The sequence below is a fragment of the Geodermatophilus telluris genome (assembly GCF_900102745.1).
GTDB classification, from domain to species: domain Bacteria; phylum Actinomycetota; class Actinomycetes; order Mycobacteriales; family Geodermatophilaceae; genus Geodermatophilus; species Geodermatophilus telluris.
Genome location: NZ_FMZF01000005.1, coordinates 114,035 through 169,369, shown reverse-complemented (window position 1 = coordinate 169,369; position 55,335 = coordinate 114,035). Strand labels below are relative to the sequence as shown.

Genomic DNA, 55,335 nt, shown 5'->3' with positions numbered 1-55,335 from the left:
CGGCCTTGCGCTCGGCCTCGGCGCGGGCCCGCTCGGCGGCCTGCTCGGCGAAGTCCGCGGCCAGCCAGTCGTGCCCCTCGCACAGCAGCGCCCAGGCGCGCTCGACGTGCGCCCGGGTCGTCGTGGTCGCGCCGATCGCCACGCGCAGCACGGTGCGGCCGCGCACCGTGGTGTGGGTCAGGTAGACCTCGCCGCCGTCGTTGAGCCGCTCGAGCAGCGTCATGGTGGCGACGTCGGCGTCCACGTCGGCCGGCCACCGCGGCTGCAGGCAGACCAGCGACAGCGGGTGCGGCGTGACGACGTCGAAGCGGTCGTCGGCGCCGGCCCACCCGGCCAGCTCCTGGGCGAGCGCCACCCCCGACCGGACGTGCGCGCGCAGCCCCTCGGCGCCGTACCAGCGCAGCACCGCCCACAGCTTGAGGGCGCGGAAGCGGCGGCCGAGCTCGACCTGCCAGTCGCGGTAGTCGACGACGGCCCCGGCGTCGGTGGCGGCGTTGCGCAGGTACTCGGGCAGGATCGCCAGCGCGCCGGTGAGCGCGGCCCGGTCGGCGACCCAGAAGAGCGTGGCGTCGAAGCCGGTGAGCAGCCACTTGTGCGCGTCGGTCGTGTAGCTGTCGGCCCACTCGACGCCGGCCTGCAGCGGGCGCAGCTCGGGGGCCACGGCGCTCACCCCGGCGTAGGCGGCGTCCACGTGCAGCCACACGCCGTGGTCGCGGCAGATCGGACCCAGCTCGGCGAGCGGGTCGACGGCGGTCGTCGACGTCGTCCCCACCGTCGCGCACACCAGCACCGGGCGGAACCCCCGGGCGACGTCGCGCTCCAGCCGGGCCCGCAGCGCCTGCGGGCGCATGGCCAGGTCGCCGTCGACCTCCACGATGCGCACGGCGTCGGTGCCCAGGCCGGCGATCCGCGCGGCCTTCTCCATCGAGGAGTGCGTCTCCGAGGAGACGTAGACGGTGTGCTCGTCGGGCCGGACGCCCTGCCGCACGGTGCCGCCGCCGCTGGCCCGGTGCAGCGCCGCCAGCAGGGCGACGAGGTTGGCACCGGAGCTGGAGTCCTGGACGACGCCGCCGCCGGTGCCCGTGGACCGGTAGGCGGCGGGCAGCCCGAGCAGGTCGGCGAACCAGTCGAGGACGTGCTGCTCGAGCTCGGTGGCCGCCGGGCTGGTCACCCACGACATGCCCTGCACGCCGAGACCGGCCGAGAGCAGGTCGCCGAGCACCGAGGGCCCGGAGGTGTTGGCCGGGAAGTAGGCGAGGAAGCCGGGGTGCTGCCAGTGGGTGACCCCCGGCAGGACGACGCGGTCGAGGTCGGCCAGGACGGCGGAGAACGGCTCGCCCCGCTCGGGTGCCGACGGCGGAAGCGCGGCCCGCACGTCGCCGGGGGAGACCCGCGAGCGGACCGGGAAGGACTCGATGCGCGACCAGTAGTCGGCGATCCAGTCGACCACCTCGTGACCGTGCTGCCGGAACTGCTCGGGCGTCATGTGGGGCACGGGCTCGCTCACCCCGTCACCGTATTGCCCGCTACGAACGGGCCCCGGAGGGGTCCGTGAGGGGCGAGGCGACGCAGGACGAGGACGCCGGGACGCGAGCCGCCCTGCGAGGCGGCGTGAGGAGTGGGGCCCGGAGGGTCCCGCGACCGAGCGCCGGGGTGGGCTCAGCGCAGGCCGGGAGGGCACGTGGCCGCGGTCGCCGTCCGGAGGACGGCAGTCCAACAGGGTGCCCCCGGTGCGACTCGAACGCACACTGCGCGGGTTTTGAGTCCGCTCCCTCTGCCGATTGGGGTACGGGGGCCGGCCGGCTCGCCGCGAGCGGGGTCACGGCGCCAGCAGCCTAACCGGGACGCCGCCGCCGTCCGGCGTCGCTAGGCTCTGCGCCCGTGAGCAGCGAGCCGACCCGGGTCCTCATCGCCGAGGACGAGGCCCTCATCCGCCTCGACCTCAAGGAGATGCTCGAGGAGGAGGGGTACGTCGTCGTCGCCGAGGCCGGTGACGGGCAGACCGCCGTCGACCGGGCCCGGGAGCTCTCGCCCGACCTGGTCATCCTCGACATCCAGATGCCGGTCCTCGACGGCCTGGCCGCGGCCGAGCAGATCGCCTCGTCGCGCATCGCGCCGGTGATCGTGCTGACCGCCTTCAGCCAGCGCGAGCTGGTCGAGCGGGCCCGGGACGCCGGCGCCATGGCCTACCTGGTGAAGCCGTTCTCCAAGAACGACCTCGTGCCGGCCATCGAGGTGGCCCGCGCCCGGTTCACCGAGATGGCCGCGCTCGACGGCGAGGTGCGCACCCTCGAGGAGCGCCTCGAGACGCGCAAGGTCGTGGAGCGGGCCAAGGGCGTGCTGATGACCGAGCAGGGCATGACCGAGGCCGAGGCGTTCCGGTTCATCCAGCGCACCGCGATGAACGAGCGCACGTCCATGAAGGCGCTCGCCGAGCGGATCCTGTCGCCCGACGCACCCGTCCCCGCGGACGGTTCGTCCTCCTGAGGGACGGCGTTCACACGACCGGATCCGGCGAGGTCACGACCTCGTCACGGTTCCGTCCGTCCTGCTCCACGACCGTGGGCAGCAGTTAGGTTCTGCGGACTGACGGGGCCGGTGTCCTCACGACCGGCCGCGGACCGACGTACGACAACTGGGAGTTGCTGGATGCGCACGCGTACCTACGCCCGCAGCATCGCCGTCACGTCAGCCGCGCTCGTCGCCCTCACCGCCTGCGGTGGCGGTGGCGACGACGGTGGCAGCGACTCGGGCGGCGACGCCTCGGGTGGCGGCGAGAAGCAGGTCAACGTCTACGGCACCGACGGCAACACGGGGTCCCCCCTCGGGGAGGACTTCGAGGAGCAGGGTGCCCTCGCCGGGATGAAGGGCACGCTGCCCCTCACCGAGCTGGCCGGCGACTTCACCGACCGGCTGCTGACGGTCGACCCCAACCTGGGGAACACCTTCAACTACGCCGGTGAGACCTACGACGCCGTCGTGCTCACCGCCCTCGCCGCGCAGCTGGCCGGCACCAACGACGCCAACGTCTTCAAGGCCTACGTCAACGGTGTCACCACCGGCGGCGAGAAGTGCGACTCGTTCCAGGCCTGCCTCGACATCGTCAACGCCGGGGGCAACCCCGACTACGACGGCGTCAGCGGCCCGCTGGCCTTCGTCGACGCGGGTGAGCCCGCCGCGGCGAGCTTCGGCATCCAGCAGTTCGGCGACGACAACGCGATCGACGACTCGGCCACCCGGTACGTGCTCGCCGGCGACGAGGCCAACGCCACGACCGACGAGGGCCCGGCGCCCGCGCCGGCCGGCACCACCGGTGAGCAGCTGGTCATCGGCACGCTGCTGCCGCTGACCGGTGACCTCGCCTTCCTCGGCCCCCCGGAGGTCGCCGGCGCCAAGCTGGCCGTCCAGGAGATCAACGAGGCCGGCGGCGTCCTGGGTCAGGAGGTCCGTCTCGAGGAGGGTGACTCGGGCGACGCCACCACCGACACCGCGACGCAGACCGTCGACCGCCTGCTGCAGGCCGGCGTCAACGCGATCGTGGGCGCGGCGTCCTCGACCGTGAGCCTCAACGTCATCGACCGGATCACGGCCGCCGGCGTCATGCAGATCAGCCCGGCCAACACGTCGGACCAGTTCACCGACTACGCCGACAACGGCCTGTACTTCCGCACCGCGCCGCCGGACGTGCTGCAGGCCCGTGCCCTGGCCGACCTCATCGCGGAGGACGGCAACAACACCGTCGGCATCCTGGCCCGCAACGACGCCTACGGCACCGGCCTGGCGGAGAACACCCGCCAGAACCTGCTGTCCGGCGGTCTGTCCGAGGACCAGGTCGTGAGCATCATCTACGACCCCAACGCCGCCAACTTCGACTCCGAGGTCCAGCAGATGGTGGACCTCAACCCCGACGGCATCGTCGTCATCGGGTTCGAGGAGTCCTCGCGGATCATCCAGGGTCTGAACGAGAACGGCATCGGCCCGCAGCGCTGATGTAGTCCTCCTCTCCGGCAGCGGCCCGGTACCCCCCACGGGGTGCCGGGCCGCTGTCGTGTGCGCGCCGTCGGTGCTCAGCGCTGCAGCCGCTGGCCCTCGGGCGCCCAGTCGGCCGGGCGGCCCCGGTGGTCGGAGAACTCGACCACCCACCGCCACCAGCTGCGGTCGGGAGCGTGCTCCCGGCGCAGCAGCACGCCGACCTCGCCACCGGGCAGCAGCACCGGCAGGCCCAGGTGGCCGTCGTCCGGCCAGACCTCGGTGCGCCGCAGGCCGCCGTCGGTGAGCTCGAGCAGCGTCACGGGGGAGTGCTCGCCGTCCCGGTCGGTCTCGCCGCGGGCGACCACGGTGTCGTCGTCGGCGGTCACCCGCACGGTCAGCCGGGCGGGGGCGGCGTGCGCGAGCACGCGGGAGGAGCCGCCGGCGGTCAGCGCCCGGCAGGAGTCCAGGTCGTTCATCCCGCCGTCGGGGGCACGCAGCAGGAGGACCCCGGTGCCCCCCACGCTTCGCCGGCTCGGCGCGGGACCCTGCACCGGGGCCGGGAACCGACGAGGCCGGCGCCCCCGCGGGGGACGCCGGCCTCGTCAGGGGCCTCGCGGGCGGTCAGTGCGCCTTGGCGAGGGTCCCCAGGTAGAGCTCGACCACCTTCGGGTCGGTCATCAGCGACCGGCCGGTGTCGGTGTAGGCGTTGCGGCCCTGGTCGAGCACGTAGCCGCGGTCGCAGATCTGCAGGCAGCGCCGGGCGTTCTGCTCGACCATGATGATCGAGACCCCGGTGGCGTTGATCCGCCGGCAGCGGATGAAGACCTCGTCCTGGTAGGCCGGCGACAGGCCCGCCGAGGGCTCGTCGAGCAGCAGCACCGACGGGTCCATCATCAGCGCCCGGCCCATGGCCACCATCTGCCGCTCACCGCCCGACAGCGACCCCGCCTTGCCCTTGCGACGCTCGCCGAGCAGCGGGAACAGGTCGACGACGTAGTCGAAGCGCTCCTTGAACGTCTTCGACCGCAGGTAGACGCCCATCTGCATGTTCTCCTCGATGGTCAGCGAGGGGAACACGTTGTTGTTCTGCGGCACGTAGCCGACGCCCAGGGACACCAGCCGGTGCGCGGGGGCGGAGGTGATGTCCTCGCCGCGCAGCGTCACGTTTCCGGAGCGGACGGGGATGAGCCCGAACAGCGTCTTGAGCAGCGTCGACTTGCCGGCGCCGTTGGGGCCGATGATGCCGACGAGCTCGCCCTCCTGCAGGTAGAAGTCGCAGCCGCGCAGGATGTTCACCCCGGGCACGTAGCCGGCGACCAGGTCGTCGGCACGCACCAGGGCACCCTCGGCCAGTCGCAGGTGCTCCTCGCGGGTGGCGGCCTTCTCGGCGGGGGAGAGCTCGGTGCTGCCGGCCGCGGCCTCGTCGGCGCGGGTGACGTCCTCCCCGGTCTCGTCGACGTGGAACAGCGGGTCGCTCATCGCCCGTCCTTCCCGGTGCTGGTGGTGTCCGAGCCGATGACCTCGCCGCCGCCGTGCTCCTCGGCGGCGATCTGCGCCTCGGCCTGGGCCAGGACGCGGTCCTCCTCCTCGACGGTCAGCGGCGCGTCGTGGTGGGCGCCGAGGTAGGCGTCGACGACGGCCTGGTTCTGGCTGATCGACTCCGGCGGGCCCTCGGCGATCACCCTGCCGGCGGCCATGACGACCACCCAGTCGCTGATGTCCCGGACGACGTCCATGTCGTGCTCGACGAAGATGACCGTCATGCCCTCCTCGCGGAGGTCCTTGACGTGGCCGAGCAGGCTCTGGGTGAGCGCGGGGTTCACGCCGGCCATGGGCTCGTCGAGCATGACCACCTGCGGGTCGCTCATCAGCGCCCGCGCCATCTCCAGCAGCTTGCGCTGACCCCCGGAGAGGGTGCCGGCGAACTCGTCCTTCTTGGCGTCGAGCTTGAACCGCCGCAGCAGGTCCATCGCCTTGTCGGTGTTCGCCCGCTCCTGGTTCCGCCAGGACCCGGGGACCAGGGCCCGCAGGAAGCTCTCGCCCTTCTGCCCCTGGGCACCGAGCAGCATGTTCTGCAGGACGGTGAGCCGGGACAGCGCCTTGGTGAGCTGGAAGGTGCGGACGACGCCGAGGCGCGCCACCTGGTGCGGCGCGAGCTTGCCCAGCGGGCGGCCGTCGAAGCTCCAGGTGCCGGTGTTGGGCTGGTCGAACCCGGTGAGCAGGTTGAACAGCGTCGTCTTCCCGGCACCGTTGGGCCCGATCAGGCCGGTGATGCCGCCGCGCTGGATCTCCAGCCGGTCGACCGACACCGCGGTCAGGCCGCCGAAGGTGCGGGTGACGTTCTCGACGACGACCACCGGGTCGGGCTTGGCGACGCCGACCTCCCAGGGCACGTCGCGCAGCGCCGCCTGGGCCAGCCGCTGCGGCGCGGCGCGGTGGGTGCCGCCCTTCTCCAGCGACGCGGCGTGCGCGCCGCTGGGGGTGTTCGCAGCGGGCGTGTTCCCAGCGGGCGTGTTCTCAGCGGGCATCGAGCATCACCTCTCGTCGGTCGCCGAAGATGCCCTGCGGCCGGAAGACGAGCAGCAGCATCAGGCCCAGCCCCACCAGGACGAACCGGATCTGCGCCACGTCGGTGGCCGACAGCAGCCCCTCCGGGATCACCCCGTTGCCGATCAGTGCCCGCAGACCGGTGTCGGCGAACTGGATGACGAACAGCAGGATGACCGCACCCACCACCGGGCCGAGCACGCGGGCGGAGCCGCCCAGGATGAGGACGGTGTAGGCCAGGAAGGTGTTGGCGTTCTGGAACTGGTCCGGGTTCGCCGCGCCGGTGGCCACCACGTAGACCATGCCACCGAGGGCGCCCATCACGCCGCCGAGCACGAGCGACTGCATCTTGTACAGGTAGACGTTCTTGCCCAGCGCGCGGACGGCGTCCTCGTCCTCGCGGATGGCCTTGAGCACGCGGCCCCAGGGGCTGCGCATGAGCAGCCACACCAGCAGGCACAGCAGCGCGACGAGCACCCAGCCGACCAGGGCCACCCACAGCTCGCCGCCGCTCCAGCGGGTACCGAGGATCGGGTAGCGCCGGCTGGTGTCCCACGGGGCCAGCGAGATGAAGGCGCCGTTGAAGCCGGCCAGCCCGCGGGTGCCACCCGTGACGGGGCTGGCCGACACCGACCGGAAGAGCAGCCGTAGCCCCTCGGCCGCCGCGATCGTCGCGATGGCCAGGTAGTCCGCGCGCAGCCGCAGGGTCGGCAGGCCCAGCAGCAGCGCGAGGAAGACCGCGGCGGCGAGGCCGACGACCACGCCGACCCAGAAGTTCAGCCCCCACTGGGTCACCGAGATCGCGATGCCGAAGCCGCCCAGCATGGCGAAGCCGATCTGGCCGAAGTTGAGCAGGCCGGTGTAGCCGAAGTGCACGTTGAGGCCGATGGCCAGCAGTGCGAAGAACACCGCCTGGAAGCCGAGCGCCGACTTGCCGGCGACGGCGAGTGCGTTGAGGAGGTCGCCCATGGCTCAGCCGATCCGTGCGCGGCTGCCCAGGATCCCCTGGGGCCGGATGACGAGGATGACGATGAGCAGCACCAGCCCGCCGACGTACTTGACGTCGCTCGGGATGACCAGCGTCGACATCTGCACGAAGACGCCGACGATGACGCTGCCCACCAGGGCGCCGTAGGCCGTGCCGAGGCCGCCGAGGGTGACGCCGGCGAACATCAGCAGCAGCAGCTGGAAGCCCATGTCCCAGCGGACCTGGTCGGACAGCCCCAGCAGGACGCCGCCGAGCGCGGCCAGCGCCCCGCCCATCATCCAGACGACCAGGATCACCCGGTTGACGTTGATGCCCGAGGACGCGGCGAGGTCCCGGTTGTCCGCGACCGCCCGCATGGCCTTGCCGATCTTGGTGCGCTGCAGCATGAGCGCGACCAGCAGCAGGACCACGATCGAGATGACGATCGAGATCAGCGACTGGTTGGTCAGCCGGAACAGGCCGTAGTCGACCGCCCGGGAGGTGCCGAGGCCGGTGTAGGGGTTGGAGAACCCGCCGTAGACGATCTGGATGAGGTAGCGCAGCAGCAGCGACAGGCCGATCGACACGACCAGCGCGGCGACCAGGCCGGTGCCGCGACGGCGCAGCGGCCGCCACAGGCCCAGCTCGTTGAGCGCGCCGAACGCCGCGCCGCCGATCATCGCGATGATCGCCGCCGGGATGATCGGCACGCCGAGGCCGGTGTTGACCCACCAGGCGAACAGCGCGCCGATGGTGACCAGCTCGCCGTGGGCGAAGTTGGTGAGGCCGGTGGTGCCGAAGATCAGCGACAGGCCGACCGCGCACATCGCGATGAGCAGGCCGAAGCGCAGCCCGTCGACGAGCAGCTGGACGGCCTCCACGTTGCCGCCGCCCGCGCCCTGGCTGCCGTCGTTCAGGCCGAACTGGACCGGCTGGCGGCGGCCGGCGTCGACGGTGACGGTGCGGCTGTCCTCGCCGGTGATGACCACGCCGTCGGGCAGCGAGTCGGCGTCGATGGTGACGGTGTACTGGCCGGGACCCGGGAGGTCGACCTCGAAGCGGCCGTCGTCGTCGGTCTCGGCCGTGTCGACCTCGTCGCCGTCGACGGTGGCGACGGTGACCTCGATGCCCTCGATGGGGCCGCTGCGGCTGGTCTGCAGGGTGCCGACGACCTGCTCGCCCTCGGCGCCGGCGGTGCCGGGGACGAGGACGGCCAGGCCGCACGCGGCGACGAGGACCAGCAGGAGCCGGAGCAGCACCCTGCTGGCGGCCGTCCCGGGTCCGGAGCGGATCGCGCCCCGGGCGTCCCTGGTCCGCCCGGCACGGGCTGACGGGTGCCTCACACAACCTCCCTGGTCGTGGCAGTGGAGCCCGGACGGTAACCCAGTGGCGTCGCCTTGCCGTTCTCTCGTCGCCCACCTGTGACCGAAGCGCGACACGCGCGGGTGACGGCCCGTGCACGCGTGACCGGCGCGTCGCAGCGGCGCGCGGTCGCCGGGGGTGCAGGCTCGCGGCACCGTCCAGGGGAGGACACCGTGTCAGCTACCGGTCAGCGGTCCCGCGTGGTCGCGCGCACGGCGCGACCGGGCGACCTGCCCGCCGTCCTCGCGCTGGTGCGCCAGCACCGCGTCGAGGCGCACGCCGAGGGCGTCCTCACCGGGCAGACGCCCGGCGCCGCGGCGACGGCGGGCTTCCGGCGGCTGCTGGCCGACCCCGCGTACCGCGTCGTCCTCGCGGTGCTGCCGGGGGCGAACGCTCGCGACGGCAGCGGGTCGGGCGCGGAGGTCGCGGTGGGCCTGGCGGTGCTGGGGCTCGACCCGCTCTCGGTGCTGCTCGGCGTCCCGCAGGTGACCGTCGACAACCTCGTCGTCCACCCGGAGCACCGGCGGCGCGGCGTCGGGGCCGCGCTGCTGGCCGCGGCCGCCGAGCACGCCGCGGACGTGGGCGCCGAGCACGTGGTGGCCGCCGTGGGCGGGCACGAGGCCGAGCGGCAGCGGTTCTTCGCGCGGATGGGCTTCGCGCCGCTGACCACCCGGCGGATCGTGCCCCGGGAGACGCTGGTCCGCTCGCTGGCCTCCTGGCAGCGGGGCGGGGTGCCGGTGCCCCGGCGGACGGCGCCGCGCCGCCGCCCGGTGGTGCGCGGGCCGGTCCCCTGGGGCGCGGTGGCCGAGGGCTGAGCAGGTCCGGCGGGGCTACGGGTCCGGCGGGGCTACGGGGTGAGGACCGCGCAGGTCAGCCGGGCGCTGGCCGTCGGCCGGCCCTGGTCGTCGGTGACCTCGATGAGGAACGTCGACAGCGTCCGGCCGCGGCGCACCGGCGTGCACACCGCGGTGACGGTGCCCGCGGTGGCCGCGCGCAGGTAGCTGGCGTTGAGCTCCACGCCCACGACCCGGCGGCCGGGACCGGCCCCGATCGCGGCCGCCCACGACCCCACGGACTCCACCAGCGCGCAGGTGGCGCCGCCGTGCAGCAGGCCGTAGGGCTGCTCGTTGCCCTCGACCGGCATCGTCGCCACCAGCCGGTCGGGGGAGTAGTCGACGATCTCGATGCCGAGCTTGTCGTCGAGCGGGCTGGGGGCCACCGCCGGCAGCCAGTCCGGAGGGGACGTCGTCACGCCGGGCACGGTAACCAGCGCCCGCGGTGACCCCCGGCGCGGGCCCTCCCCGTCGGCGCCCGGAACTAGGATCGCCGCGATGTCCGCTCCGGTGACCACCTCCGCGCCCACCGCCCCTGCGAGTCCGGGGACGCGGCCGCGGCTGCTGCTCCTCGACGGGCACTCGCTGGCCTACCGTGCCTTCTTCGCCCTGCCGGTGGAGAACTTCTCGACGACGACCGGCCAGCCGACCAACGCCGTCTACGGCTTCACGTCGATGCTGATCAACGTGCTGCGCGACGAGCAGCCCACGCACCTGGCGGTCGCCTTCGACGTCGGCCGCAAGACCTTCCGCAGCGAGATCTACGCGGAGTACAAGGCCAACCGCAGCGAGAGCCCGACCGACTTCCGCGGGCAGGTCAGCCTCATCCAGGAGGTGCTCGGGGCGCTGCACGTCCCGGTGGTCACCGCGGAGGGCTTCGAGGCCGACGACGTCATCGCCACGCTCACCGTGCAGGCCGTCGAGCAGGGCATGGACGTGCTCATCTGCACCGGCGACCGCGACGCCCTGCAGCTGGTCGACGAGCACGTCACCGTCCTCTACCCGCGCAAGGGCGTCTCCGACCTGACCCGGTTCACGCCGGAGGAGGTCGAGGCGAAGTACGGGCTGACGCCGCGGCAGTACCCCGACTTCGCGGCGCTGCGGGGCGACCCCAGCGACAACCTGCCGAGCATCCCGAGCGTGGGGGAGAAGACCGCGGCCAAGTGGGTCCGCGAGTACGGCTCCCTCGACGAGCTCGTCGACCGGGTCGACACGGTGAAGGGCAAGGTCGGCGAGAAGCTGCGCGAGCACCTGTCCTCGGTGCTGCAGAACCGGCGGCTCACCGAGCTCGACCGGCAGGTGCCCCTCGAGGTGGGCCCGCAGGACCTCGCCGTGCGCGCCTGGGACCGCAACGAGGTGCACACCCTCTTCGACAACCTGCAGTTCCGGGTGCTGCGCGACCGGTTGTTCGCCACGCTCACCAGCGCCGAGCCCGAGGTCGAGGGCGGCTTCGAGGTCACCGCCGACGACGTCCCCGCCGGGGGCCTGGCCGCCTGGCTCGACGCGCACGCCCGCACCGGGCGCACCGGCGTCGTCTTCCGCGGGACGTGGGGGCGGGGCACCGGCGAGCTGGCCGGCCTGGCGCTGGCCGCCGGGGACGACCACGCCCTCTTCGTCGACACCGGCCCCGACCTCGACGCCGCCGACGAGCGGGCGCTGGCCGACTGGCTGGCCGACCCGGCCGCGGAGAAGGTCGCCCACGACGTCAAGGGCCCACTGCTGGCGGTGTGGGCGCGCGGCTGGGACGTGCAGGGGCTGGTGAGCGACACCGCGCTGGCCGCCTACCTGGCGCTGCCGGGCCAGCGGTCCTTCGACCTCGGCGACCTGGCGGTGCGCTACCTGCGCCGCGAGCTCAAGGACGCCGCCGCCCCCGACAGCCAGCTGACCCTCGACGGGCTGGGCCCGAGCGAGGCCGACGTCGCCGCCGAGGCCGCGCACGCCGACGTGCTCAAGGCCGTCGCGGTCAACGACCTCTCCGACGCCCTCGAGCAGGTGCTCGGCCAGCGCGGCGGCGACCACCTGCTCGGCGAGATCGAGCTGCCGCTCACCCGCGTCCTCGCCGGCCTGGAGCGCACCGGCATCGCCGTCGACACCGACCTGCTGCACGAGCTGCAGCGCGAGTTCGCCGAGGGCGTGGCCGCCGCGGCCGCCGAGGCCTACGCCGTCATCGGGCACGAGATCAACCTGGGCTCGCCCAAGCAGCTGCAGGCGGTGCTCTTCGACGAGCTGGGCCTGCCCAAGACGAAGAAGATCAAGAGCGGCTACACCACCGACGCCGACGCGCTGACCTACCTGCTGGCGCAGACCGGGCACCCGTTCCTCGAGCACCTGCTGCGCCACCGCGACGTCACCCGGCTGCGCACGGTCATCGACGGGCTCATCCCGATGGTCGACGACGCCGGCCGCATCCACACCACCTACCAGCAGACGATCGCCGCCACCGGCCGGCTGTCCTCGACCGACCCGAACCTGCAGAACATCCCGATCCGCACCGCCGAGGGCCGGCGGATCCGCCAGGCCTTCGTCGTCGGGCAGGGCTACGAGTCGCTGATGACCGCCGACTACAGCCAGATCGAGATGCGGATCATGGCCCACCTCTCCGGCGACGAGGGCCTCATCGAGGCCTTCACCTCGGGGGAGGACCTGCACTCCTTCGTCGCCTCCCGGGCCTACGACATCCCGATCGAGGAGGTCGACCCGGAGATGCGCCGCCGGATCAAGGCGATGAGCTACGGCCTGGCCTACGGACTGAGCGCCTACGGCCTGGCCCAGCAGCTGCGCATCTCCACCGAGGAGGCGCGCGAGCAGATGCACGCCTACTTCGAGCGCTTCGGCGGGATCCGCGAGTACCTCGACGGCGTCGTCGACGACGCCCGGCAGACCGGCTACACCGAGACGACGCTCGGCCGCCGCCGCTACCTGCCCGACCTGACCAGCGACAACGGGCAGCGGCGGCAGATGGCCGAGCGGATGGCGCTCAACGCCCCCATCCAGGGGTCGGCCGCCGACGTCATCAAGGTGGCGATGCTCGGCGTCGACCGGGCGATCACCGCCGAGGGGCTGTCCTCCCGGGTGCTGCTGCAGGTGCACGACGAGCTCGTGCTCGAGGTCGCGCCGGGGGAGCACGACGCGCTCGAGGCACTGGTGCGCCGGGAGATGGCCGGCGCGGCGCAACTGTCGGTGCCGCTGGAGGTCTCGGTCGGCTCCGGCGCCAGCTGGGACGCCGCCGCGCACTGAGGGAGGACCCCGGTGCCCCCCGTGCGCCGGGCCGACCCCGGACGGTCCGGCTCTGCCCCTCAGGCTGAGGTCGAGGGTCGGTGCGCGACCAGGACGAGCGTGCCCGGCACGAGCGCCCCGCGCTCCGGGGACCACTGGCCCCACACCTGGGTGCGGCCCGGCGTCCACTCGGGCTCGACCAGGTCGTCGAGCACCAGGCCGGCGCCGACGACGGCGCGCACCCAGTCGCCGACCGTGCGGTGGTGCTCGACGTAGACCGTGCGCCCCTCGCCGTCGGTCTCCACGTAGGGCCGCCGGTCGAAGTAGGAGGACACCACGCGCAGGTCGTCGGGGTCGGGGGAGTCGGGCAGCGGCCAGCGGAAGGGGTGGTTGACCGACGCCGCGAACCGCCCGCCCGGCCGCAGCACCCGCGCCACCTCGGCGAGCGCCCCCTCGACGTCGGCGACGAAGGGCAGCCCGCCGAACGCCGAGCAGACGACGTCGACCGAGGCGGCGGCCAGCGGGAGCGCCCCCGCGTCGGCCTGCAGCAGCGGCACGTCGAGGCCGGTCGCGCGGTTGAGCTCGGCGGCGCGGGCGAGCATCCCGGCGGAGACGTCGAGCGCGACGACGTCGGCCCCGGCCCGGTGCAGCCACCGCGCGCAGGGGGCCGAGCCGCAGCCCACCTCCAGCACCCGGCGCCCGCGGACGTCGCCCAGCAGCCGCGCGTCGGCCTCGCGCAGCCCCTCGGGGCACCACAGGAAGTCCACGTCGCCGAGGTCCGCGCCGTGCTCGGCGAGGTAGGCCGGGGCGGCGGCGTCCCACCAGCCGCGGTTGGCCCGCGCCGACTCCTTGCGGCCGGCCGGGCGCCGCTCGACGCCGCCGGCGGCGGGATAGCCGTCGGGGCCCAGCGGCAGCGTGGTCGGCGGGCTCATGACACGCCGATCGTGACACGCCGCCGCCGGACTGGCGGGAGTGCACCCAGGTGGACCCGCACGCGCCCGCGTCCGTACCATGGGAAAGGCGCCAGAGGTCTGTCAGTGCTGTACCCCGGAGGGGTCCGGCGCGCGCCGGCTTCCCCGCTCCCGCGGTCACCCGGCCGCGGTGTCCTGTCCCTACGCATCCCCCCGTCCGGAGCACTCGACCACATGACCTCCACCCAGGTCCGTCCTGACAGCACCCCCCAGATCGCGGTGAACGACATCGGCACCGCCGAGGACTTCCTCGCCGCGATCGACCAGACCATCAAGTACTTCAACGACGGCGACATCGTCGAAGGCGTGATCGTCAAGGTCGACCGGGACGAGGTGCTGCTGGACATCGGCTACAAGACCGAGGGCGTCATCCCCTCGCGCGAGCTGTCCATCAAGCACGACGTCGACCCGCACGAGGTCGTCACCGTCGGCGACGAGGTGGAAGCCCTCGTCCTCCAGAAGGAGGACAAGGAAGGCCGCCTCATCCTGTCCAAGAAGCGCGCCCAGTACGAGCGCGCCTGGGGCACGATCGAGGCGAAGAAGGAAGCCGACGAGGTCGTCACCGGCACCGTCATCGAGGTCGTCAAGGGCGGTCTCATCCTCGACATCGGCCTGCGCGGGTTCCTCCCCGCCTCGCTGGTCGAGATGCGCCGCGTCCGCGACCTGCAGCCCTACGTGGGCCGCGAGCTCGAGGCCAAGATCATCGAGCTCGACAAGAACCGCAACAACGTCGTCCTCTCCCGCCGGCAGTGGCTGGAGCAGACGCAGTCCGAGGTCCGCAGCGAGTTCCTCAACAAGCTCGCCCGCGGCCAGGTGCGCACCGGCGTCGTCTCCTCGATCGTCAACTTCGGCGCGTTCGTCGACCTCGGCGGCGTGGACGGCCTGGTGCACGTCTCCGAGCTGTCCTGGAAGCACATCGATCACCCGTCCGAGGTCGTCGAGGTGGGCCAGGAGGTCACCGTCGAGGTCCTCGACGTCGACCTCGACCGCGAGCGGGTCTCCCTGTCGCTGAAGGCGACGCAGGAGGACCCGTGGCGCCAGTTCGCCCGCACCCACCAGATCGGCCAGGTCGTGCCGGGCAAGGTCACCAAGCTGGTGCCCTTCGGTGCGTTCGTCCGGGTCGACGAGGGCATCGAGGGCCTGGTGCACATCTCCGAGCTGGCCGAGCGCCACGTGGAGATCCCCGAGCAGGTCGTGCAGGTCGGCGACGAGATCCTGGTCAAGGTCATCGACATCGACCTCGACCGGCGCCGCATCTCGCTGTCGCTCAAGCAGGCCAACGAGGGCGTCATCGGCGACGAGGAGCAGTTCGACCCCGCCGCCTACGGCATGGCCGCCTCCTACGACGAGCAGGGCAACTACATCTACCCGGAGGGCTTCGACCCGGAGACCGGGGAGTGGCTCGAGGGCTACGAGGAGGCCCGCGAGACCTGGGAGCGGCAGTACGCCGAGGCCCAGGCCCGCTTCGAGGCGCACCGCAAGCAGATCGCCGCGGCCCGCGAGGCCGACGCCGAGGCCGCTGCCGGGGGCAACTACTCCTCCGGCGGTGACACGGCGACCGGTGGCGACACCACCTCCGGCGGTGGCGGGACGCTGGCCAGCGACGAGGCGCTCGCCGCGCTGCGGGCCAAGCTCGCCGGCGGGGAGTGACCTGCTGGCGCACCGCCTGACGGTCTGATCGACGACAGAGGCCCAGGACCCGAGAGGTCCTGGGCCTCTGTCGTGTCCGCGGTGGGACCGCGGGGACGCGGGCCTGCTGCCCGCCCGGCTTCCCCGACCGGGCGGGCCGGCCCGGCTAGAGGCTCAGGATGATGGCGAACGCGGTGCGGGGACGGCCGCCGGCGGCGGTGAGCGCCTGCCAGGTGTGCCGGCCGGCCGGAGCGGCGTCGAACAGCCACCGCAGGAAGGCGCTGCGCCGCGAGGTGGTCGCCTCCCGCGCCGCCAGGCGCTCGCGGACGGCGGGCAGGTCGGCCACCCGGATGCCGCCCGCGCGCTCCACGCGGTGCCGGCCCGGGGTGCGGGGGGCCGCGGGGACCGTCGCGACGGCGGTGCGGGACTGCGACATCGTCAGTGCCTGCCTCTCTCGGCTGCGTCCCCCTCCGTGGGGAACCGACGGGGCGGACGTTATGAGGAGTGACGGGTGTGACTGGTGCGACGCGCCGGGCGGGTCGCCCGGGCGTTACCCGTCCGTGACCGCGTCCGGTGTGCTGGTTACGGTCCGTGCATGCTGCGCATCGGACTGACCGGCGGGATCGGCTCGGGCAAGAGCACGGTCGCCGCGCTGCTGGCGGCCCGCGGGGCGGTGGTCGTCGACGCCGACCGGATCGCCCGGGAGGTCGTCGAGCCCGGCACGCCGGGCCTGGCCGCCGTCGTGGGCGCCTTCGGGCGCGGGGTGCTGACCCCGGAAGGCGCGCTGGACCGGGCGGCGCTGGCCTCCGTCGTCTTCGCCGACCCCGACGCCCGGGCACGGCTGGACGGCATCGTGCACCCACTGGTGCGCGCGCGGGCCCAGGAGGTGGTCGCGCAGGCCGCCCCGGACGCGGTCGTCGTCCAGGACGTCCCGCTGCTCGTCGAGACCGGCCAGGCCGGCCAGTACGACCTCGTCCTGGTGGTCGAGGCCGACCTGGAGACCCGGGTGGGGCGCCTGGCGCTGCGCGGGCTGGGGGAGGAGGACGCCCGCGCCCGCATCGCCGCGCAGGCCACCGACGAGCAGCGCCGCGCCGTGGCCGACGTCGTGCTGGACAACAGCGGCGACCCGGACGCGCTGGCCGGGCAGGTGGAGCGCTTCTGGGCCGAGCAGGTGGCGCCGCGGGTCGCCGGCGGCTGACCCCGGCCCGGAACGGGTCAGGGCCCCAGGTCGTCGACCTGGGGCCCTGCTGGTGTGGGCGATACTGGGTTCGAACCAGTGACCTCTACCGTGTCAAGGTAGCGCTCTACCACTGAGCCAATCGCCCGAGTCCGGTCTGCCGACCGGCCCGCTCCACCCTCCGGCGCGGAGGCGAGGTGGAGACGGGATTTGAACCCGTGTAGACGGCTTTGCAGGCCGTTGCCTCGCCTCTCGGCCACTCCACCGCACACACGGGCGCCGGTCTCGCGACCAGCGCCCGAGGTCCCGAGCGGACGACGGGATTCGAACCCGCGACCCTCACCTTGGCAAGGTGATGCTCTACCAACTGAGCCACGTCCGCGTTGCTGTCGTACGGGGAGAACCATACCCGACCCGGCGGGGGGCTCTCACGGGGGGTCCCCCCGGGGTCAGCCGGCCGCCGGGTCGGCGCCGCCGGACAGCAGGACCGCCAGCTCCTGGTCCACGTCGAGGGCCGCCGTCTCCTGGCCGGTGGGCACCAGGGCCTCGATCTGCAGGAGGAAGGCGGCGACCGTGGCCCGCGACAGCTCGAACAGCGCCTCACCCGAGGGTGCCCGCAGGTGCAGGTAGAGCACGTCGCCGCTGGTGCGGGCCGGCCACAGCCGGACGTCGCCGTCGCCGGCGGGACGGTCGAGCCCGGCCACCAGCAGCTCACGGCTGAGCAGCCAGGTGATCCCGTCCTCGGGCTCTCCTGCCTCTCCGAAGCCGATGCGGACCGCGAACGGGTCGCGCACCTCGTAGGAGAGGACGGCGGGCACCTCCGTCCACGACGAGGGGCCGACCAGGTGCAGCGTCGTGGGGACCGAGTACCCGGGGGAAGCGTGCTGCGGCATGACCTCTCCAACGACCGGCACGCCGGGACGGTGCGCGGCCCGGCGCCCCGGGCGTGTCATCCGACCGGGTGCTCGCTCGCTACCCGTTCTACGGCGTGGTGAACCGGGATCAGTGTGCCTGTCGAACGTGACGTGTGACCATGGGAGCCGTGACGCGTCCGGCACGACGTCCGGAGGGCGACTCCGGTGACGCGGACCTCGTGTCGCGCGTGCGCGCCGGCGACCGGGGTGCGGTCGACGACCTGTACGACCGGTTCCGCCGTCCGGCCTTCACGCTGGCCCGGCGGGTCCTCGGCGACGACACGCTGGCCGAGGACGTCGTCCAGGACGTGTTCCTCACCGTCTGGCGCGACCCGTTCGCCTACGACGGGTCGCGCGGCAGCTTCTCCTCCTGGTTCATGGCGATGGTCCACCACAAGGCGGTCGACGCGGTGCGCCGCGAGGAGTCCCACCGCCGGCGGCAGACGCGCGCCGGGGACGACCTGGTGCTGAGCGCGCCGACCCGCGAGCACGACGTCGAGGACGAGGCCTGGTCGCGCGTGGTCTCCGAGCGGGTGCGCACCGCGCTGAGCGCGCTGCCCGACGCCCAGCGGGAGGCGCTGACCCTGGCCTACTACGGCGGCTACACGCAGCGGGAGGTCGCCGCCCTCACCCGTGCGCCGCTGGGCACGGTGAAGACCCGGATGCTCGCCGGCATGCGCCGGCTCAAGGAGGAGCTCGGGACCGTGGCCGGCGCGAGCATCGGGGGCGCGCTGAGCGGTCCGGCGCCCGTCGACGGGGGTGCTGCCCGGTGAGCGCGCGCCCCGATCCACACGACACCTTCGACGAGCTCGCCGTCGGCTGGGCGCTGCACGCGCTCGAGCCGGAGGACGAGGCGGTCTTCGGCGCGCACCTGCCCGGTTGCCCGCGCTGCACCCGCACGGTCGCCGAGACCACCGAGGTGATGGCCGCCCTCTCCGCCGACCTGCCGCCCGCCGAGCCCTCGGACGGCCTCCGCGACCGGCTGCGCGCCGCCGTCGAGCGGACCGGGCAGGTGCCGCCCCCGCCCGGCGCGGTGGGGCAGGCCGCCGGCGACGACGCCCCGGCCGGCCGCGGCGCCGTCCCGCCGTCGACCGCCGCGGCCGGCCCCGGGCGGCCCGGCGGCCGCCGCCGCACCGACCCGCCGCCGGAGGCCACCGGCTTCCCGGCCCACGTCCCGGACGCCGGGGAGGCGGAGCGGACGGCGTGGCGGCGGGTGCTGCCCAACGCCCTGGTGGCCGCGGCGGTCGCCGCGATCCTGGCGCTGGGCACCTGGGTCGTCGTGCTGGGGTCGGCGCGGGACGACGCGCAGGCGCTGGCCACCGAGCAGGCCGAGGTCCTCGACTCGCTGCTGCAGCCCGGGCGCGCGGCCATCGCGCCGGTCGTCGACGACGACGGGCGGCCCGTGGCCACCGTCGTGGCCCGCGACGGCCGGCTCCAGGTGGTCGCCGACGGGCTGGCCGTCAACGACAGCAGCGACAGCGTGTACGTGGTGTGGGGCGTGGCCGGGGACGACCCCGTGCCGCTGGGCACCTTCGACGTGGTCACCCCACGGACCGACCTGCGGACCGTAGGCTCGGCCGCGACCGGACTCGACGCCTACGAGGGCTACGCCATCAGCGTCGAGCCGGGCAGGCAGATGCCGGCGGAACCGTCGGACGTGGTGGCGAGCGGGCAGGTGACCAGCTGAGCGGACAGGACACGGCACCCCCGCGGGAGCGGCGCACCCGCCCCACCGCGGAGGAGCGGCGGGCGCACTTCGCCCAGGACGGGCACCACAGCCTGCGGGAGCGGGTCGCCGAGACCCGCTGGCGCCGCCGGCTGGCCGCCCGCCGCTCGCTGGACTCCGCCTACCGCGCGGTGGTCGGGGTCGTCGGCGGGCTGGTCGTCGCGCTCGGCCTGGTCACCATCCCGCTGCCCGGGCCGGGCTGGCTGACCGTCATCGCCGGCCTGTTCGTCCTCGCGACCGAGTTCATGTGGGCCGAGCGGCTGCTGGAGTTCACCAAGCGGCACGTCTCGGCCTGGACCGAGTGGCTGGGGCGGCAGCCGGTGTGGGTGCGCCTGGCGGTCGGGCTGCTGACGGCGGCCTTCGTGTGCGGCGTGCTCCTGGTCGTGCTGCACGTGACCGGCGTGCCGGACTGGGTGCCGGGGTGGGTGCCCCTGTGGCGGTGAGCGTCTGGCATCATGGTCGGCGCAGCGGGCGATTGGCTCAGTGGTAGAGCGCTTCGTTCACACCGAAGAGGTCACTGGTTCGAACCCAGTATCGCCCACCGGCACGAGGGGCCGGGCACTCCCGCGACGGGGTGCCCGGCCCCTCGGCGTTCTCCCCGGGGACAGGTGGCCGCTCAGCGGTCGGGCCGGTCCAGCTCCCGGGCGGCGGCCGCCACCACCGCGTCGCGCACCCGGTCGAGGGTGGCCGACCGCAGCCGCCACTGCTGCCAGTGGAGGACGACGTCGACCGGGTCGTCGAGGGCGACCAGCTCCGCACCGGCCCCGCGCGCCTGCAGGTCGGGCACCATGCCCCAGCCCAGCCCCAGGCCGACGGCGGCGACGAAGTCGGCCGCGGCGGGGACGAAGTGCACCGGCGGGGAGACGCCGGCGCCGGCGCGCGCGTGCAGGTAGCGGTCCTGCAGGTCGTCCTTGCGGTCGAAGACGACGACCGGGGCGCGGGCGAGGGCCTCGGGGGTGGGGCCGGCGGGGAACCAGCGCCGCACGAAGGCGGGGGTGGCCGTCGGTCGGTACCGCATGCCGCCGAGAGGGGTGGCGGTGCAGCCGGGCACCGGCTCGGCGTCCGCGGTCACCGCGGCCATCACCGTGCCGGCGCGCAGCAGCGCGCTGGTGTGCTCCTGGTCCTCGCGGTGCAGGTCGAAGCAGACCTCGCCGGCCAGCGGCGCGAGGGCGGGCAGCACCCAGGTGGCCATCGAGTCGGCGTTGACCGCGATCGGCAGCGTCGGCACCGCGGACGCGCCCTCGGCGCCGAGCTCGCGGACGACCTCGGCGGCCAGCAGGTCCACCTGCCGCGCCAGCCGCAGCACCGCCTGCCCGGACTCGGTCACCTGCACCGGTCTGGTCCGGACCAGCAGGATCCGGCCGGTGGCCACCTCCAGCGCACGCAGCCGCTGGCTGATGGCCGACGGGGTGACGTGCAGCGCCCGGGCGGCGGCCTCCAGCGTGCCGCCGCGCACGGTGGCGTCCAGCGCCCGCAGCTGCGCCAGGTCGAGGTCCACGGACAGCGATGCTAACGACGCATCAGGATCTGTAGCTGGACTGCACAACCGGTGCTTCGTAGCGTCGGGGACGTGCTGACCACCCCGGCGCTGCTCGCCGCCGTCTCCGGCCTCGCGCTGGGCCTGGGCCTCATCGTCGCCATCGGGGCGCAGAACGCCTTCGTCCTGCGGCAGGGGCTGCGGCTCGAGCACGTGGCCGCGGTGGTCGGGGTGTGCGCGCTCTCCGACGTGGTGCTCATCCTCGCCGGCGTGCTGGGCGCCGGGGCGGCGCTGACCCGGCTGCCGTGGCTCGTCCCGGTGGTCTGCTTCGCCGGGGCGGCCTTCCTGCTCGGCTACGGGCTGCTCGCCGCCCGGCGGGCCCTGCGCCCCGGCGCGCTGCTGCCCGACGCCGCGGGCGCCCGCACCGGCCTCGCGGTCACCGTGGGCACCTGCCTGGCCCTGACCTGGCTCAACCCCCACGTGTACCTGGACACCGTGGTGCTGCTCGGCTCGACGGCCTCGACCTACGGTGAGCACCGGTGGCAGTTCGCCGCCGGCGCGGGCCTGGGCAGCGTCCTGTGGTTCACCGGCCTCGGCTTCGGCGCGCGCCTGCTGCGGCCGGTGTTCGCCCGCCCGGCCGCCTGGCGGGTCCTCGACGGCGCCATCGCCGTCGTCATGACCCTGCTGGCGGTGTCGCTCGCCGTCCGCGGTGCGGCCGGCGCCTGAGCGCCGCGCGCCCCGCCACCACCCGCCCCGTCCCCAGGAGGACCCGTGATCGACGTCGAGCTCCCACCCGGACCGCCCGAGGGGGCCCTCACCCGGGGGTTCGCCGCGTGCCTGGCGTCGGTCACCGAGGTGCCGGTCGGCGACCTGCCACTGCCCGACGGCGGGCTCCCGCAGGCGCTGGGCGCCTGGCGCACCTGGCTCGCCGGGCACGGCTCGGGGCTGGTGCCGATCGCGGACCCGGTGCGCTTCCAGTGGCCCGGGTGGTGGATCGCCGTGGTCGAGCACCCGGACGGCGACGGCGCCGCGGCCGTGCTGGCGTTCGGCACGCCGCCGGGCGTGGTCCTCAGCCCGCAGACGCCGGCGCTGCTCGGCCGGGCCACCGCGGACCTGCGCATCCGCGAGGCCCACGCCGTCGCCCCCCTCGACCCGGTGCTGCACCGGCGGCCGGCCGCGGAGGTGCTGCGCGGCACCGTCGAGGGCCTCGCCGTGGCGCCGGCCGCCGAGGCCCCGATGCGACTGCTCGACGTGGCGCAGGCCCGGGCCGGCCGCGGCCTCGACGGCGACCGCTACGCCGCCGGGGCCGGCACCTTCAGCCCGCGGGGCGGGCGGCGTCCCGGCTACGACCTCACGCTCGTGGCCGCCGAGGTCCTCGAGGAGCTGTCCGCGGCAGGGGTGCCCCTGGACCTCGCCGGCAGCCGCCGCAACGTGCTCACCCGGGGCGTCGACGTCAACGCGCTGGTCGGCCGGCGCTTCCGAGTCGGGGACGTGCTGTGCGAGGGGCGGCGGCTGTGCGAGCCCTGCGTGCACCTCGACCGGCTCAGCGGGCCGGGCACGCTGCGCCCGCTCATCCACCGCGGCGGGCTGCGTGCCGACGTCCTCACCGACGGCGAGATCCGGGTGGGGGACGCGGTCGTCCCGGACTGAGCGGGTGCGCCGCCGGCGGCCGGGTCCCCGCGGGACCCGGCCCCGGCGGTCCGCTCAGGCCGGGCCGTAGGTCAGGTGCGCGACCCCGTTGCTCAGCTTCGCGACGTCGAGCAGCGACAGCTTCTGCGCCGTCCCCTCGGGGAACAGCCGGATGCCCTCGCCCAGCGCGAGCGGGTAGACGTAGAGGTGCAGCTCGTCGACGAGGCCGTCGGCGACCAGCGCGCGCACCAGCGTGGCGCTGCCGCTGACGTAGAGGTCGCGGTCGGCCGCGAGACCACGGATCCGGTCGGCGTCGTAGCCGCCGAGCGCCTCGGAGTTGCGCCACACCGCCCCGGCGTCGGTGAGCGTCGAGGAGACGACGTACTTGGTCGTGTCGTTGAAGAACGGCGCGCCCGGGTCGTCCTCCACCGTCCGCGTCGACCACGCCGGGGCGAACATCTCGAAGGTCGTGCGGCCCAGCAGGATCCCGGACGACGCGGCGGTCAGCGCCCCGATCGACTCGGACAGGTCGTCGGGGAACCCGTAGTCGACCGTCCACATCGGGACGTCGACCACCCCGTCGACGGTGGTGAACTCGTGCACCCGGATCGCGCCCATGTCGTGCTCCTCACGTGTCCCGGACGGCCGCTCCCGGCCGTTCTCGTCGGGTCAGACACTGGCCGATCCCGTTTCTCATCGGTGCAGGCGCGCCGGGCCCGCAGCCACCGGCGGACCGCGCGGCGACCGATGGGATCCGGCCGGCGCGCCGGTCTGCACCGCCACCCCACCGCCGTCGAGGAGGACACCGTGAGCGGTCCCGCAGGCCCCGGCGCGCTCGACGCCGAGTTCACCGCCCCCCTGGTGCGCAGTCCGGCCGAGGGCGGCTGGACCTACGTGCAGATGCCCGGCTCGGCCGAGTACTCCGGCACCCGCGGCCTCGTGGAGGTGCGCGGCACCATCGACGGTGTGCCCTTCCGCAGCTCGTTCACGGCCCTCGGCGACGGCACGCACGAGCTGCCGGTGCGCGCCGACCTGCGCCGGACCATCGGCAAGGCCGCCGGGGACGAGGTCACCGTGCGGCTGGAGGAGCGGCTCGGCTGAGTCCGCCGCCTCCGGCCCGATCGGGCGCACCATGGGGGAGATGGCACTGGACAGGGCCGCGCGCCTGGAGGCGGCCGTGGAACGGGACGGCCCCACCTGCATCTGGTGCGGCCGCGCGCTCTCCGGGCAGGTGACCCCCACGACCGAGCACGTCGTGCCGCGCGTCAAGGGCGGGCCGTCGTGGCTGGAGAACGAGGTCGCGGCCTGCCGCCGCTGCAACGCCGAGCGCGGGCACACCGCGCCCGTCGAGTGGCTGGAGGAGTGCCTGCGCCGCGGCTGGCCGGCCGACGAGGAGCGGCTCGGGCGCACCCTCACCCAGCTGGCCGAGGCGATCGCCGTCCGCGGCGGGCAGCGCCGGGCCCGGCCCTACCTGGAGTCCCAGCTGCGCCGGCTGCGGCGACGAGGTGGCGTCGCGGCCTGAGGTCGGCCGTAGCGTGGCGGGCGTGAGCGCGGGCACCGTCGTCGGCATCTCGGTCTACCCGGTGCGCGGCTGCGCCGGGACGCGGCTGCGGCAGGCCGACGTCGGCCCGTCGGGACTGGCCGGCGACCGCGCCTGGGCCGTCGTCGGCGCCGACGGGCGGGTGCTGCGCGCGAAGGACGCGCCGGCCCTGGCCGGCGTCCCCGCCACGGGCGACCCGGCGGCGGACGCCGCCGCCGTCACCGCCGCGCTCGGCGCGCCCGCGCGGCTCGAGCCGCTGACCGCCCGGCCCGACGGGTCCGCCGCGGTGCACCTGGTGTCCCGGCAGGCCCTCGACCGGGCCGCCGCGGGCGTCGTGCCGGCCGGCTGCGGCGCCGAGGACCCGCGCGCCAACCTGCTGCTCGACCTCCCCGGCGACACTCCTGCCGACACCCCCGGCGACCTGGAGCGCGACTGGGTGGGCCGCCGGCTGCGGCTGGGCTCGGCCGTGCTCGAGGTCACCCGTCTGCCGAAGCACTGCCTCGGCGTCTACGCCGAGGTGGTGCAGCCCGGCACGGTGGCCGTCGGCGACGCCGTCGTCCCGGCGTAGTCGCCGTCTCCGAGACCGGAGGCGGGCGCTCGATACGCTGGCCGGTGCCCGTCCCTCCCGGACGGACGCCGACCGGCACCCCCGAGCGACCCCCTGGAGACCCCGTGTCCGCCGCGCCCACCCCCGCCGCCGCCGCCCCGATCCGGGTGCCGGCCGGGACCACGGCCGAGCAGGCGCTCAAGGACGCCGGGGTCGCGCTCAAGGGCCCCGACGGTGCCGTCGTCGTCCGCGACCTGGCCACCGGCGACCTCCGCGACCTCGCCTGGGCCCCCGACGCCGACGCCGACGTCGAGCCGGTGCCGGCCGCCAGCCCCGAGGGCCGCGCCGTCATCCGCCACTCCACCGCGCACGTGCTCGCCCAGGCCGTGCAGGACCTCTTCCCCGGCACCCGCCTGGGCATCGGCCCGCCGGTGGAGAACGGCTTCTACTACGACTTCGACCCCGAGAAGCCGTTCACCCCCGAGGACCTGCAGGCGCTGGAGAAGCGCATGCAGCAGATCGTCAAGGCCGGCCAGCGGTTCTCCCGCCGCGAGATCGGCGACGACGACGCCCGCGCCGAGCTCGCCCACGAGCCGTACAAGCTCGAGCTGATCGGCCTCAAGAGCGGGGCCGCCGACGCTGCCGAGGTCGCGGAGGGCGCCGACGTCGAGGTCGGCGGCGCGCAGCTGACCATGTACGACAACCTCGACGCCCGCACCGGCGAGCGCGTGTGGACCGACCTGTGCCGCGGGCCGCACCTGTCGCGCACCTCGAGCATCCCGGCGTTCAGCCTCACCCGGTCGGCCGCGGCCTACTGGCGCGGCAGCGAGAAGAACCCGCAGCTGCAGCGCGTGTACGGCACCGCCTGGGAGAGCCGCGAGGCGCACAAGGCCTACCTGGAGCAGGTCGCCGAGGCCGAGCGCCGCGACCACCGCCGGCTGGGCGCGGAGCTGGACCTGTTCAGCTTCCCCGACGAGATCGGCTCGGGCCTGGCGGTCTTCCACCCCCGGGGCGGGATCGTGCGGCGGGAGCTGGAGGCCTACAGCCGCCGTCGGCACGAGGAGGCCGGCTACTCCTTCGTCAACACCCCGCACATCAGCAAGGCGCGGCTGTTCGAGGTCTCCGGGCACCTCGACTGGTACGCCGAGGGCATGTACCCGCCCATGCAGCTCGACGAGGAGCGCGACGCGGCGGGCACCGTGCGCCGGCAGGGGCAGGACTACTACCTCAAGCCGATGAACTGCCCGATGCACAACCTGGTGTTCGGGGCCCGCGGCCGGTCCTACCGGGAGCTGCCGCTGCGGCTGTTCGAGTTCGGCACCGTCTACCGCTACGAGAAGTCCGGCGTCGTGCACGGGCTCACCCGGGCCCGCGGCTTCACCCAGGACGACGCGCACATCTACTGCACCCCCGAGCAGATGGCCGGAGAGCTGCGCAGCCTGCTCGACTTCGTGCTGGGCCTGCTCGCCGACTACGGCCTGAGCGACTTCTACCTGGAGCTGTCCACCCGCGACCCGGCGAAGTCGGTGGGGTCCGACGAGAGCTGGGAGGTGGCCACCGAGGCGCTGCGCCAGGCGGCGCTGGACTCCGGCCTGGAGTGGGTGCCCGACCCGGGCGGCGCGGCGTTCTACGGCCCCAAGATCTCCGTGCAGGCGCGCGACGCCATCGGCCGCAGCTGGCAGATGTCGACCATCCAGGTCGACTTCAACCTGCCCGAGCGCTTCGGCCTGGAATACACCGCCGCCGACGGGTCCCGGCAGCGGCCGGTGATGCTGCACCGGGCGCTGTTCGGCTCCATCGAGCGGTTCTTCGCCGTGCTCACCGAGCACTACGCCGGCGCGTTCCCGGCCTGGCTGGCGCCGGTGCAGGTGACCGCGGTCCCCGTCACCGACGACCAGGTCCCCTACCTGCGCGACGTGGCGCTGCGGCTGCGGGAGCGGGGGATCCGGGCCGAGGTCGACGACTCCGACGACCGCATGCAGAAGAAGATCCGCAACGCCAGCAAGCAGAAGGTGCCCTTCGTGCTCATCGCCGGGGCCACCGACGCCGAGGCCGGCGCGGTCTCCTTCCGCTTCCGCGACGGCAGCCAGCGCAACGGGGTGCCGGTGGACGAGGCCGTCGACGCCGTCGCCGCCTGGGTGGCCGCCCGGCACAACACCGACCCGAGCGCCGAGACGCCGCTGGGGCGGTCGTGACCACCGGCCCGGACGGCGTCAACGTCCCGGTCTCGAGCGACGACGGCGGCCCGGCCACCGTCTTCGAGCACCTGTGGACGCCCTACCGGATGGCCTACATCCGCGGCGAGGGCAAGCCGACCGGGGAGCACGACTGCCCGTTCTGCCTCATCCCGGCCATGCCGGACGAGGAGGGGCTGGTGGTCGCCCGCGGGGAGACGGTGTTCGCGGTGCTCAACCTCTACCCCTACAACGCCGGGCACCTCATGGTGGTCCCGTACCGGCACGTGCCCGACTACACCGACCTCACCGCCGCCGAGGTCGCCGAGCTGGGCGCGTTCACGCAGACGGCGATGCGGGTGGTGCGAGAGGTGACCGGCGCGCACGGCTTCAACATCGGGATGAACCAGGGCTCGGTGGCCGGCGCGGGCATCGCCGACCACCTGCACCAGCACGCGGTGCCGCGCTGGGGCGGGGACACCAACTTCATGCCCGTCATCGGGCTGACCCGGGTGCTGCCCCAGGTGCTCGCCGAGACGCGGGCGCTGCTCGCCCGCTCCTGGCCGGCCCCGGCCACCACCCCGGCAGCGGCACCGGTGCGGGGGGACTGACGTGCTGGGACAGGGCGCCCGCGCCGCCGTCGGCCGGTTCTGGGCGCCGGTGGTCACCCGGCTGGCGCGCGCCGGGGTCACGCCCGACGTGGTCACCGTCACCGGCACGCTGGGTGCCGTCGCCGGGGCGGTGCTGCTCATCGCGCGCGGGCAGCTGTTCTGGGGCGCGTTCACCGTCACCGTCTTCGTGCTGCTCGACATGCTCGACGGCGCGCTGGCCCGGGCCCGCGGCGGCGGGTCGGCCTTCGGCGCGGTGCTCGACTCCACCTGCGACCGGGCGGTCGACGCCGCCGTCTTCGGCGCGCTGGTGTGGTGGTTCACCGGCGCCGGCGACGACCGGCTGCTCGCGCTGCTGGCGCTGGTCGCCCTGGTCCTGGGCGTGCTCACCAGCTACACCAAGGCCCGCGCCGAGGGGGTCGGCATCCCCTGCGACGTCGGGCTGGTCGAGCGCACCGAGCGGCTCATCCTGGTGCTCACCGGCACCGGGCTGACCGGCCTGGGCCTGCCGTACCTGGTCGACGTGGGCCTCTGGCTGTCGGTGGCCGGCGGCGCCGTCACGGTCGGGCAGCGGATCGCCGCGGTCCACCGCGGCGCCCGCGGCAAGCCGGCGCCGGCGGCCCCGGCGCCGGCGCGGTGAGCGGCGCCCGCGCCCGCGCGGCCGCCCGGCTCACCGACCTCGGCTACGCCGCCGGCTGGCAGGCCGTCCAGCGGCTGCCCGAGCCGGTGGCCCGCGGCGCCTCCGACGCGGCGGGGCGGTGGGCGGCCGGGCGCGAGGGCCGCAAGGTCCGTCAGCTGCGCGCCAACCTGCGGGTGGCCACGGGCGGAAAGCTGGACGACGAGGAGCTCGACGCGCTGACCGTGCGCGCGGTGCGCTCCTACGCGCGGTACTGGCAGGAGGCGTTCCGCCTGCCGCGGCTGCCCCGCGAGCGGATCGTGGCCGACACCGCCAGCTCCGGCGTCGAGCACTTCGAGCGGGCCCGCGACCAGGGCCGCGGCGTCGTCGTCGCGCTGCCGCACAGCGGGAACTGGGACGCCGCGGGCGTGTGGCTCGTCGACTGGCTCGGCGGCCCGTTCACCACCGTCGCCGAGCGCCTGCGCCCCGAGTCGCTCTACCAGCGGTTCCTCGACTACCGCCGGTCCCTCGGCATCGAGGTGCTGCCGCTGACGGGGGGAGCGCGGCCGAGCTCGGCGGTGCTGCGCGAGTGGCTGGACGGCGGGGGCTTCACCTGCCTGCTGGTCGACCGCGACCTGGGCTCCGGCGGCGTCTCCGTGGACCTCTTCTCCCGCCGGGCGACGATGCCCGGCGGCCCCGCCCTGCTCGCCGCCCGGACCGGCGCCGCCCTGCACCCGGCGATATGCCGCTTCACCGACCGCGGCTGGGAGTTCGCCGTCCGCCCCGAGGTGCGCGTCGACGGACCCGGCAGCCTGCGCGACCGGGTCCAGGCCGGGATGCAGGGGGTCGCCGACGCGTTCACCGACGACCTCGCCGTCCGCCCCGAGGACTGGCACGTGCTCGGCCGGGTGTGGGACGACGTGCCGCCGGACCCGCCCGCGGCGGAGCGCGGCTGATGCGGATCGGGCTGGTCTGCCCCTACCAGTGGGACGTCCCCGGCGGGGTCCAGTACCACGTGCGCGACCTCGCCGAGACGCTGCGCGGGCTCGGCCACCACGTCGAGGTGCTCACCCCGGCCGAGCACGAGGAGTCGCTGACCGACCCCTGGATCACCTTCGCCGGGCGCACCGTGCCGATCCCGTACAACGGCTCGATGGCCAGCGTGCAGTTCGGCCCGGTGTCGGCGGCCCGGGTGCGCCGGTGGCTGCGCGAGGGGCACTTCGACGTCGTCCACGTGCACGACCCGGCCCCGCCGTCGACCGGGCTGCTGGTCTGCATGATCGCCACCGGCCCGATCGTGGCCACCTTCCACGCCGCCACCGTCCGGTCGAAGTGGCTGGCCGCCTGGGGGCCGGTCGTGCGCCCGTGGCTGGAGCGGATCAACGGCCGGATCGCCGTCTCCGACTTCGCCCGGCGGGTGCAGGTGGAGCACCTCGGCGGCGACGCGGTGATCATCCCCAACGGCGTGCACGTCGCCCCGTTCGCCGAGGGGCCGCCGCTGTCCGGCCTGGCGCGGGGCGTCGACGGCCCGACCGTCGGCTTCCTCGGCCGCTACGACGAGCCGCGCAAGGGCCTGCCGGTGCTGCTGGAGGCGATGCGCACCGTCGTCCGGGAGCACCCCGGCGCCCGGCTGCTGGTAGCCGGGCGGGGCGACCCCGACGCGCTGCGCGGCTCGCTGGGCGAGGACCTCGCGCCGTCGGTGGCGGTGCTCGGCGAGCTCACGGAGGCCGACAAGGCCGCCTTCCTCCGCTCGGTGGACGTCTACTGCGCGCCCAACCTGCTCGGCGAGTCCTTCGGCGTGGTGCTCATCGAGGCGATGGCGGCCGGCGCGCCCATCGTCGCCAGCGACCTCGACGCGTTCGCGCGGGTGCTGGAGGACGGCGCGGCCGGCGTGCTGGTGCACCGCGGGGACGCCGCCGCGCTGGCCCGGGCGCTGTCGGACCTGCTCGCCGACCCCGCCCGCCGGGCGCGGCTGTCGGCGGCCGGGCAGGAGGCGGCCGCCGGCTACGACTGGCAGGTGGTGGCCCGCCGGGTCCTCGACGTCTACGAGACCGTCGTCCTCGCCGGGACCGGCGCGGTCACCGCCGCCGACGACGGGGAGCTCGCCGCCGGGACACCCGACGGGGTGTGGCCGTCCCTCTTCCGGCGTGCGCGCCGCTAGCGTGGGCGGCCGTGACGCCCGACGCCTGGTTGCTGCTCGTCGCGGGCGTCGCCGTCCTCCTGCTGGCCTGGACGGCGTGGACGCTGACCCGGCTGCGCCGTCTCGAGGGCCGGGTCGCGCGGGCCTGGTCGGTGCTCGACACCCGGCTGCAGCAGCGCGCCGCGCTCGCCGCCGACCTCGCCGCGGAGCACTCCGCCGTCCTCGGTGAGGACCGCGCCACCCGGCTGAAGACCGCCGCCTACGACGCCCGCCAGCCCCCCACCGGCGACCGGGAGCTGGCCGAGAACGCCCTCGGCCGGGAGCTGCGCGCGCTGCCCGCCGACCTGCCCGGGGTGCCCGCCCGGCTGCTGACGGAGCTGGCCGAGGCCGACGCCCGGATGGGCCTGGCCCGCCGCTTCTACAACGACGCCGTCCGCGACACCCACCTGCTGCGGCTGCACCGGCTGCCGCGGCTGCTGCGGCTGCACGCCGACCGCCCGCTGCCGCGCTTCTTCGACGTCGAGGACGGGCTGGACGCGGTGACCAGCGGCGCCGGACCGGCCGCCCGCTGAGCCCACCTACGATGGACCCGCGCCGAGCGCCTCCCCGGCCGGCCACCCCCGTCCCCCTGGAGCAGCCCGTGTCCTCGCCCGCCGACGTCCCCGCCACGCCCACCACGGGCACCGACCGCGTCAAGCGCGGCCTGGCCGAGCAGCTCAAGGGCGGCGTCATCATGGACGTCGTCACCCCCGAGCAGGCCCGCATCGCCGAGGACGCCGGCGCGGTCGCGGTCATGGCGCTGGAGCGGGTGCCCGCCGACATCCGCGCCCAGGGCGGCATCGCGCGGATGAGCGACCCCGACATGGTGCAGGGGATCATCGACGCGGTCTCGATCCCGGTGATGGCCAAGGCCCGCATCGGCCACTTCGTCGAGGCCCAGGTGCTGCAGAGCCTCGGGGTGGACTACGTCGACGAGTCCGAGGTGCTCACCCCGGCCGACGAGGCCCACCACATCGACAAGCACGCGTTCACCGTGCCCTTCGTCTGCGGCGCCACCGACCTCGGCGAGGCGCTGCGCCGCATCGCCGAGGGCGCGGCGATGATCCGCAGCAAGGGCGAGGCCGGCACCGGCAACGTCGTCGAGGCCACCCGGCACATGCGCGCCCTGCGCGCCGGCATCCGGCGGCTGGCCACCCTCGACGAGACCGAGCTGTTCGTCGCGGCCAAGGAGCTGCGCGCCCCGCACGACCTGGTCGTCGAGGTGGCCCGCGCCGGGAAGCTGCCGGTCGTGCTGTTCACCGCCGGCGGCATCGCCACCCCCGCCGACGCGGCCATGATGATGCAGCTGGGCGCCGAGGGCGTGTTCGTCGGCTCGGGCATCTTCAAGTCCGGCGACCCCGCGCAGCGCGCCGCGGCGATCGTGCAGGCGACCACCTTCTCCGACGACCCGGGCGTGATCGCCAAGGTGTCCCGCGGGCTGGGCGAGCCGATGGTCGGCATCAGCCTGGACACGCTGCCGGAGTCGCAGCGCTTCGCCAGCCGCGGCTGGTGAGGACCACCGCCCCGGAGCGCGTCCGCATCGGGGTGCTGGCGCTGCAGGGCGACGTCCGCGAGCACCTCGCCGTCCTGACCGCGCTGGGCGCCGAGGCGGTGCCGGTGCGCCGCCCGGCGGAGCTGGCCGGCGTCGACGGGCTGGTGCTGCCGGGCGGCGAGTCGACGACGATGACGAAGCTCGCCGTCCGCACCGGCCTGCTCGGGCCGCTGCGCGACGCCGTCCGCGGCGGGCTGCCGGCGTACGGCACCTGCGCGGGGCTGGTGCTGCTGGCCGACCGCCTGCTCGACGCCCCGCCCGGCCAGCCGACGCTCGGTGCCCTCGACGTCACCGTCCGGCGCAACGCGTTCGGCCGGCAGGCGGAGTCCTTCGAGTCGCGGATCGAGCTCACCGGCGTGCCGGGCGGCCCGCTGTCGGCGGTGTTCATCCGCGCGCCGTGGGTGGAGCAGGCCGGGCCGGACGTCGAGGTCCTCGGGCGGGTCGTGGGCGGACCGGCCGACGGTAGGATCGTCGCGGTGCGCCAGGGCGACGTCGTGGCCACCAGCTTCCACCCGGAGCTGACCGGGGACACCCGGGTCCACGCGCTGTTCGTGGACGTCGTGCGGCAGGCGGCCGCGGTCGGCCGGGCGGTGGCCGTCCCCAGTGGCGCCGGTGCCGGCGCCCCCGAACCCGGAGGAGAGCAGTGAGCGGCCATTCCAAGTGGGCGACCACGAAGCACAAGAAGGCCGCCATCGACGCCAAGCGCGGCAAGCTGTTCGCCAAGCTGATCAAGAACATCGAGGTCGCGGCGCGCACCGGTGGCGGTGACCCGGCCGGGAACCCGACGCTCTACGACGCCATCCAGAAGGCCAAGAAGTCCTCGGTCCCCAACGACAACATCGACCGCGCGGTCAAGCGCGGCTCCGGCGCCGAGGCCGGCGGTGCGGACTACCAGAACATCACCTACGAGGGCTACGCCGCCGGCGGCGTCGCGGTGCTCGTCGAGTGCCTCACCGACAACCGCAACCGGGCCGCCTCCGAGGTGCGCACCGCGATGACCCGCAACGGCGGCTCCATGGCCGACCCGGGCTCGGTGTCCTACCTGTTCACCCGCAAGGGCGTGATCGTCGTCCCCGGGGCCGACGGGGTCGACGAGGACACCGTGCTCATGGCGGTCCTCGACGCCGGCGCGGAGGAGGTGCGCGACCTCGGCGACACCTTCGAGGTGGTCTGCGAGCCGACCGACCTCGTCGCCGTCCGAACCGCGCTGCAGGACGCCGGCATCGACTACGACTCGGCCGAGGCCGGCTTCGTGCCCAGCGTCACCGTCGAGCTCGACGAGGAGGGCGCCGGCAAGGTCTTCCGCCTCATCGACGCCCTCGAGGACTGCGACGACGTGCAGAACGTCTACGCCAACTACGACGTCTCCGACGAGGTCCTCGAGCGCGTCGGCTGACGAAGGACCCCCTCGCCCCCGCGCCCCGCTCCGCTCGGCACGGGCTCCTGCGAGGAGCCGTGCCGGCTGTCGCCAGGCGTGTCGCCGTCCCCGGTGTCCGCCGGGGCGGTTAGCCTCGGTCGAACACCAGTTCGGGATCGGAGGCGGCTGTCCATGCGGGTGCTCGGCATCGACCCGGGGCTGACCCGGTGCGGCTGGGGTGTGGTCGACGGCCGTCCCGGCGCGCGCCCGGCCGCGGTCGGCGTGGGCGTGATCCGCAGCTCCGCCGACCTCGACCTGGAGCTGCGGCTGCTGGAGCTGCACACCCAGGTGACGGCGCTGCTGCGCGAGCACCGGCCCGACGTGGTGGCCATCGAGCGGGTGTTCACCCAGAACAACAAGGGCACCGCCACCGGCACCGCCCAGGCGGCCGGGGTCGCGGCGCTGGCCGCCGCGCAGGCCGACCGGCCGGTCGCCTGGCACACCCCCAGCGAGGTCAAGGCGGCCATCTCCGGCAACGGCCGCGCGGACAAGGAGCAGGTCACCCTCATGGTCACCCGGGTGCTGGGCCTCGCGGCCGCCCCCAAGCCGGCCGACGCCGCCGACGCGCTGGCGCTGGCGGTCTGCCACGTGTGGCGCGGCCCAGCGCAGCAGCGGCTGCGCTCCGCCGCCATCGCCGGCGGCATCGGCGCGCCGGTCGTGCAGCGGACGCTGCCGCGCTGGCAGGGGGTGTCCCGGTGATCGCCTCGGTGCACGGCCGGGTGGCCGCGGTGTCGCCCGACGGCGCGGTGGTGGAGGTCGGCGGCGTCGGCCTCGCGGTGCAGTGCACCCCGGGCACGATCGCCCGGCTGGCCGTGGGGGAGCAGGCGCGGCTGGCCACCAGCCTGGTCGTCCGCGAGGACTCCCTCACCCTCTACGGCTTCGCCGACGACGACGAGCGGCAGCTGTTCGAGCTGCTGCAGACCGCCAACGGCGTCGGCCCCCGGCTGGCCCAGGCGGTGCTGGCCATCCACCCGCCGCGGGAGGTGCGGCGCGCGGTGTCGATGGCCGACGTCAAGGCGCTGATGCAGGTGCCCGGCATCGGCAAGAAGGGCGCCGAGCGGCTCATCCTCGAGCTGCGCGACCGGCTGGGCACCACGGCCACCGACACCCAGCTCGACGGGCCCCCGCTGCCGGCCGGCGCCGCGCCGCTCACCCCGGTGGCCCCCTGGCGCGACCAGCTGTCCTCGGCGCTGGTCGGCCTGGGCTGGAGCAGCCGTGAGGCCGACACCGCGCTGGCCGCGCTGACCCCGGTGGCCGACGAGCAGCTCACCAGCACCGGCCGGGTCGACGTCGGTTCGCTGCTGCGCCAGGCCCTGCAGCTGCTGGGCCGGTCGTGAGCGAGCGTGCGAGCGAGCCGATGAGCAGAGCAGTGCCGCGCACGCGGCCGACGAGCGCCAGCGAGGAGGACGCGTGAGCGCGCCGTTCGACCGGTCGCTGACCGGGGAGGTCGAGGCGGGGATCTCCCGCGACTTCGCCGTCTCCCCGCAGGCCGGTGACGAGGAGCGGGTCGTCGAGTCGGCGCTGCGGCCGCACTCGCTGCGCGACTTCATCGGCCAGCCCAAGGTGGCCCGGCAGCTGGCGCTGGTGCTCGAGGGCGCCAAGCGGCGGGGCCGGCCGCCGGACCACGTGCTGCTGTCCGGCCCGCCCGGCCTCGGCAAGACCAGCCTCGCGCTGATCATCGGCTCCGAGCTCGGCACCGCGGTGAAGATCACCAGCGGCCCGGCCATCGAGCGCTCCGGCGACCTGGCGGCGATGCTGTCCAACCTCGGCCCCGGCGACGTGCTCTTCATCGACGAGATCCACCGCATCGCCCGGCCCGCCGAGGAACTGCTCTACATGGCGATGGAGGACTTCCGGGTCGACGTCGTCGTCGGCAAGGGCCCCGGCGCCACCGCCATCCCGCTGGAGATCAACCCGTTCACCCTGGTCGGCGCGACCACCCGGGCCGGGCTGCTCACCGGCCCGCTGCGCGACCGGTTCGGCTTCGTCGGCCAGATGGAGTTCTACGAGCCGGCCGAGCTGCAGCTGGTGCTGGCCCGCAGCGCCGAGCTGCTCGGCGTCGAGCTCACCGACGACGGGTCGGCGGAGATCGCCCGCCGCTCCCGCGGCACGCCCCGCATCGCCAACCGGCTGCTGCGCCGGGTGCGCGACTACGCCGAGGTGGAGGCCGACGGCCGGGTCACCCGCGCGGTCGCCCGGGCCGCGCTGGCGCTCTACGACGTCGACGAGCTCGGCCTCGACCGGCTCGACCGCGAGGTGCTCGAGGCGCTGGTCACCAAGTTCCACGGCGGGCCGGTCGGCGTCAGCACGCTCGCCGTCGCGGTGGGGGAGGAGCCGCACACCGTCGAGGAGGTGTGCGAGCCCTTCCTGGTGCGGGCCGGGCTGCTCGCGCGCACGCCGCGCGGGCGGGTGGCCACCGAGGCGGCCTGGCGGCACCTCGGCCGGCCGGTGCCGCGCGGCGGGATCCCCCTCGGGGGTGTCACAGCAGTCCCGCGTGACCCGGGTTCGTCGTCGGAACCGTTGTTCGACGCCTAGACTCGGCGGCGCTGGCGCGCAACTCGACCCTCCCGGGTCGACCGGTCCCGGCCGCGCGACCTGCGGATCGGCGGCCGGTCGCCGTGCGCGCCGTGACCGACGTACCCGAGCGGTCCCGACAGGGGGCCGCACCGACCGCGTGCACGCGAGCGCGGTAGAGAGGCACCACCGTCGTGGAACTGTTCCCCCTGCTCCTGCTCGTGCTGGCCTTCGTGGCGCTGATCGTGCTGCCCAACCGGGCGCGCAAGCGCCAGCAGCAGCAGACGCAGTCGGCGCTGGCCGTCGGCGTCCCGGTGACCATGGCCGGCGGCCTGCACGGCACCGTCGCCGGCCTCGCCGACCCGGCCACCATCGACGTCGAGATCGCGCCGGGCGTCGTGGTGACCTACGCCCGCCAGGCCGTCCTGCAGGTGCGCCCGCCGGCCGGTGACCTGCCCGGCCCGGTGGCCACCGGCGAGACCGTCGTCGACCCGGTCGTCGACGACACGCCGTCCCGGGACGACCGTCCCGGGGACGGCCCCACCGGCAAGACCCTCTGAGCGGAGTCCCACCCGTGGCCAACCGCGCCCTGCCCGCGCGCCGCTACTTCGCGGCGCTGGTGCTGATCATCGCCGTGATGTACGGCCTCATCTTCCTCACCGGCAGCGACCGGACGCCGCAGCTGGGCCTGGACCTGCGCGGCGGCACCACCGTCACGCTCGCCGCCCGCACCCCCGACGGGCAGGCGCCGGACCCCGAGGACCTCGAGCTGGCCCGCCAGATCATCGAGCAGCGGGTCAACGGCCTGGGCGTGGCCGAGGCCGAGGTGGTCACCGAGGGCGACTCGAACATCGTCATCTCCGTGCCCGGTGACGACGGCGAGCAGGCGCGCGAGCTCGGCCAGACGGCGCAGCTGCGCTTCCGCCCGGTGCTGGCCGGTCCCGAGCCGGCGGCGCCGGCCGAGACCACCGACGGCGCGGAGCCGTCGGACGCCGCCACGTCGAGCGACGCCGCGACCTCGACCGACGCCGCGACCTCGACCGACGGCGCCGCACCGACCGACGGCGCCGCACCGACCGACAGCGCGGCGCCCACCGGGTCGGCCGGCGCGGAGGCCACCACCGGCGACGGCGCGGTGGCCGACCCGGCCATCCCCGACCCCGACGCGCCCGCGGTGACCCAGGAGGAGGCGGCCGCGCAGTTCGCGACGCTGACCTGCTCGCCGGAGGAGGTCAGCGGCAGCGTCGACCGGTCGATCGACCACGTCGCGGCGTGCAGCGAGGACGGCTCGCAGAAGTACCTGCTGGGCCCGGCGATCCTCGAGGGCACCGACATCGCCGACGCGAGCGCCGGCACGCAGCAGACCACCGGCGAGTGGGTCGTGCTGCTGGACTTCAAGAGCGAGGGCCGGGCCACCTGGGCGCAGTACACCGCCAGCAACGTCGGCAGCAACGTCGCCTTCACCCTCGACGGCCGGGTCGTCTCCGCGCCCAGCATCCAGGGCGCCATCAACGGCCAGACCACGATCACCGGCTCCTTCGACCAGCAGAGCGCCGAGGAGCTGGCCAACCAGCTGCGCTACGGCGCGCTGCCGCTGACCTTCACCCAGGCGACCGCCCAGTCGATCTCCACCGAGCTGGGCTCCGAGCAGCTGCGGGCGGGCCTCGTCGCCGGCGCGATCGGCATCGTGCTGGTGTTCGTCTACGCGCTGGTCTACTACCGGCTGCTGGGCCTGGTGATGATCGCCAGCCTGTTCCTGTCGGCGGTGGTCGTCTACGCCAGCCTCGTGCTGCTGGGCCGCCAGATCGGCTTCACGCTCAGCCTCGCCGGCATCGCCGGGTTCATCGTCTCGATCGGCATCACCGCCGACTCGTTCGTCGTCTACTTCGAGCGGCTCAAGGACGAGGTGCGCGAGGGGCGCACGCTGCGCTCGGCGGTGCCGCGCGCCTGGGTGCGCGCCCGCCGCACGATCCTGTCGGCCGACGCGGTGAGCTTCCTGGCCGCGGCGATCCTCTACTGGCTGGCCATCGGCGACGTGAAGGGCTTCGCGTTCACCCTGGGCCTGTCCACGGTGCTCGACCTGATCGTCGTCTTCCTCTTCACCCACCCGCTGATGGCCGTGCTCGCGCGCTACCGGTCCTTCGGCCGCAGCCGGTTCTCCGGCCTCGGCCGGGTCGACCGCTCGAGCCACGCCGCCGCGCCGGCGCCCGCCGCCGGGCGGGAGCTGGTCGGCGCCGGGTCCGGCGCCCGCCGCACGCAGGACAGGAGCCAGGCATGAGCCGCGAGCAGGACACCCGCGAGCAGGAGACGGAGGTGCCCGTGGGCACCGACGCCGACGAGGCCCGCGCGGGCGACGCGGCGGCCGGCGCCACCGAGGACGCCGCCGCGGCGGCGGACGACACCGCGCTCGCCGAGGCGGGCCTGCCGGCCGAGGGCGGGACGCGCCGCCCGCGCCGCCGCGCGTCGCTGGTCAACCGGCTCTACAACGGTGAGGCCGGCCTCGACGTCGTCGGCCGCAGCCGGCTGATCTACAAGGTCACCGCCGTCGTCGTGCTGGTCTGCATCGCCTCGATGGTGTTCCGCGGCTTCAACTTCGGCATCGACTTCGCCGGCGGCAACAGCTTCCGGCTGCCGGGCACCACCGCGCAGCTCGAGGAGGTCCGCGAGGCGGCCACCGAGGCCGGCGCGGACGTCGCCTCGGCGCAGGTGGTCGGCGGCAACCAGATCCTGCTGCGCACCGGCGGCCTCGACAACGCCGGCGAGCGGGCGGTGGTGGAGGCCGTCGCCGGCACCGTCGGCGTCGCCCCCGACGAGGTCAGCCCCGAGTCGGTGAGCGCCGAGTGGGGGCAGGACATCACCGACCAGGCGCTGCTGGCGCTCGCGGTCTTCCTGGTCGCCGTCATCGCGTTCCTGGCCGTCCGGTTCCAGCCCAAGATGGCGATCGGCGCCATCCTCGCGCTGCTGCACGACCTGGTGGTCACCGCCGGCGTCTACTCGCTGATCGGCTTCGAGGTCACGCCCTCGACGGTCATCGGCCTGCTGACCATCCTCGGCTTCTCGCTCTACGACACCGTGGTGGTGTTCGACAAGGTCGACGAGAACACCCGCGGCCTGTCCTCCAGCGCCCGCATGACCTGGGGCGAGGCGGCCAACCTGGCGGTCAACCAGACGCTCATGCGCTCGATCAACACCTCGGTCATCGCGCTGCTGCCGGTGGCCGGGCTGCTGTTCGTCGGCGCCGGCCTGCTCGGCGTGGGCACGCTCAAGGACCTCGCGCTGGTGCTGTTCGTCGGCCTCGCCGCGGGCGCCTACTCGTCGATCTTCCTGGCCACCCCGATCGTCGCCGACCTCAAGGAGCGCGAGCCCGAGGTGCAGGCGCTGCGCCGGCGGGTGCTGGCCCGCCGGTCGGCGGCCGCCCGCCAGGGCAGCGGCACCACCCCCGGCACCGTGGCCCGGGCCCGCCGCGCCCGCGGCCCGGCCCGCGGCGGGGTGGCGCTGGCCGAGCGCGACGCGGACGCGCTCGGCCCGGCGCAGGCCGACGTCGTCGTCGAGTCGCCGTCGTCGGTCGCGCCGGAGCCGGCCCGCACCCCGGGCCCGCGGGGCGCCACCGCCGCGCCGCGCCCGGGTCAGCGCCCCGGCGGTCGCCCCGGCGGCAAGCGCCGCCGGTGAGCGCACCGGAGGAGGAGCTGCCGATCGAGGAGCTGCTCGCGACGCTCGCCGTCGACGTCCCCGACTTCCCGACGCCGGGGGTGCTCTTCCGCGACCTGACGCCGGTGTTCGCCGACGGCGCGGCGTTCCGGCGGATGGTCGAGGGCCTGGCCGCGCCGCAGCAGGCCGACCCGCGGGCGGCCGCGGTGGCGCACGCCGACGACGGCGCCGCGCGCGACCCGGGCTTCGACGTCGTCGTCGGGGTCGAGGCCCGCGGGTTCCTGCTGGCCGCCGCCGTCGCGCTGCACGCCGGCGTCGGCGTCGTCCCCGTCCGCAAGGCGGGCAAGCTGCCGCGGGAGCGGGTCACCGCCGACTACGCCCTGGAGTACGGCACCGCGAGCATCGAGATGCACACCGACTCGCTGCGGCCGGGCCAGCGGGTGCTGCTCGTCGACGACGTGCTGGCCACCGGGGGCACGCTGGCCGCGGCGCTGGCGCTGGTCGAGGAGCTCGGCGCGGTGGTGACCGCGGTGTCGGTGGTCATCGAGCTGGCCGAGCTGGGTGGGCGGGCGCGGCTGGCGCCGCACGCCGTCCACTCGCTCTGGACCACCTGAGGGGGAGCACTCCCGCCCGGTCGGGCCGCGTCCGGGCGGGTCGCGGCTAGCATGGTCAGGGTCGTACCTCCTCAGCCGCGCAGGAGTCGCCGTGTCCCCCGACGCGCCCGCCACCGGAGTGGCTGCCGCGCGGCCCGAGGGGCCGGCCGGCACGTCGCCGGACCAGCGGGCACCGCTGCCGAGCCGCCCCGTCGTCCGCCGCCCCGACGACGTCGGCAGCGAGCCGCCGGCCGAGGGCGAGTCCAGCGCCCCGCGCCCGCGGCGGGTGCGCGACCGGCTGGCCCGGCGGATCGTCGCGGGGCAGCGCGCGCCGCTGGTCCGCCCGGTGCTCGAGCCGCTGGCCGCGCTGCACCGGCAGAGCCACCCCAAGGCCGACCTGGGGCTGCTGCAGCGGGCCTACGACGTGGCCGAGGCCGCGCACGCCACCCAGAAGCGCAAGAGCGGCGACCCCTACATCACCCACCCGCTGGCCGTGGCCACCGTCCTCGCCGGGCTCGGGATGGACACCACCACGCTGGTGGCCGCGCTGCTGCACGACACCGTCGAGGACACCGGCGCGACGCTGGAGTCGATCAGCGCCGACTTCGGGCCCGAGGTGGCGCACCTCGTCGACGGCGTCACCAAGATCGACAAGGTGAAGCTGGGCGACGCCGCCCAGGCCGAGACGATCCGCAAGATGATCGTCGCGATGGCCCGCGACCCGCGGGTGCTGGTCATCAAGCTCGCCGACCGGCTGCACAACATGCGCACGCTGCGCTTCCTCCCGCCGGAGAAGCAGGAGAAGAAGGCGCGCGAGACGCTGGAGATCCTCGCCCCGCTGGCCCACCGCCTGGGCATGAACACCATCAAGTGGGAGCTCGAGGACCTCGCCTTCGCCACGCTCTACCCCAAGCGCTACGACGAGATCGTCCGGCTGGTCGCCGAGCGGGCGCCCTCGCGCGACACCTACCTCGCCGAGGTCACCGCGTCGGTCACCGAGCAGCTCAAGGCCGCCGGCATCGAGGCCGTCGTCACCGGCCGGCCCAAGCACTACTACTCGATCTACCAGAAGATGATCGTCCGCGGCCGGGACTTCACCGACATCTGGGACCTCGTCGGCATCCGCATCCTGGTCGACACCGTGCGCGACTGCTACGCGGCGCTGGGCATCATGCACGCCCACTGGCAGCCGGTACCGGGGCGCTTCAAGGACTTCGTGGCGATGCCGAAGTTCAACATGTACCAGTCGCTGCACACGACGGTGATCGGCCCGCAGGGCAAGCCGGTCGAGCTGCAGATCCGCACGCACGACATGCACCGCACCGCCGAGTACGGCATCGCCGCGCACTGGAAGTACAAGGAGAAGGCGCGCGCGGGCGGGCGGCCCAGCGCCGGGGAGATGGGCGCGGCCAAGGTCGGCTCGCCCGACGACATGCTGTGGCTGCGCCAGCTGCTCGACTGGCAGCGCGAGGCCCAGGAGCCCGGCGAGTTCCTCGAGACCCTGCGCTACGACCTCGGTCCGCAGGAGGTCTTCGTCTTCACGCCCAAGGGCGACGTCATCAGCCTGCCCGGGCAGTCCACGCCGGTCGACTTCGCCTACGCCGTGCACACCGAGGTGGGGCACCGCTGCATCGGCGCCCGGGTCAACGGGGCGCTGGTCAGCCTGGACAGCACGCTGTCCAACGGCGACGTCGTCGAGGTGTTCACCTCGCGCTCACCCACGGCCGGGCCGTCGAAGGACTGGCTGGGCTTCGTCGGGTCGTCGCGGGCGCGCACCAAGATCCGGCAGTGGTTCACCAAGGAGCGCCGCGACGACGCGGTGGAGGCCGGCAAGGAGGCCCTGACCCGGGCCATGCGCAAGTCGGGGCTGCCGCTGCAGCGGCTGCTCGGCGGCGACGCGCTGGTCACCCTGGCCAAGGACCTGCGCCACGCCGACGTCACCGCGCTCTACGCCGCGGTGGGGGAGAACCAGATCTCCGCCGCCTCGGTGGTGGAGAAGCTGATGGCCGCGCTGGGCGGTGCCGAGGGCGCGGTCGAGGACATCGCCGAGACCGCGATCCCCACCCGCCGGGCGGTGCACCGGCGCCCGGCCAGCGGCGACCCCGGCGTCGTCGTGCACGGGATGAGCGACGTGTGGGCCAAGCTCGCCAAGTGCTGCACCCCGGTGCCCGGCGACGAGATCCTCGGCTTCGTCACCCGCGGCGGCGGGGTGAGCGTGCACCGCACCGACTGCACCAACGCCGGCGACCTGCAGCGCAAGCCCGAGCGGCTGGTGGAGGTCGAGTGGGTCAGCCAGCCGGGGTCGGTGTTCCTGGTGTCCATCCAGGTCGAGGCGCTCGACCGGCACCGGCTGCTCTCCGACGTCACCCGGGCCCTGGCCGACGAGCGGGTGAACATCCTCTCGGCGTCGGTGCAGACCAGCCGTGACCGGGTGGCGGTCAGCCGGTTCACCTTCGAGCTGGCCGACCCGGCCCACCTCGGCGCGGTGCTGCAGACGGTGCGCAACGTCGAGGGCGTCTTCGACGTCGAGCGCGTCACCGCCTGAGCACCCGCGCGACGATCAGGGGACCTGATCGTGCGGTGTCCGACCTGACCGTGGGACGTCGGGGAGGACGCTCGATGATCAGGTCACCTGATCGTCGAGCCCCGTCAGCGGACGTCGCGGCGGGCGCGGCGGGGGAGGACCAGCTCCACCCGGGCGGGCAGGTCCGGCCGGCCGAGCGCCTGCCGCGCGTGCGCGATCGCGCCGTCGACGACGCGGGTGTGCAGGGCCCCGGCGTCGACCCGCCCGTCGAGGGTGACCGTGAGGGTGAGCAGCGGCGCGGTGCCGGCCCCCGAGAGGCCGGCGCGGGCGCGGGTGACGCCGCGGTAGCCCTCGACCTCGTCCTCCACCGCGCCGGTGAGCGCCGCGGCGTCGAGCTCGGTGTCGCCGCGCCTCGGGTCGCGGGACAGCGGCAGCCGGGCCACGCGGTCGGACCGGGCCTGGACCAGTAGCCACCACAGGCACAGCAGCGCCAGCAGCGCGCCGGCCACGCCGACCACCGGCCAGAACCACGGGCTGGCGTCGACGAACCGGCCGACGGGCGCGTCGAGCACCGGGCGGTCGGGCAGGCCGGGGCCGAACAGCCCGAGGACGACGGCGAGCGCGGCGGCACCGGCAGCGGCCAGCAGCAGGCCGAGCAGGGCCAGCACGACCCGGTTGGCGCGGACGACGCCGCGGGCGCGGGTGCGCGGCAGCAGCGCGGCCGGGCCCCGCGTCCCGCCGGGGGCAGGGGCGGGCGCGGGGCGGTCCTCGGTGGTGGTCATCGGGTCTCCTGTCGGGTGCGGACCCGCAGCCGCGGCGTCCGGCGCAGCTGCAGCTCCTCCAGCGCGGCGGTCGCGTTGGCCTGCGCCTCCCGCCCCACCCGGGCCACCTCGCCGGCGTCGCGCAGCGGCACGTGCACCGACAGCCGCGCCCGTCGGGCCCGGGCGCGCGCGGCGGCCCGCTCGACGCCGGGCGTGGCGGTGGCCGCGACCTCCAGGAGCCGGCCCAGGCTGCGGGTGGACAGCGTGGTGGTCACGGCGGGGTCGGTGCCGGTGAGCACCAGGTCGGTGCGCCGGCGGGGGGCGAGCTCGGCGAGCAGCAGCAGGAGGCCGAGCACGAGCAGGCCGACGGCGACCGCGACCGCCGCGCCCGCCGACCACGGCGTCCCGCGCAGCCAGGCCGCCACGGGCCCGTACGGGAGGGCGACCGGCCCGCGGTCGACGGCGGCGGCCACGACCTCGACGACGACGAGGACGCCGAGCACGAGGCCCGCGGCGGCGAGCAGGACGGCGAGGACCCGGTCGACGGCGCGCACGTCAGCTCACCCGCCGGTCGCGGGAGCGCGGGCCGGGCAGCGCCGTCACCCGGATGTCGACGCCGGCGGTGCGCACGCCGGCCAGGGCGGACAGCCGCTCCGCGACGTGCCGGCGCACCTGCTCGGTCACCTCGAGCACCGGTGCCGGCCAGGCCACCGACATGACCACGGAGACGGTCGCCACCGGCCAGTCGACGCGGGCGTCGACCTGGGGCCGGTCCTCGGCGGACCCGACCGCGACGCCGAGCAGCCGGCGCGGCGACCCGGTGGCCCGGTCGACCTCGGCGGCGGCCTGGGCGGCGATCCTCTCCACGACGCGGTCGGCCACGACCAGCCGGCCGCGGCCGTCGAGGTCCCCGCGCGGCGCGTCGGGGACGGTGCCGGACGGGGAGGCGCCCGCCGGCGGCAGGGCCACGGCGGTCACCGCCGTCCCCCGCCGAGGTGGGCGGACAGGTCGATGCGGCCCTCGACGACCTGGCCGACGAGGAAGCCCACGGCGCCGAGGACGGCGACGAGCAGGAAGGCGTCGAAGCCGCCGAAGGCACCGGCGAGACCGAGGACGAGGCCGACCATCAGGCCGACGAGGCTGGGGCGCATGGGGATCTCCTGAGGGGTCAGCGGAGGGGACGGGTGCGGGGCGGGCGGCGCGGGGCGAGCAGCCGGCGCAGGCAGGCGCGCGGGCCGCGGCTGCGGACGACGGTGACCCGCGGCCGGGGGAGCGCGCCGGTCGCCGGCGCCCGGCCGGCCCGCAGCGCGGCCAGTCCGGCGGCGAACGCGGCGGGGTCGCCGCCGACGTCGGGGTGGTGGGTGCGGATCCAGTCCCGCTCCGCGCGTCGCCGCGCGCGGGCGTCGTCCGGGACCGGGCCGCGGGGCCGGCTCACGCCCGTCCGTCCCCGGCGGCTCCGGGCACCGCGTCCTCGAGGTCCTCAAGGTCCTCGAGGTCCTCGACGTCCTCGACGGTGACGTCGACCGGCGAGCCCGGCGCGACGGTGCCGACCGCCGCCCGCACCTGGCCGGCGACGTCCCGCACCGGCACCCCGGCCCGGGCGACGACGTGCACCGCCACCCGGACCGGGCCGCCGCCGGGCTGCGGGCGGACGGCCAGCCCGGCCACCCGGCGGCCCGGCAGGTAGACGCCCGCGCCCGCGGGGCCGGCGGTCAGCCGGGCCACCGCGGGGCTGGCGGCCACCGCGGCCGCCAGCCGGTCGACGTCGATGCCGTCGACCACGGTGCCGGTGTCGACCACGGTGCCGAGGGGTGTCACGAGACGCGGCTGGAGGGCTGCTGCTCGGCGTCGTCGTCGGTGGGCAGGTGGACGTCGTTGACGCTGATGTTCACCTCGACGACCTCCAGGCCGGTCATCCGCTCCAGGCTGGTGATCACGTTGCGGCGGATGCCGGTGGCCAGGTCGGCGATCGGCACGCCGTACTCGGCGACGATGTCGATGTCGACGGCGGCCTGGGTCTCGCCGACCTCGACCGAGACGCCCTGCGAGACGTTCGGGCCGCCCGAGCCCGGGATGCGCTCGCGGATGGCGCCGAAGGCCCGGGCGACGCCGCCACCGAGACGGAAGACGCCGTTGACCTCGCGGGCGGCCATGCCGGCGATCTTGGAGACCACCGTGTCGGCGATCGTGGTCCGGCCCTGCGAGCTGGTCAGCTGGGTGCTGCGGCTGGTGGCGGCGTCCTGCTTGGTGGCCACCGCGGTGCTGTTGGTGGGCGTGCCGGTGGTGGGAGCGCTCATGTCGTTCCTCCTCGGACCCGTCGTGCGGGATCGGATGTCGTGGCACCTGGTAGGACCCACTCCTTCCCGGGTCGTCACGCGGTCAGCGCCGATCGGTCCTGTGACGCGGACCACGTCGTGGTGCCGGTGCGCAGCGTCACCGACCGGTGACCGGGCTGCCGGGGCAGGGCGACGCTGCGACAGTGGCCGGGTGGACGAGGGGGAGGGCTGAGCGCCGCGGCGCCGGTGCCGGGGGAGGCGCCCGTCCCGGACGGCGAGCTGGCCGCCCGGGCGCGGGCCGGTGACACCGGTGCCTTCGAGGCGCTGGTCCGCCGCTACCAGGCGCCGCTGTACCGGCTGGCGGTGCGGGTGCTCGACGACCGGCAGGAGGCCGAGGACGTGGTGCAGGAGGTGTTCGTGAGCACCTGGCGCCGGCTGCCCGGGCTGCGCGACGACGCGGCGGTGGGCGGCTGGCTCTACCGGGCCGCCACCAACCGCTGCCTCAACCGGCTGCGGAGTCGCCGCACGCTGCCCGATGACGCCCTGGAGCGGCTGCCCGACTCCCGCCCCGGCGAGCAGCCGCAGCGCGTGGTGGAGGCGGCCGCCGGGGTGCAGGCCCTGGCGGCGGCGCTGCGCGGCCTGACGCCGGAGCAGCGCGCGGTGTGGGTGCTCCGGGAGCTGCACGACCGCTCCTACGCCGAGATCGCCGAGGCGGTCGGGACCACCCCGGTGGCGGTGCGCGGGCGGCTGGCGCGGGCCCGGGCCGACCTGGCGGAGGCGATGACGGCGTGGCGCTGACCACCGACCCCGGGGACGGCCGGCGCCGGGACGACGGCCCGGTGCCCGAGGTGCTCGCCGCCGCCACCGCGTCCGCCCGCCGCGAGGACGCCGCGCTGGTGCCGCCCCCGGCGCTGCTGCGCCGGGTGATGGACGCCGTCCGCGCCGAGCCGCGCCCCTCCGGCGCGCCGGTGGTCCTCTCCGCCGCCCCCGGGGCCCGCGTGGAGGTGGCCGAGGCGGCGGTGCTGCGGGTGGTGCGGGCGGCGGTCGAGTCGGCCGGCGACGTCCGGGCCGGCCGTTGCCGGGTGGATGCCGGGGGCGGCGTGCTGCGCGTGTCGGTGTCGGTGTCGGTGACCGCCCGCGCCGGCGTGCCGCTGCCCGAGCTCGCCGACCGGGTGCGGGCCCGGGTGGCGGCGGTGGCCGGGGCGACCCTCGGGCTGCCGGTCGCCGCGGTCGACGTCGCGGTCGAGGACGTGACCTGAGGCCGCTCAGCGGGCCCGCGCCACCACCGCGTACAGCGGGTCGCCGGCGCCCGGGCGGGTGCGCAGCGAGACCTCGGGCTCGGTGAACCGGCCGGTCCGGCGCACCAGCTCGGCGACGATCGCCCCGTGCTGCTCGTCGTCGGTGTACAGCCAGCCGCGGACGGCCTTGGTCGGGAAGCAGCGGTTGCTGAAGGTGACCGCCAGCGGGCCGCCGGGGCGCAGCACCCGGCCGACCTCGGCCAGCACCTCGACCGGGCGGGTCAGGTAGTCGACCGACACGCAGCAGACCGCCGCGTCGACGTCGTCGTCGGGCAGCGGCAGCCGGGGGTCGGCGTTGAGGTCGTGCACCAGGCGCTCGGTGGCCGCGGGGTTGGCGGCGAGCTCCTCGCCGTTCATGCCCAGCACCACCAGCTCGGCCGGCGGAGTGCGGAAGTGCGAGACCCACGAGGACATGAGGTCGAGCACCCGCCGGGGAGCGGGGGCGGCGCCGTCGATGCCGAGCTCGGCGTAGAGATCACCGACCGCGGCGATCGCGGCGTCGTCGATGTGGGTGACCAGCCGCGGCGGCCCGTAGAAGAACGAGTCGGGGGACTCGTCGTCGCGGTCGAAGAAGCCCGCGGGGAAGCCGGCGTAGAGGTCGTCGGGAGAGCCGGCGCCGGGGTCGCTCACGGCGCCGGCGCCACGGACGTCAGGGTCACCGGGACCGTCGGCGCGCCACCGCCCGGGCTGGGATCGAGCGAGCCGTCGTTGCCGTTGGCCGCGACCTGGTCCAGCACCGCGAGCCCGGCGTCGTCGACGGTGCCCACGACCGTGTAGTCCGGCGGCAGCAGGCTGTCGCCCCACACGAGGAAGAACTGGCTGCCGTCGAGACCCTGCCCGCTGTTCGCCATCGCCACGGTGCCCCGCGGGTAGGTCTCGTCGCCGTCGACGTCGGTGGGGAAGGCGTAGGTGGGGCCGCCCGCGCCGGTGCCCGTGGGGTCGCCGCACTGCAGCACCTGCAGCCCCTCGCTGTCGACCTCGCGGTGGCAGGCCGAGCCGTCGAAGAAGCCCTGCCCGGCCAGGTGCAGCATGCTCGCCGCCGCGCACGGGGCGCCGGCGCGGTCGAGGGTGAGCGTCAGGTCGCCGAGGCTGGTGCCCACCTGCAGCGCCGCGGTGCCCTCGGCGGGCACCTCCTCGGGCGGGGTGGGCACCTCGACGGCGTACGGGTTCCCCGAGCGCGCGGCCACCCAGTCGCAGGTCGCCGTCGACGCCGACCCGCCCCCGCCGGCCGCGCCCCCGCCGGCCCCGGCCGTGGGGCCCGCCGCACCGGACCCGCCGTCGCCGCAGGCCGCGAGCGACAGCAGCGCGGCGGCCAGCCCGGCCGCCCGCAGGCGGCTCACGCGACGACGGTCATCGTGTCGATGGTCACCGGCACGTTCGGGGCGCCGCCACCGGGGCTGGGCTCGAAGGAGCCGTCGTTGCCCGCCGCGGCGATCGTGTCGAGCACGGCCAGCCCGGCCTCGTCGACCGTGCCCACGACCGTGTAGTCCGGCGGGAGCTGGGAGTCGGTGAAGACGAGGAAGAACTGGCTGCCGGTGGAGCCCGGGCTGCCGCTGTTGGCCATCGCGATGGTGCCGCGCGGGTAGGTGGTCTCCGGCGTGACCTCCTCGGCGAACTTGTAGGTGGGGCCGCCCTGGCCGGTGCCGGTCGGGTCGCCGCACTGCAGGACGCCGAAGCTCTCCGCGTTCACCTCGCGGTGGCAGGTGCTGCCGTCGAAGAACTGCTGCTGGGCCAGGTAGGCGAAGCTGGCCGCCGCGCAGGGGGCCTTCGCCCGGTCGAGGGTCAGCGGGATCTCGCCCTGCGAGGTGCTCATCAGCACCGGGACCGTGCCGGTGGCCGGGGTGGCGGCCGGGTCGGGCGGTGTGCCGGCCTCGACGAGGTTGCTGTTGCCCGAGGTGTCGGGGGCGTAGGTGCAGCTCACCGTGCCGTCGGCGTTGGTGGTGGCCGGGGCGGCGGTGGCCTCGGCGGGCGCGCTGCTGCTGCTGCTCGTGGCGGCGTCGGCGCTGGGGTCGGCGTCGCCGCCCAGGCCCGCGACCAGCGCCACCGCCCCGCCCACCAGGACCACGGCGAGGACGGTCACCACGACGAGCAGGTTGCGGCGGCGCCGGCGGGCCAGCTCGGCACGGCGCTCCAGCTGGCGCTGCAGACGGCGCTGCGCGGCGACGCGGCGCTGCTTGTTGGTCGGCACGGGACGGACACTCCTCGGACGGGCGGCTGCTCGGCGGGGCCCTCGGTCTGCGGCGCCGCTGCCCGGTCCCGGGCCGTGCCGCGCGGTGCCCCGCTGCTCGGCCGCGAGTGTAGGTGCGCCGCCTGAGCGGGCCCGGTCGCCGGACCGGAGGGGCCCGAGATCGCCCGCGTAACCTGCACGGGTGCTCATCCGCTCGTTCCCGGCCGGCGCCTTCGGCACCAACTGCTACGCCGTCGCCTCCGGGCCGCGCGCCGAGTGCGTGGTCGTCGACCCGGGCATGGACGCCGTCGAGCCGCTCGCCCGCCTGCTGGCCGAGGACGGTCTCAAGCCGGTCGCGGTGGTGCTCACCCACGGCCACCTCGACCACACCTTCTCCGTGCTGCCGGTGTGCGAGGGCTACGACATCCCGGCCTACCTGCACCCCGACGACAACGGCATGCTGGCCGACCCCGCCCGCTGGCACGGGCCGGCGCTCGCGCCGCTGGTCACCGGCCTGCGGCTGCCCGACCCGTCGGTGGTGCGCCCCCTCGACGACGGCGCCGTCCTGTCGCTGGCCGGGGTGGAGCTGACCGTGCGGCACGCGCCCGGGCACACGCAGGGATCGGTGGTGTTCTCCCTCGACCTGGGGGAGGCGCCCGGGCTGCTGGCCGGCGACGTGCTCTTCGCCGGGTCGGTGGGCCGGGTGGACCTGCCCGGCGGCTCCTGGGAGGCGATGCTGGCCTCGCTGCGCGACGTCGTGCTCCCGCTGGACGACGCGACCGTGGTGCTGCCCGGCCACGGCCCGGCCACCACCGTCGGCCGCGAGCGGGCGACCAACCCCTACCTGGCCGAGGCCGGCGCGGCGGCTCCCCGGGGACGCGGTCTGTGACCGGGATGACCGCGCCGAAGGGCACCTTCGACGTCCTGCCGCCGGAGTCGGCGCGCTTCCTCGCCGTCCGCGACACCCTGACCGCGCCGCTGCGGCGGGCCGGGTACGGCTACGTCGAGACGCCGGTGTTCGAGCACACCGAGGTCTTCTCCCGGGGCGTCGGGGAGTCCACCGACGTCGTGACCAAGGAGATGTACACCTTCGACGACCGCGGTGGCCGGTCGCTGACGCTGCGCCCCGAGCTCACCGCCGGGCTGATGCGCGCGTTCATCGAGCACCGGCTGCACACCGGCGCGCTGCCGGTGAAGCTGTGGACCGTGGGCTCGGCGTTCCGCTACGAGCGGCCGCAGGCCGGCCGCTACCGGCACTTCACCCAGGTCGACATGGAGGCCCTCGGCGTCGACGACCCCGCGCTGGACGCCGAGGTCGTGGCGCTGGGCGTGCAGGGCTTCCGCGACCTCGGGCTCACCGACTTCGAGCTGCTGCTCACCTCGCTGGGCGACGCCACCTGCCGGCCGCAGTACCGCGAGCTGCTCGTCGCCCACCTGGAGAAGCTCGACCTCGACGAGGAGACCCGACGCCGGGCGGCGATCAACCCGCTGCGGGTGCTCGACGACAAGCGCCCCGAGGTGCAGGCCCAGCTCGACGACGCGCCGCTGATGGTCGACCACCTGTCGGACACCACGAGGGCGCACTACGACGCCGTCCGGCAGCACCTCACCGACCTCGGCGTGACCTGGACCGAGGCCCCCCGGCTGGTGCGCGGGCTGGACTACTACACGAAGACGACGTTCGAATTCGTGCACCACGGCCTCGGCGCGCAGTCGGCGATCGGCGGCGGCGGCCGCTACGACGGGCTGTCCGCGGCGCTCGGCGGACCGGACGTGAGCGGCATCGGGTACGCCGTCGGGGTCGACCGCACCCTGCTGGCGGTGCAGGCCGAGGGCCTCGACGTCGCCGCGACCGGCGGGGTGCAGGCGTTCGTCGTCCCGCTGGGTACGGAGGCCAAGCGGCTGGCGGTGCGGCTGGTCGGGCAGCTGCGCGGGGCCGGGGTGTCGGCCGACACCGTCTACGGCGACCTGCGGCTCAAGGGCGCGATGAAGGCCGCCGACCGCTCCGGCGCGTCGCACGCGGTGGTGATCGGCGAGCGGGACCTGGCCGACGGCGTCGGCCAGCTGAAGGACCTGCGCACGGGGGAGCAGCGCGCCGTCCCCGTGGGCGACCTGTTCGAGGCGCTGCGGACGGCGGTGAGTGCGTGATGGAGACCCGACCCCTGGGGCGGACCGGTGCGGAGGTGTCCGTCGTCGGCCTGGGCACCTGGCAGCTCGGCGGCGACTGGGGCGAGGTCGACGAGGAGACGGCGGCCGGCGTGCTCGACGCCGCGCTCGACGCCGGCGTGACGCTGCTCGACACCGCCGACGTCTACGGCGACGGGCGCAGCGAGGAGCGCATCCGCAAGGCGCTCGCCGCCCGGTCGGAGCGGCCGTTCGTGGCCACCAAGGCCGGCCGCCGCGCCGACCCGTTCGAGGCCGCGCAGTACACCCCGGAGAACCTGCGGGCCTGGGTCGACCGGTCGCGGCGCAACCTCGGCGTCGACACCCTCGACCTGGTGCAGCTGCACTGCCCGCCGACGGCGGTCTACTCCGACCAGCGGGTGTACGACGCCCTCGACGCGATGGTGGACGACGGCGCGATCGCCGCCTACGGCGTCTCGGTGGAGACCGTCGCCGAGGGGCTGACCGCGCTCGAGCACCCGGGCGTGCAGTCGATCCAGGTGATCCTGAACGTCTTCCGGCGCAAGCCGCTGGAGGAGCTGCTGCCGACCGCGGCCGCGCGCGGCGTCGGCGTCCTGGCCCGTGTCCCGCTGGCCAGCGGCCTGCTGACCGGGCGCTTCACCGAGTCGACGACGTTCGGCGCCGACGACCACCGGAACTTCAACCGCCACGGCGAGGCCTTCGACGTCGGTGAGACCTTCGCCGGCGTGCCCTACGACGTCGGCGTCGCCGCGGCCCGCGAGTTCGTCGGGATCTGCGGCGACCGCCCGCCCGCCCAGGTCGCGCTGCGCTGGGTGGTCCAGCAGCCCGGCGTCACGTCGGTCATCCCCGGTGCCAGCGGCGTCGGCCAGGTCCGGGGCAACGTCGCGGCCGCCGGCCTCCCGCCGCTGACCGACGGCGAGCTGGCCGACCTCGAGCGGCTCTACGACGAGCGCATCCGGCAGCACGTGCACGACCGCTGGTGACCCACCCCCCGAGAGAGGCCCTCTAGTGCTCCGCACCCACGACGCCGGCACGCTGCGCGTGTCCGACGCCGGTTCTCCCGTCACCCTCGCCGGCTGGGTGGCCCGCCGGCGCGACCACGGCGGCGTCGTCTTCGTCGACCTGCGCGACGCCTCGGGCTACGTCCAGGTCGTCGTCCGCGAGGAGGAGGCGCACGCGCTGCGCAACGAGTTCTGCGTGCTGGTGACCGGGGAGGTGCGGCAGCGCCCGGCGGGCAACGACAACCCCGAGCTGCCCACCGGCGGGATCGAGGTCGCCGCCACCGAGCTGCGGGTGCTCTCGCCGGCGGCGCCGCTGCCGTTCCCGATCGAGACCGACCAGGCGGCCAGCGACGACGTCCGCTACAAGTACCGCTACCTCGACCTGCGCCGGCAGGGGCCGGCCCGCATCCTGCGGCTGCGCAGCGAGGTCAACCGGATCGCCCGCGGGGTCATGGCCGGGCACGGCTTCACCGAGGTGGAGACGCCCGACCTCACCCGCTCCACGCCCGAGGGCGCCCGCGACTTCCTCGTGCCGGTGCGGCTGCAGCCGGGCAAGTGGTACGCGCTGCCGCAGTCGCCGCAGCTGTTCAAGCAGCTGCTGATGATCGGCGGGCTGGAGCGCTACTACCAGATCGCCCGCTGCTTCCGCGACGAGGACTTCCGCGCCGACCGGCAGCCGGAGTTCACCCAGCTCGACTTCGAGATGAGCTTCGTCGAGCGCGACGACGTGCTGGCGATCGTCGAGGACGTCGTGCGCGCCCTGTGGCGCGAACTGGCCTCCTACGACGTGCCCGAGATCCCGCGGATGACCTACCGCGAGGCGATGGACCGCTTCGGGTCGGACAAGCCCGACCTGCGGTTCGGCATCGAGCTCACCGAGCTGACGGAGTTCTTCGCCGACACCCCGTTCCGGGTGTTCCAGGCGCCCTACGTCGGCGCCGTCGTCATGCCCGGCGGCGGGTCGCAGCCGCGGCGGGCCTTCGACGCCTGGCAGGACTGGGCCCGCTCGCGCGGCTACCGCGGGCTGGCCTACGTGACGGTCGCCGAGGACGGCTCCCTCGGCGGGCCGGTGGCCAAGAACGTCTCCGACGCCGAGCGCGCGGGGCTGGTCGAGGCCGTGGGCGCCGCGCCCGGTGACTGCGTGTTCTTCGCCGCGGGCCCGCGCCGCTCGTCGCAGGAGCTGCTCGGCGCCGCCCGCAACGAGATCGCCCGGCGGCTGGAGCTCATCGAGCCGGGGTCCTGGTCGTTCCTGTTCGTCGTCGACTTCCCGATGTTCGAGGAGACCGAGGACGGCGACTGGACCTTCATGCACCACCCGTTCACCTCGCCCACCCCGGAGTGGCGGGAGCGCTTCGCCGAGGACAAGGCCGGCGCGCTGTCCGACGCCTACGACCTCGTGGTCAACGGCAACGAGCTGGCCAGCGGCTCGGTCCGGATCGCCGACCCCGAGCTGCAGGAGCGGGTGTTCGAGACCCTCGGCATGTCGCGCGAGGAGGCCCGCGAGCGGTTCGGCTTCTTTCTCGAGGCGTTCGCCTACGGCCCGCCGCCGCACGCCGGCGCGGCGCTCGGCTGGGACCGGCTCACCGCGCTGCTGGCCGGTGTCGACTCGATCCGCGAGGTCATCGCGTTCCCGAAGACCGGGGCCGGCTACGACCCGCTGACCGGTGCGCCGACGCCGATCACCGACGCACAGCGCAAGGAGGCCGGGATCGACGCGGTGGCCGAGGAGCCCCCGCTGCCCGGTGAGCCCGGCGCGCCCGGGCCCACCGACCCCACCGGCTGAGGCCGCGGCCGCGTCGCCCACCGGGCGGGCGCGGGCGCGTTACGTTGCCGTCCGTGCCGACGTCCGCACTGTCCGCGACCCCGGCCGCCCCGGCCGGCGACCGGTGGCGGCTGCCGGTCTGGGCGCCGGCCCTGTTCGCCCCGCCGGCCTGGCTCGCGGGGTTCGCGCCCTGGCTGCTGGAGGGCGCGGGCCGCGCGGCGCCGATCGTGCTGCCGCTGCGGGCGGGGCAGCTGACCGCGCTCGTGCTGGGGGCGGTCGTCGGCGGCCTGCTCGCGGGGAGCCTCGCCCGGCTGGTGCCCGCGGCGCGGCGCGGGACCGCCCTGCTGGCCACCGGCTGCGGCACCGCGGTGGCGATCGCGGTCACCGTGGGGCAGTCGGTGGCCGCCTCCGGTGCCGGGTCGGGTTTCGACGCCGACCCGCGGGTGCTCGCCGGGCTCGCCGCGCTGACCGCCGTCCTCGGGGTGCTGGGCTGGGGCGTCGGCTCGCTGGTGGTCGCGGGACCGGTCGGGGTGGGCGTGGCCCGCGGGGTGCTCGCGGGGGTCGTCGTGCCGTGGCTGTCCCTCCTCGCGCCACAGGCGCTGTGGTCCGCCCCGCTGGGGACCGCGCTCGTCTGGCTGCAGGCACTGGTGCTGGCCGCGGCGCTGGTGGTGGTCGGCGTGCGGCCCCGCGGGCGGCTGGCGGCGTGGCCGGTGGTGGTGCTCCTCGCCTGGACCACGGGACCGGCGCTCACCGCGGTCGGGTGGTTGGAGCCGCTGCTGCGCCCGGGCACCGGCCTCCCGGCGACCCTCGGCGACGCGCTGAGCGGGGCCTGGCAGGTGTTCGGGCTGGCGTCCTCGCCCGCCGCCCGGGACTGGTGGCCGTGGACGGCCGCCGTCGTCGGCGCGGTGTTCCTCGCGGTCCTGCGCGACGGCCGCCGCCACTGAGCGTCCGCCCTGGGTGCGAGGAGGCAGTGGTTGCCGCCGACGCGCGCGGACACGCCGAGCCGGACGGGAACGACTGCATGCTCGGCCGTTCCACAGGCAGGGACGGGATCCACAGCGCCCGGCCTGGGGCGCGCGTCCGATCGCGACCGCCGCAGGGTCGGCGCGTGGACGACGTCGAGCTGCCCCTGGTCTACACGTGGGCCCGAGCGCGCGGGGCCGGCGTCCGGAGACGGCAGGTCGCCGCTGACGGACGCCGGCTGACCCGGGGTCTGTACGTCTCGCGCGCGGCGGACGACGGCCTGGTCACCCGGTGCAGTGCCTGGACCCACGTGCTGCCGCCGGATGCGGCCTTCGGCCTGAGCACCGCCGGAGCGCTCCTGGGCACCGACTCCATACCTCTACCTGAGGTCGAGGTCGTGCTGCGCCCTCGACCGGTGCTGCCGCGGCGGCGCGGGCTCACCGTCCACGTCCGGGACCTGCACGCCGAGGACGTGATCGAGGTCCACGGTCTGCGTGTCACGTCCGGTGCGCAGACCTTCCTCGACCTGGCGGCACGGCTGCCGCCGGCGGAGCTGGTCGCGACCGGCGACGCTCTCCTGCGCGGCGGGCAGCTGACGGCGGCGCAGCTCGAGCGACGGCTTGCCCGGGC

At 75.3% G+C, this 55,335-nt stretch carries 61 protein-coding genes and 5 tRNA genes (2 of these 66 only partly in view); 40 read left to right on the top strand and 26 right to left on the bottom strand.

Going from position 1 to position 55,335, the window contains the following annotated elements; genetic code table 11:
• Positions 1-1,507, bottom strand: partial view of an aminotransferase class V-fold PLP-dependent enzyme gene (locus BLQ97_RS16765; RefSeq protein ID WP_245692317.1) — the 5' portion only. It extends 125 nt beyond the left edge of the window; only the first 1,507 of its 1,632 coding nucleotides appear in the window; the start codon lies at positions 1,505-1,507; the stop codon falls past the left edge of the window.
• Between the two features lie 215 nt (positions 1,508-1,722).
• Positions 1,723-1,796: transfer RNA gene (locus BLQ97_RS16760), tRNA-Leu, on the bottom strand.
• Between the two features lie 85 nt (positions 1,797-1,881).
• On the opposite strand from BLQ97_RS16760, the gene BLQ97_RS16755 reads away from it, so the two are divergent.
• Positions 1,882-2,487 (top strand): ANTAR domain-containing response regulator, encoded by a 606-nt coding sequence (locus BLQ97_RS16755; RefSeq protein ID WP_091367155.1) that lies wholly within the window; start codon positions 1,882-1,884, stop codon positions 2,485-2,487.
• Positions 2,488-2,649: 162 nt separating this feature from the next.
• Positions 2,650-3,990 carry an ABC transporter substrate-binding protein gene (locus tag BLQ97_RS16750; RefSeq protein WP_091367154.1) on the top strand — a complete coding sequence of 447 codons (1,341 nt, stop codon included), beginning with the start codon at positions 2,650-2,652 and terminating at the stop codon, positions 3,988-3,990.
• A 77-nt stretch (positions 3,991-4,067) separates the two neighbouring features.
• On the opposite strand, the gene BLQ97_RS16745 is transcribed toward BLQ97_RS16750, so the two are convergent.
• The 5 genes from BLQ97_RS16745 to BLQ97_RS16725 form a co-directional block, all read right to left on the bottom strand.
• Positions 4,068-4,493, bottom strand: coding sequence for a DUF7712 family protein (locus BLQ97_RS16745; RefSeq protein ID WP_091367153.1), 426 nt, complete (start codon positions 4,491-4,493; stop codon positions 4,068-4,070).
• 100 nt (positions 4,494-4,593) lie between these two features.
• Positions 4,594-5,451, bottom strand: a complete 858-nt coding sequence (locus BLQ97_RS16740; RefSeq protein WP_217637234.1) for an ABC transporter ATP-binding protein — start codon at positions 5,449-5,451, stop codon at positions 4,594-4,596.
• A complete protein-coding gene (locus BLQ97_RS16735) occupies positions 5,448-6,500 on the bottom strand; it encodes an ABC transporter ATP-binding protein (RefSeq protein WP_245692314.1) in 1,053 nt (350 codons plus the stop codon). The genes BLQ97_RS16740 and BLQ97_RS16735 overlap by 4 nt, the downstream gene beginning before the upstream one ends.
• Positions 6,490-7,488, bottom strand: coding sequence for a branched-chain amino acid ABC transporter permease (locus tag BLQ97_RS16730; protein ID WP_091367152.1), 999 nt, complete (start codon positions 7,486-7,488; stop codon positions 6,490-6,492). Before BLQ97_RS16730 ends, BLQ97_RS16735 begins: the two co-directional genes overlap by 11 nt.
• Before the next feature lie 3 nt (positions 7,489-7,491).
• A complete protein-coding gene (locus BLQ97_RS16725; protein ID WP_091367151.1) occupies positions 7,492-8,745 on the bottom strand; it encodes a branched-chain amino acid ABC transporter permease in 1,254 nt (417 codons plus the stop codon).
• Between the two features lie 276 nt (positions 8,746-9,021).
• Between BLQ97_RS16725 and BLQ97_RS16720 the strand changes: the two genes are divergently transcribed.
• Entirely contained in the window at positions 9,022-9,663 is a 642-nt protein-coding gene (locus BLQ97_RS16720) for a GNAT family N-acetyltransferase (protein WP_175471786.1), read from the top strand.
• A gap of 32 nt (positions 9,664-9,695) precedes the next feature.
• Here the strand turns inward: BLQ97_RS16720 and BLQ97_RS16715 are convergent, their stop codons facing one another.
• On the bottom strand, positions 9,696-10,100 hold the full coding sequence (locus BLQ97_RS16715; RefSeq protein ID WP_091367149.1) for a PaaI family thioesterase: 405 nt from the start codon (positions 10,098-10,100) through the stop codon (positions 9,696-9,698).
• A 79-nt stretch (positions 10,101-10,179) separates the two neighbouring features.
• Here BLQ97_RS16715 and polA point away from each other — a divergent pair, with 79 nt between their 5' ends.
• Positions 10,180-12,918 carry a DNA polymerase I gene (gene polA / locus BLQ97_RS16710; RefSeq protein ID WP_091367148.1) on the top strand — a complete coding sequence of 913 codons (2,739 nt, stop codon included), beginning with the start codon at positions 10,180-10,182 and terminating at the stop codon, positions 12,916-12,918.
• 59 nt (positions 12,919-12,977) lie between these two features.
• Here polA and BLQ97_RS16705 read toward each other — a convergent pair whose 3' ends face one another.
• Entirely contained in the window at positions 12,978-13,829 is an 852-nt protein-coding gene (locus tag BLQ97_RS16705; RefSeq protein WP_091367147.1) for a class I SAM-dependent methyltransferase, read from the bottom strand.
• Positions 13,830-14,042: 213 nt separating this feature from the next.
• Between BLQ97_RS16705 and rpsA the strand changes: the two genes are divergently transcribed.
• Positions 14,043-15,518, top strand: a complete 1,476-nt coding sequence (gene rpsA / locus BLQ97_RS16700; RefSeq protein WP_091367146.1) for a 30S ribosomal protein S1 — start codon at positions 14,043-14,045, stop codon at positions 15,516-15,518.
• A 145-nt stretch (positions 15,519-15,663) separates the two neighbouring features.
• On the opposite strand, the gene BLQ97_RS16695 is transcribed toward rpsA, so the two are convergent.
• Entirely contained in the window at positions 15,664-15,933 is a 270-nt protein-coding gene (locus BLQ97_RS16695) for a hypothetical protein (RefSeq protein ID WP_091367145.1), read from the bottom strand.
• 159 nt (positions 15,934-16,092) lie between these two features.
• On the opposite strand from BLQ97_RS16695, the gene coaE reads away from it, so the two are divergent.
• Positions 16,093-16,695 carry a dephospho-CoA kinase gene (gene coaE, locus BLQ97_RS16690; RefSeq protein WP_091367144.1) on the top strand — a complete coding sequence of 201 codons (603 nt, stop codon included), beginning with the start codon at positions 16,093-16,095 and terminating at the stop codon, positions 16,693-16,695.
• A gap of 55 nt (positions 16,696-16,750) precedes the next feature.
• Here coaE and BLQ97_RS16685 read toward each other — a convergent pair.
• The 4 genes from BLQ97_RS16685 to BLQ97_RS16670 form a co-directional block, all read right to left on the bottom strand.
• A tRNA-Val gene (locus BLQ97_RS16685) sits at positions 16,751-16,822 on the bottom strand.
• A gap of 47 nt (positions 16,823-16,869) precedes the next feature.
• Positions 16,870-16,940, bottom strand: a tRNA-Cys gene (locus BLQ97_RS16680).
• A 43-nt stretch (positions 16,941-16,983) separates the two neighbouring features.
• Positions 16,984-17,056 (bottom strand) — tRNA-Gly (locus BLQ97_RS16675).
• Positions 17,057-17,123: 67 nt separating this feature from the next.
• Complete coding sequence (locus BLQ97_RS16670; protein WP_091367143.1) at positions 17,124-17,567, bottom strand: SsgA family sporulation/cell division regulator; 444 nt, start codon at positions 17,565-17,567, stop codon at positions 17,124-17,126.
• Between the two features lie 200 nt (positions 17,568-17,767).
• On the opposite strand from BLQ97_RS16670, the gene BLQ97_RS16665 reads away from it, so the two are divergent.
• From BLQ97_RS16665 to BLQ97_RS16650, 4 genes are all read left to right on the top strand, one after another.
• Complete coding sequence (locus BLQ97_RS16665) at positions 17,768-18,361, top strand: sigma-70 family RNA polymerase sigma factor (protein ID WP_245692311.1); 594 nt, start codon at positions 17,768-17,770, stop codon at positions 18,359-18,361.
• A complete protein-coding gene (locus BLQ97_RS16660) occupies positions 18,358-19,275 on the top strand; it encodes an anti-sigma factor domain-containing protein (RefSeq protein WP_091367141.1) in 918 nt (305 codons plus the stop codon). The genes BLQ97_RS16665 and BLQ97_RS16660 overlap by 4 nt, the downstream gene beginning before the upstream one ends.
• 92 nt (positions 19,276-19,367) lie before the next feature.
• A complete protein-coding gene (locus BLQ97_RS16655; protein WP_091367363.1) occupies positions 19,368-19,757 on the top strand; it encodes a TIGR02611 family protein in 390 nt (129 codons plus the stop codon).
• Positions 19,758-19,783: 26 nt separating this feature from the next.
• Positions 19,784-19,855, top strand: a tRNA-Val gene (locus BLQ97_RS16650).
• A gap of 75 nt (positions 19,856-19,930) precedes the next feature.
• Here BLQ97_RS16650 and BLQ97_RS16645 read toward each other — a convergent pair.
• Positions 19,931-20,812 (bottom strand): LysR family transcriptional regulator ArgP, encoded by an 882-nt coding sequence (locus BLQ97_RS16645; RefSeq protein WP_091367140.1) that lies wholly within the window; start codon positions 20,810-20,812, stop codon positions 19,931-19,933.
• Between the two features lie 72 nt (positions 20,813-20,884).
• Here BLQ97_RS16645 and BLQ97_RS16640 point away from each other — a divergent pair, with 72 nt between their 5' ends.
• On the top strand, positions 20,885-21,517 hold the full coding sequence (locus tag BLQ97_RS16640) for a LysE/ArgO family amino acid transporter (RefSeq protein WP_091367139.1): 633 nt from the start codon (positions 20,885-20,887) through the stop codon (positions 21,515-21,517).
• Between the two features lie 45 nt (positions 21,518-21,562).
• Positions 21,563-22,441: an MOSC domain-containing protein gene (locus BLQ97_RS23685; RefSeq protein ID WP_217637233.1), complete on the top strand. Its 879-nt coding sequence runs from the start codon at positions 21,563-21,565 to the stop codon at positions 22,439-22,441.
• Positions 22,442-22,495: 54 nt separating this feature from the next.
• On the opposite strand, the gene BLQ97_RS16630 is transcribed toward BLQ97_RS23685, so the two are convergent.
• Complete coding sequence (locus BLQ97_RS16630) at positions 22,496-23,038, bottom strand: dihydrofolate reductase family protein (RefSeq protein WP_091367138.1); 543 nt, start codon at positions 23,036-23,038, stop codon at positions 22,496-22,498.
• A gap of 189 nt (positions 23,039-23,227) precedes the next feature.
• Here BLQ97_RS16630 and BLQ97_RS16625 point away from each other — a divergent pair, with 189 nt between their 5' ends.
• The 20 genes from BLQ97_RS16625 to BLQ97_RS16530 all read left to right on the top strand — a co-directional run bounded on the left by BLQ97_RS16625 (position 23,228) and on the right by BLQ97_RS16530 (position 42,353).
• Complete coding sequence (locus BLQ97_RS16625) at positions 23,228-23,521, top strand: DUF1905 domain-containing protein (RefSeq protein ID WP_245692306.1); 294 nt, start codon at positions 23,228-23,230, stop codon at positions 23,519-23,521.
• 40 nt (positions 23,522-23,561) lie between these two features.
• Positions 23,562-23,942 carry an HNH endonuclease gene (locus BLQ97_RS16620; protein WP_175471785.1) on the top strand — a complete coding sequence of 127 codons (381 nt, stop codon included), beginning with the start codon at positions 23,562-23,564 and terminating at the stop codon, positions 23,940-23,942.
• A 22-nt stretch (positions 23,943-23,964) separates the two neighbouring features.
• A complete protein-coding gene (locus BLQ97_RS16615; protein WP_091367360.1) occupies positions 23,965-24,528 on the top strand; it encodes an MOSC N-terminal beta barrel domain-containing protein in 564 nt (187 codons plus the stop codon).
• Positions 24,529-24,632: 104 nt separating this feature from the next.
• On the top strand, positions 24,633-26,702 hold the full coding sequence (gene thrS / locus BLQ97_RS16610; protein ID WP_091367136.1) for a threonine--tRNA ligase: 2,070 nt from the start codon (positions 24,633-24,635) through the stop codon (positions 26,700-26,702).
• Positions 26,699-27,292: an HIT family protein gene (locus BLQ97_RS16605; RefSeq protein WP_091367135.1), complete on the top strand. Its 594-nt coding sequence runs from the start codon at positions 26,699-26,701 to the stop codon at positions 27,290-27,292. The genes thrS and BLQ97_RS16605 overlap by 4 nt, the downstream gene beginning before the upstream one ends.
• A 1-nt stretch (position 27,293) precedes the next feature.
• Positions 27,294-27,929 (top strand): phosphatidylinositol phosphate synthase, encoded by a 636-nt coding sequence (gene pgsA, locus BLQ97_RS16600; protein ID WP_091367134.1) that lies wholly within the window; start codon positions 27,294-27,296, stop codon positions 27,927-27,929.
• Positions 27,926-28,861 carry a phosphatidylinositol mannoside acyltransferase gene (locus tag BLQ97_RS16595; protein WP_091367133.1) on the top strand — a complete coding sequence of 312 codons (936 nt, stop codon included), beginning with the start codon at positions 27,926-27,928 and terminating at the stop codon, positions 28,859-28,861. The genes pgsA and BLQ97_RS16595 overlap by 4 nt, the downstream gene beginning before the upstream one ends.
• Positions 28,861-30,066 carry a glycosyltransferase family 4 protein gene (locus BLQ97_RS16590; RefSeq protein ID WP_091367359.1) on the top strand — a complete coding sequence of 402 codons (1,206 nt, stop codon included), beginning with the start codon at positions 28,861-28,863 and terminating at the stop codon, positions 30,064-30,066. Before BLQ97_RS16595 ends, BLQ97_RS16590 begins: the two co-directional genes overlap by 1 nt.
• Positions 30,067-30,077: 11 nt before the next feature.
• On the top strand, positions 30,078-30,617 hold the full coding sequence (locus BLQ97_RS16585; RefSeq protein ID WP_091367132.1) for a LemA family protein: 540 nt from the start codon (positions 30,078-30,080) through the stop codon (positions 30,615-30,617).
• 68 nt (positions 30,618-30,685) lie between these two features.
• A complete protein-coding gene (gene pdxS, locus BLQ97_RS16580; protein ID WP_091367131.1) occupies positions 30,686-31,597 on the top strand; it encodes a pyridoxal 5'-phosphate synthase lyase subunit PdxS in 912 nt (303 codons plus the stop codon).
• Complete coding sequence (gene pdxT / locus BLQ97_RS16575; protein ID WP_175471784.1) at positions 31,594-32,283, top strand: pyridoxal 5'-phosphate synthase glutaminase subunit PdxT; 690 nt, start codon at positions 31,594-31,596, stop codon at positions 32,281-32,283. The genes pdxS and pdxT overlap by 4 nt, the downstream gene beginning before the upstream one ends.
• On the top strand, positions 32,280-33,032 hold the full coding sequence (locus BLQ97_RS16570) for a YebC/PmpR family DNA-binding transcriptional regulator (protein ID WP_091367130.1): 753 nt from the start codon (positions 32,280-32,282) through the stop codon (positions 33,030-33,032). Before pdxT ends, BLQ97_RS16570 begins: the two co-directional genes overlap by 4 nt.
• A gap of 153 nt (positions 33,033-33,185) precedes the next feature.
• Positions 33,186-33,752, top strand: coding sequence for a crossover junction endodeoxyribonuclease RuvC (ruvC, locus tag BLQ97_RS16565; RefSeq protein ID WP_091110588.1), 567 nt, complete (start codon positions 33,186-33,188; stop codon positions 33,750-33,752).
• The gene (ruvA, locus tag BLQ97_RS16560) at positions 33,749-34,390 is read left to right on the top strand and encodes a Holliday junction branch migration protein RuvA (protein ID WP_091367129.1); all 642 of its coding nucleotides are present in this window, start codon (positions 33,749-33,751) and stop codon (positions 34,388-34,390) included. Before ruvC ends, ruvA begins: the two co-directional genes overlap by 4 nt.
• A gap of 73 nt (positions 34,391-34,463) precedes the next feature.
• Positions 34,464-35,588, top strand: a complete 1,125-nt coding sequence (gene ruvB, locus BLQ97_RS16555; protein WP_281181433.1) for a Holliday junction branch migration DNA helicase RuvB — start codon at positions 34,464-34,466, stop codon at positions 35,586-35,588.
• Positions 35,589-35,761: 173 nt separating this feature from the next.
• A complete protein-coding gene (yajC, locus tag BLQ97_RS16550; protein ID WP_091367128.1) occupies positions 35,762-36,127 on the top strand; it encodes a preprotein translocase subunit YajC in 366 nt (121 codons plus the stop codon).
• Between the two features lie 14 nt (positions 36,128-36,141).
• Positions 36,142-37,845: a protein translocase subunit SecD gene (gene secD, locus BLQ97_RS16545; protein ID WP_091367127.1), complete on the top strand. Its 1,704-nt coding sequence runs from the start codon at positions 36,142-36,144 to the stop codon at positions 37,843-37,845.
• A complete protein-coding gene (gene secF / locus BLQ97_RS16540; protein WP_091367126.1) occupies positions 37,842-39,236 on the top strand; it encodes a protein translocase subunit SecF in 1,395 nt (464 codons plus the stop codon). Before secD ends, secF begins: the two co-directional genes overlap by 4 nt.
• The gene (locus BLQ97_RS16535; RefSeq protein ID WP_091367125.1) at positions 39,233-39,829 is read left to right on the top strand and encodes an adenine phosphoribosyltransferase; all 597 of its coding nucleotides are present in this window, start codon (positions 39,233-39,235) and stop codon (positions 39,827-39,829) included. Before secF ends, BLQ97_RS16535 begins: the two co-directional genes overlap by 4 nt.
• 91 nt (positions 39,830-39,920) lie before the next feature.
• Positions 39,921-42,353 carry a RelA/SpoT family protein gene (locus tag BLQ97_RS16530; protein WP_281181432.1) on the top strand — a complete coding sequence of 811 codons (2,433 nt, stop codon included), beginning with the start codon at positions 39,921-39,923 and terminating at the stop codon, positions 42,351-42,353.
• 104 nt (positions 42,354-42,457) lie between these two features.
• Here BLQ97_RS16530 and amaP read toward each other — a convergent pair whose 3' ends face one another.
• The 7 genes from amaP to BLQ97_RS16495 are packed head-to-tail and all read right to left on the bottom strand — an operon-like array spanning position 42,458 to position 45,390.
• Positions 42,458-43,114 carry an alkaline shock response membrane anchor protein AmaP gene (gene amaP, locus BLQ97_RS16525; protein ID WP_091367124.1) on the bottom strand — a complete coding sequence of 219 codons (657 nt, stop codon included), beginning with the start codon at positions 43,112-43,114 and terminating at the stop codon, positions 42,458-42,460.
• Positions 43,111-43,647 (bottom strand): DUF6286 domain-containing protein, encoded by a 537-nt coding sequence (locus tag BLQ97_RS16520; protein ID WP_091367123.1) that lies wholly within the window; start codon positions 43,645-43,647, stop codon positions 43,111-43,113. Before BLQ97_RS16520 ends, amaP begins: the two co-directional genes overlap by 4 nt.
• A 1-nt stretch (position 43,648) precedes the next feature.
• Positions 43,649-44,071 carry an Asp23/Gls24 family envelope stress response protein gene (locus BLQ97_RS16515; protein ID WP_139173711.1) on the bottom strand — a complete coding sequence of 141 codons (423 nt, stop codon included), beginning with the start codon at positions 44,069-44,071 and terminating at the stop codon, positions 43,649-43,651.
• A complete protein-coding gene (locus BLQ97_RS23420) occupies positions 44,068-44,244 on the bottom strand; it encodes a hypothetical protein (protein ID WP_091367122.1) in 177 nt (58 codons plus the stop codon). Before BLQ97_RS23420 ends, BLQ97_RS16515 begins: the two co-directional genes overlap by 4 nt.
• A gap of 17 nt (positions 44,245-44,261) precedes the next feature.
• Positions 44,262-44,528: a hypothetical protein gene (locus BLQ97_RS16505; RefSeq protein WP_091367121.1), complete on the bottom strand. Its 267-nt coding sequence runs from the start codon at positions 44,526-44,528 to the stop codon at positions 44,262-44,264.
• On the bottom strand, positions 44,525-44,911 hold the full coding sequence (locus BLQ97_RS16500; protein ID WP_217637232.1) for a hypothetical protein: 387 nt from the start codon (positions 44,909-44,911) through the stop codon (positions 44,525-44,527). The genes BLQ97_RS16505 and BLQ97_RS16500 overlap by 4 nt, the downstream gene beginning before the upstream one ends.
• Entirely contained in the window at positions 44,908-45,390 is a 483-nt protein-coding gene (locus BLQ97_RS16495) for an Asp23/Gls24 family envelope stress response protein (RefSeq protein WP_091367120.1), read from the bottom strand. Before BLQ97_RS16495 ends, BLQ97_RS16500 begins: the two co-directional genes overlap by 4 nt.
• A 225-nt stretch (positions 45,391-45,615) precedes the next feature.
• Here BLQ97_RS16495 and BLQ97_RS16490 point away from each other — a divergent pair, with 225 nt between their 5' ends.
• Both BLQ97_RS16490 and BLQ97_RS16485 read left to right on the top strand, forming a co-directional pair.
• Positions 45,616-46,167: an RNA polymerase sigma factor gene (locus BLQ97_RS16490; protein ID WP_091367119.1), complete on the top strand. Its 552-nt coding sequence runs from the start codon at positions 45,616-45,618 to the stop codon at positions 46,165-46,167.
• Positions 46,158-46,628, top strand: coding sequence for a hypothetical protein (locus BLQ97_RS16485; RefSeq protein ID WP_091367118.1), 471 nt, complete (start codon positions 46,158-46,160; stop codon positions 46,626-46,628). Before BLQ97_RS16490 ends, BLQ97_RS16485 begins: the two co-directional genes overlap by 10 nt.
• Before the next feature lie 6 nt (positions 46,629-46,634).
• Here the strand turns inward: BLQ97_RS16485 and BLQ97_RS16480 are convergent, their stop codons facing one another.
• From BLQ97_RS16480 to BLQ97_RS16470, 3 genes are read right to left on the bottom strand one after another with little or no spacing between them, the layout of a single operon-like run.
• Entirely contained in the window at positions 46,635-47,297 is a 663-nt protein-coding gene (locus BLQ97_RS16480; RefSeq protein ID WP_091367117.1) for a class I SAM-dependent methyltransferase, read from the bottom strand.
• Positions 47,294-48,007, bottom strand: a complete 714-nt coding sequence (locus BLQ97_RS16475; protein WP_091367116.1) for a peptidylprolyl isomerase — start codon at positions 48,005-48,007, stop codon at positions 47,294-47,296. Before BLQ97_RS16475 ends, BLQ97_RS16480 begins: the two co-directional genes overlap by 4 nt.
• Positions 48,004-48,855 carry a peptidylprolyl isomerase gene (locus tag BLQ97_RS16470; RefSeq protein ID WP_217637231.1) on the bottom strand — a complete coding sequence of 284 codons (852 nt, stop codon included), beginning with the start codon at positions 48,853-48,855 and terminating at the stop codon, positions 48,004-48,006. The genes BLQ97_RS16475 and BLQ97_RS16470 overlap by 4 nt, the downstream gene beginning before the upstream one ends.
• Positions 48,856-49,036: 181 nt before the next feature.
• Here BLQ97_RS16470 and BLQ97_RS16465 point away from each other — a divergent pair, with 181 nt between their 5' ends.
• The 6 genes from BLQ97_RS16465 to BLQ97_RS16440 form a co-directional block, all read left to right on the top strand.
• A complete protein-coding gene (locus BLQ97_RS16465; RefSeq protein WP_091367115.1) occupies positions 49,037-49,723 on the top strand; it encodes an MBL fold metallo-hydrolase in 687 nt (228 codons plus the stop codon).
• Between the two features lie 5 nt (positions 49,724-49,728).
• Positions 49,729-50,982, top strand: coding sequence for a histidine--tRNA ligase (hisS, locus tag BLQ97_RS16460; protein WP_245692303.1), 1,254 nt, complete (start codon positions 49,729-49,731; stop codon positions 50,980-50,982).
• Entirely contained in the window at positions 50,982-51,962 is a 981-nt protein-coding gene (locus tag BLQ97_RS16455; protein WP_091367113.1) for an aldo/keto reductase, read from the top strand. Before hisS ends, BLQ97_RS16455 begins: the two co-directional genes overlap by 1 nt.
• 25 nt (positions 51,963-51,987) lie before the next feature.
• The gene (gene aspS / locus BLQ97_RS16450; protein ID WP_091367112.1) at positions 51,988-53,763 is read left to right on the top strand and encodes an aspartate--tRNA ligase; all 1,776 of its coding nucleotides are present in this window, start codon (positions 51,988-51,990) and stop codon (positions 53,761-53,763) included.
• A gap of 53 nt (positions 53,764-53,816) precedes the next feature.
• The gene (locus tag BLQ97_RS16445; RefSeq protein WP_091367111.1) at positions 53,817-54,686 is read left to right on the top strand and encodes a hypothetical protein; all 870 of its coding nucleotides are present in this window, start codon (positions 53,817-53,819) and stop codon (positions 54,684-54,686) included.
• Positions 54,687-54,850: 164 nt separating this feature from the next.
• Positions 54,851-55,335: the 5' portion of an endonuclease domain-containing protein gene (locus BLQ97_RS16440; RefSeq protein ID WP_091367110.1), read on the top strand. Its footprint extends 391 nt past the window's final position; the window shows 485 of its 876 coding nt (coding positions 1-485); its start codon is at positions 54,851-54,853; its stop codon lies beyond the right edge, outside the window.

Bases quoted from the DNA above. Each gene is read 5' to 3' on its own strand.
- BLQ97_RS16620 (WP_175471785.1), top strand. From the start codon at position 23,562: ATGGCACTGGACAGGGCCGCGCGCCTGGAGGCGGCCGTGGAACGGGAC.
- secF (WP_091367126.1), top strand. From the start codon at position 37,842: ATGAGCCGCGAGCAGGACACCCGCGAGCAGGAGACGGAGGTGCCCGTG.
- BLQ97_RS16455 (WP_091367113.1), top strand. From the start codon at position 50,982: ATGGAGACCCGACCCCTGGGGCGGACCGGTGCGGAGGTGTCCGTCGTC.
- BLQ97_RS16735 (WP_245692314.1), bottom strand. From the start codon at position 6,500: ATGCCCGCTGAGAACACGCCCGCTGGGAACACGCCCGCTGCGAACACC.
- polA (WP_091367148.1), top strand. From the start codon at position 10,180: ATGTCCGCTCCGGTGACCACCTCCGCGCCCACCGCCCCTGCGAGTCCG.
- BLQ97_RS16705 (WP_091367147.1), bottom strand. From the start codon at position 13,829: ATGAGCCCGCCGACCACGCTGCCGCTGGGCCCCGACGGCTATCCCGCC.
- coaE (WP_091367144.1), top strand. From the start codon at position 16,093: ATGCTGCGCATCGGACTGACCGGCGGGATCGGCTCGGGCAAGAGCACG.
- BLQ97_RS16590 (WP_091367359.1), top strand. From the start codon at position 28,861: ATGCGGATCGGGCTGGTCTGCCCCTACCAGTGGGACGTCCCCGGCGGG.
- BLQ97_RS23420 (WP_091367122.1), bottom strand. From the start codon at position 44,244: ATGCGCCCCAGCCTCGTCGGCCTGATGGTCGGCCTCGTCCTCGGTCTC.
- BLQ97_RS16750 (WP_091367154.1), top strand. From the start codon at position 2,650: ATGCGCACGCGTACCTACGCCCGCAGCATCGCCGTCACGTCAGCCGCG.
- BLQ97_RS16730 (WP_091367152.1), bottom strand. From the start codon at position 7,488: ATGGGCGACCTCCTCAACGCACTCGCCGTCGCCGGCAAGTCGGCGCTC.
- BLQ97_RS16670 (WP_091367143.1), bottom strand. From the start codon at position 17,567: ATGCCGCAGCACGCTTCCCCCGGGTACTCGGTCCCCACGACGCTGCAC.
- rpsA (WP_091367146.1), top strand. From the start codon at position 14,043: ATGACCTCCACCCAGGTCCGTCCTGACAGCACCCCCCAGATCGCGGTG.
- BLQ97_RS16630 (WP_091367138.1), bottom strand. From the start codon at position 23,038: ATGGGCGCGATCCGGGTGCACGAGTTCACCACCGTCGACGGGGTGGTC.
- BLQ97_RS16740 (WP_217637234.1), bottom strand. From the start codon at position 5,451: ATGAGCGACCCGCTGTTCCACGTCGACGAGACCGGGGAGGACGTCACC.
- amaP (WP_091367124.1), bottom strand. From the start codon at position 43,114: ATGACCACCACCGAGGACCGCCCCGCGCCCGCCCCTGCCCCCGGCGGG.
- ruvC (WP_091110588.1), top strand. From the start codon at position 33,186: ATGCGGGTGCTCGGCATCGACCCGGGGCTGACCCGGTGCGGCTGGGGT.
- BLQ97_RS16495 (WP_091367120.1), bottom strand. From the start codon at position 45,390: ATGAGCGCTCCCACCACCGGCACGCCCACCAACAGCACCGCGGTGGCC.
- hisS (WP_245692303.1), top strand. From the start codon at position 49,729: ATGACCGCGCCGAAGGGCACCTTCGACGTCCTGCCGCCGGAGTCGGCG.
- BLQ97_RS16695 (WP_091367145.1), bottom strand. From the start codon at position 15,933: ATGTCGCAGTCCCGCACCGCCGTCGCGACGGTCCCCGCGGCCCCCCGC.